This window comes from Mesorhizobium sp. BHbdii (genome assembly GCF_053848045.1).
Genome location: NZ_JBSPKX010000007.1, coordinates 57,269 through 113,520 on the forward strand (window position 1 = coordinate 57,269; position 56,252 = coordinate 113,520).

Sequence of the window (56,252 nt, forward strand, 5' to 3'; positions counted from 1 at the left end):
GCATCATCCTGGCCGGGATCCGTGTCGATGATGATCTTGCGGGATTCGGGCATTTCAATTCCTTGTTTGGGGAGTCTTTTTGGGCGGGGCTTTTGACGGCTTGAACTTGACCGCGGGGCGGACCATATCAAGGCCATCGGGAAAAATGCCATCTGGGTTTTTCCACTTTATGTCGCTCTTGAGAGGACAGTGTAACATGAGCCGAATGACGCCTTTTTCTAGCCCGCTGCTCCTGGGTTTCGACGCCATGGAAAAGACCCTGGAACGTCTGGCGAAGTCGGGTGACAGCTACCCTCCCTACAACATCGAGCGCCTCAGCGGTGCCGACGGGAAGGCCGAAAGGCTGCGTATCACGCTCGCTGTCGCCGGTTTCGCCGAAAACGATCTCGATGTGACCACGGAGGAGAACCAGTTGGTCGTGCGCGGCCGTCAGAACGATGACACCGAGCGCGAATTTCTTCATCGCGGCATTGCCGCGCGCCAGTTCCAGCGCTGTTTCGTGCTGGCCGACGGCATGCGGGTGATCGCGGCGGAGCTGAAGAACGGCCTTTTGTCGATCGATCTCGATCGGCCCGAGTCCGAACGGATGGTACGGAAAATAAATATATCGGTGAAAGACTGATCCTTACCACTGCATCGATTTTCCGAAAGCACGATGCAGCAAATTGAAGTGTTAGAGCGTCCTTCGTGTGTCCATTGGACACACGGCGCTCAAATGGCTCTCATGCGAGGCGGCCTTGAGCGGCGTCCTCGCGCCAAGGAGGCTTGAAATGACCAGAACTGACGAAAACCTCATCATGACCAGCGGCGAATTCGCCCATCTCGGCGAAGGCTCGGTCGCCTATCTCAGGAAAGTGTCGAGCGACGATCTGCGCGGCCGTTTCCCGGGCCTCGGCGAAATCGCGCCCGGCCTGGAACTGTGGGCCCTGTTTGCCGCCAATGGCCAGCCGATCCTGCTTTCAGACGCTCGTGACAGAGCGCTGGCTGGCGCCCTGGAAAACGACCTGACCCCTGTCCCCATCCACTAACAATACGGCGCAGCGATCTGATTGGAAACGGACAGGGCCGCTCACGGCGGCCCTTCAACGGATCTGATCAAAAAAGCTCAGGCTGCATGCGAGGCCTGCGTGTCCGACAAAAGCGCGTGGATCGCTGCGGCGTCGCGGGTGCCCCTTATCTTGGCCACCGTGTCGGCGTCGCGCAGCACCCGCGCGATGCGCGACAGCGCCTTGAGGTGGTCGGCGCCGGCGCCTTCGGGCGCCAAAAGCAGGAACACCAGATCGACCGGCTGGTCGTCCAGCGCCTCGAAATCGACCGGCGTCTCCAGCCGGGCGAAAACCCCGGCGATCCGCTTCACCCCCGCCAGCTTGCCATGCGGAATGGCAATGCCGTTGCCGACACCGGTCGAGCCCAGCCGTTCACGCTGCAGGATGGTGTCGAACACCTCCCGTTCCGGAATGCCGGCAATCGCCGCAGCCCTTTCGGACAGCATTTGCAGCAGTTGCTTCTTGGAGTTCGCCTTCAACGCCGGCAAGATTGCCGGAACGTTGATAAGATCGCTCAGATCCATACTTGAAATCCCTTGTTCGCCTACCGTCGCCAGCCCTCACTCTCGCGTGCGGCTGGTGCCTTATCCCAGTGCGGCCTTGGCCGTCATCCCTGCGCGACCTTGGTCGTAGACGGGTCGATCCAGCCGATATTTCCGTCCGGCCGGCGATAGACGATATTGAGTTGCTCGGTTCCGGCATTGCGGAAGACGAGAACCGGGCTGTCTTTGGTGTCGAGCTCGATCACGGCTGACGCCACCGACATGGTCCGCAGCGTCATGGTTGATTCGGCGACGATGGCTGGCGCGAAATTCTCCGGTATTTCCTCGTCCTCGTCGGCAAGCGGCGCCATCACCGTATAGGCGACGTCGGTGGGTTCGCCATTGACATTGCCTGAATTATGCGACTTCAGCCGACGCTTGTAGCGCCGAAGGCGGGTTTCGAGGCGATCCGCCGCCGCCTCGAAAGCGAGCGTCGGGTCCTGGGCTTCACCGGTCGCCTGCAGCGAAGCGCCGGAATCCAGCCGGATCATGCAATCGGCCGTGTAGCGCGACCCCGATTTGACGACTACAATTTGCCCTGAAAAGCCCCGATCGAAATATTTCCCGATCACTTCTCCGACACGGTCGTTGATGCGCGTACGGAACGCATCGCCGATGTCCATGTGTTTTCCTGATATGCGCAGTGTCATCTGAAAACTGACCTTCCTTGCTCAGGCTTCAAACTGTCCCGAGTTTATACCCGTGGTCTGTGCGCACAAGCTTTGCGGCGTCACTTGCGCCGATTTTAAATCCGAACTTTCCGGTTGATCACAAGCCGCCTTCTTTGACCGTCCCGTGGCCAACGTCGTGACGGACCATCCGCATGCGGGCAGTAGCCCGTCCCATGCGGGCGGGCTTCTAGCCACTTCATTGCGGCTTGTCAATGAAGCGCGAAAGCTGTGGAAATTCCGTCGGAGATCAACGTCCGGCGCTGGCCAAAGCGCGTTTTTCACGCCGCCGCTGCACCGACGAGGGAATATTCATGCCCTCCCGATACTTGGCGACCGTGCGCCTGGCGATATCGACGCCACTTTCCCGCAACATATCCACAATCGCGTCGTCGGAAAGCACGTCGGCAGGTTTCTCCTCATCGATCAGCTGCTTGATGCGGTCGCGCACCGCTTCAGACGAATGTGCATCGCCGCCACCCGACGAAGCGATCGAGGCGGTGAAGAAATACCGCAGTTCGAACACGCCGCGCGGCGTCAGCATGTATTTGTTGGCGGTGACCCGGCTAACGGTCGATTCGTGCATGCCGATGGCGTCAGCCACCGTGCGCAGGTTGAGCGGCTTCAGGTGACGCACGCCATGGACGAGGAAGGCGTCCTGCTGGCGCACGATTTCTGTGGCAACCTTAAGAATGGTCTTTGCCCGCTGGTCGAGGCTGCGCGTCAGCCAGTTGGCGTTTTGCAGGCATTCCGCCAGGAAATCCTTTTCCGTCTGGTTTTTCGCATGCGGTGAAACCTGGGCGAAATAGATATGGTCGACCAGCACGCGCGGCAGCGTTTCGGGGTTGAGTTCGATCACCCAGCTTCCGTCATTAGCCGCCCGCACTTCGACATCGGCGATGATCGCGTCGCTGGCGCCCGCCGAAAACGCCATGCCCGGGCGCGGATCGAGCGCACGTATCTCCGCCAGCATGTCGAGCAGATCCTCCTCGTCGACCCCACAAATCCGTTTCAGGGTCTGGAAATCGCGCCGCGCCAAGAGTTCGAGATTGGCGATCAAAGCCTTCATCGCCGGATCGAGCCGGTCGCGGACGGCAAGCTGCAGCGACAGGCATTCGGCGAGGTCCCGGGCAAAGATGCCGGCGGGCTCGAATGTCTGGCAGACCGCGAGCGCATTCGCCACCGCCGCTCGGTCGGTGCCGAGACGGGCGGCGATCTCGGCCATGTCGGCGCGCATATAGCCGGCCTCGTCGAGGCCATCGGCCAGTTCGCTGGCGATCAGGCGTGCTGCCGGGTCGGCGAAGGCAAGCGCGACCTGTTCGCCGACGTGCTCGCGCAGCGTGATGGCGGCGGCCGCCATGTCTCCGACGTCGAAGCCGTCGGAAGAGGACGCGGAACCGTTGCCGGATGCCGACTTCCATTGAGCCGTCAAGTCGGGACCGAGCCGCTGGCTGATGCCGGGGTCGTCGGGAAATAGGTTTTCAAGCGAAGTATCGAGCTTTTCCGAGATCGCCTCGGCGCTCCACGCCGTTTCCTTCTCGAACCAATCGCCGTCGGTGGCCGTTTCCGGCGCGGGATCGATCTTCTGCGCCTGATCGCTGACGGGATCGTCCTGCGGCTCGGCGCGCTCGAGCAGAGGATTGCGCTCGATCTCGTCGTCAATGAAGCGTTCCAGCTCGATATGGGTGAACTGCAGCAGCCGTATCGACTGCATGAGTTGCGGCGTCATCACCAGCGACTGGGATTGTCGTAGCTGTAGTTTTGCCGCCAACGCCATGGTTCGGTTTCAAACGCCCTGTCCACGCATCCGGACTGCCGGAAGGAGTCGGGCATAGAAACTGGCCCGGCTTTTGCTTGTCAAGGCGACGGCGATCAAAACTCGCCTGTCGGTGCTTTATTTGGAAGAGAAATCGGAGAAAAAAGGCTGGTCTCGCGCCAAAAACCGCGTTCGAGGAGAATTTTCCCGCTTAGAGTGTAAATCCCTCACCGAGATAAAGCCGCCGCACATCCGGGTTTGCGACCACTTCGTCGGCCCGGCCATGGGTCAGCACCTGCCCGGCATGGATGATGTAGGCGCGGTCGATCAGGCCGAGCGTCTCGCGAACATTGTGATCGGTGATGAGCACGCCGATGCCACGCGCCGTCAGATGACGCACGAGTTGCTGGATATCGGCGACGGCGATCGGATCTATGCCAGCGAAAGGCTCGTCGAGCAGCATGTATGCGGGGCGGGTCGCCAGTGCGCGCGCGATTTCAAGGCGCCGCCGCTCGCCGCCGGAAAGCGACAGCGACGGGGCTTTGCGCAGATGGCTGATGTGAAACTCGTCGAGCAGTTCGTCGAGACTGTGTTCGCGCTTTTTGCGGTTCTTTTCGACCACTTCGAGCACGGCACGGATGTTTTGCTCGACGCTCAAGCCGCGAAAGATCGATGCTTCCTGCGGAAGGTAGCCGATGCCGAGGCGGGCGCGGCGGTACATCGGCATCGAGGTGACATCGAAGCCGTCGATTTCGATTGTGCCTTCGTCGACCGGCACAAGGCCGGTGACCATGTAGAAGCAGGTCGTCTTGCCGGCGCCGTTGGGACCGAGCAGTCCGACCGCCTCACCGGCGCGCACGCCGATCGTCACGCCGCTGACAACTTTGCGGCCCTTGTAGCTCTTGGTCAGGCCCTTGGCGATCAAGGTTCCCTTGAACTTTACCTGGTCGACGCTGACCGTGGCCGGTGCCGCAAGTTTGCTGGCGACGCGTCCTGGAAGACGCGCCATCAGCGATGCTACGTCGACCATCAGGGGTTCGCCGCTCCCGACTTCGCCGGCGGCGTGATCGACATCATGACGCGGCCCCCGCAGGCGTCGACCTGAGCCAGGCCGCTCTTCATCTCCACCGTGAGCTTACAGCCGACCAGTACATTGTCACCTTGCGAAAGCACGACCTTGCTGCCTGAAAGCACCAGCACTTCCGTCTTCATGTCGAAGGTGCCGCTGTCGCCGGTGGCGACCTGGTCGTCCGATTTGATATAGACCTTGTTGGCGACCTCCAGGCGGTCGATGTTGGCCGAGCCGGTCATCGCGGCACCTGCGGCCTGCGCATCCTTGGCGTCAGCGTCGGCGTCCTTGACGTAATAGACCGTCATCTTGCCGGCCTTGAGCAAGGTCGGACCCTGGACGACGCTTACATTGCCTGTGAACACGGCGACGTTATCGGCCTGGCGGACCTCGAGCTTATCGCTTTCGATCTGGATGGGCTTGTCGCCGGACAGTTTGAGGCCCGACAGCTGGCTGGTGGCCTTGGACTGCGCCAGAGCCGGCGCCGTCCCCAACCCCAGGACCAGCCCCAAAGCCAACCCAAGGGCCGGCAACGCCGAAGCTGCGGCCACGAGCCGTGTCGAACTACTGAACCGCATTGGATTCTCCGCTCATTGCCTCTGCCGCCTTCAAGCTGGCGGGATCGATGTTGACACGCACTCTGTTCTCGAAAACCACGATCTTGCCGTTGTCTTGGATCGACATCGACTCTGCGGTGATCCGCGACCCGCCGCGGCTGACGTCGACCGGATCGTTCGTCTTCATAGTGCCTTTGCCCATATCGAGAAAGACTGATTTGAACTTTGCCGCCAAGCCATCGGTGGTGGTTATGGTGACATCGCTGGTCAGGCTCATCGTGTTGCCATCGCGATTATAGGTGCCGTGCGAGGCATTGATGGCCGCCACATTGTCGGTCGATATCGGCAGCTTGGCGTCGATGCCCTCCAAGTTGATGATTCCTTGCTTGGTCACGTCCTGTATGGCGCGCAAAGCCGTCATGGAATAGGGCAGTTTCTGCTTGGTGAACCCGTTGAGCTTGGGATTGGCCATCACCAGCTTGCCATTGGCGAAGGCGCTGCCGTCGGCCTGGACCTGGATTGAGCCAGGCGCCGCGAGATAGGAATAGACCGGGAAGGCGACCGCGATCGCGGCAGCGGCCAGCGGCACCGCCAGCTTTAATATCCGCACGCGGCGAGAATGGCGCTGGGCAATGCCGAAGGCGTCGACCCGCGCCGGGCCTACGTCCCGGGGAGCCAACTCCGTCTCGGTGTTGGTCGGTTCGATCGGTCGCGCTAACATAACTGCTTTCTTTTAAACCCCTGCCGCCAAGCACCCCTATAGGTGGGATGCCGGCGCCCTCAAGCAAGCACAAGCGGAGGAAAACCGCAAAAGTGTGACGGTTGCTGTTGCACAAACGAAAATGAAACCGGCACAACTTGCATGTCATACCAGATACAGGCGGGCAGCGTTAGGGGCCTGTGGATTGGCCTTAACATCTCTTGAAACGCCGGTTCGCGGACGTCGAGACCTGACTTTGGCGCAAGCTCGTCAGGAATCGGTAGCCGGGCGCGGATGGTTGCTTTAAAAGCATCTGCTTCCACCGACTATGAGGCTGACCATGGCACTGAGAGCCGACGACCTGATCGACCGCCGCCGCTTGCGCCGTAAGCTGACATTCTGGCGCGTTGCAGCGCTTGTTGTCGCAGCAGCCGGGCTGATTGCCTTTTCGAGCTGGATTTACGGTGACGACTTCACCGGCACGGCGGTCGACCATATCGCCAAGGTCAAGATCGAGGGCACCATCACCGAAGACGAAGACCTGATCAAACAACTGGAGACCATCCGTCAATCCTCGAGGGTGAAAGCGGTGATCCTGTCGATCGATTCACCGGGCGGCACCACCGTCGGGGGCGAATCGATCTACGAGGCAGTGCGCAAGCTGGCCGCCGAGAAGCCGGTGGTGGCCGAGGTCGGCACGCTGGCCGCATCGGCGGGCTATATGATCGCCACCGCGGCCGATCATATTGTCGCGCGCAAATCGTCGATCGTCGGCTCGATAGGCGTGCTGATCCAGTATCCGGACGTCAGCGGCCTTATGGACAAGCTCGGCATCAAGCTCGAGGAAGTGAAATCCTCGCCGCTGAAAGCCTCGCCATCGCCTTTCAAGCCGACCAGTGACGACGAGCGCACCATGGTCCGCAAGCTCATCCTGGACAGCTACGACTGGTTCGTCGGCGTCGTCGCCGAGCGCCGCAACATGACCAAGCCGGAGGCGCTGGCCCTGGCCGACGGGTCGATCTTCACCGGCCGGCAGGCTGTTGCCAACAAATTGATCGACGCCGTCGGCGGCGAGACCGAAGCGATCGATTGGCTCGCGACCAAGGGCGTCGACGCCAAGCTCAAGGTGGTGGAGTGGAAGGACGCGGAAAGCAGCGGCTTCCTGTTCTCGAAAGCGATGGCGCGAACCATCGGCGGTGCGCTCGGCCTGCCCGACTATGGCGGCGAGATCATTCACGAACTTGGTGCCGACCGCTTGTTTCTTGACGGTCTCGTTTCCGTCTGGCACCCTTGAGACGAGTGAAAAAAGCAAATAAAATCATCCTCATAATTTTGACTGCTGTGTTTTCACGGGGAGCCTTCTCATGATCAAATCCGAACTTGTGCAGATCATCGCCACACGCAACCCGCACCTTTTTCTGCGCGACGTCGAAAACATCGTCGGCGCGATTTTCGACGAGATCACCGACGCGCTTGCCGAAGGCAACCGGGTCGAGCTGCGCGGTTTCGGTGCTTTCTCGGTGAAAAACCGCCCCGCCCGCACCGGCCGCAACCCGCGCACCGGCGAATCCGTCGAGGTCGAGGAGAAATGGGTGCCGTTCTTCAAGACCGGCAAGGAATTGCGTGAAAGGCTGAACGGCGGCAAATAGGCGCCGCGCGAGCTCGTGCCGGCCTTTTCAGTAGGCCTGCGGTAGAGCCCGCCTTCGACAGGAAATTCCATGTTCAATCGCCTCATGCTCATCGTGGTCTTCGTACCGCTGGCCGTCATTCTGATCGCGCTGGCGGTCGCCAATCGCGATCCGGTTGCCTTCACCCTGGATCCGTTCAACCCCGGCAATCCGGCGCTAACGATGACGCTGCCGCTTTTCATCTTCCTGTTCCTGGCTCTCGCCATCGGCATGATCGTCGGCAGCCTGGCGACTTGGGTCAAGCAGGGCCGCTATCGCAAGCTGGCGCGCCAGCGCGGCGTCGAGGCCGAAAACCTGCGCCAGGCAGTCAGCCGCGCACCGGCTGCGCCACAAGGCCCCGCCTTGCCGAAGCCGACCAGCTGAGCCAACACAGCGCCGCACGTCCTTTGGGACGCGCAAAGGACGCTGCACCATTTTCGGTTATGCGTTAGGCGTTTTTCTCTCCATGGAGTTTCCCATGCTGACCATTTCGGCGGCCGAGGTCGATCACGCGCTGACCTTTCCTGGCCTGGTCGAGACGCTGCGCGCGGCCTTTCGCGATGGCGCGGTACAACCGGTCAGGCATCACCATACGCTCGAACGGCCCGACGGCGCGGCCTCGACGCTGCTCCTGATGCCTGCCTGGACCGACTTCAATGCGGCCGGCACGTCGGCAGGCGGCCATATCGGCGTCAAGATCGTCACGGTGTCGCCCGACAACAACACCATAGGCAAACCCGCTGTGATGGGGCTTTACCTCCTGCTCGACGGCGCGACCGGCGAGCCTGAAGCCATGATCGATGGCCAGCGGCTAACGCAGTGGCGCACGGCCTGCGCCTCGGCGCTGGCCGCTTCCTATCTGGCCCGCGAGGACGCTGAGCGGCTGCTGGTGGTCGGCGCCGGCGCGCTGTCGCCGTTCCTCGCCAGGGCGCATTCAGCGGTGCGGCCGATCACCGCAATCCGCATCTGGAACCGGACACCGGCCAATGCCGAAAAGGTTGCGGCGGAATTGCGCGCCGAGGGCTTTGCGGCCACCGCCGCGAGCGATCTCGACGCCGAAATCGGCCAGGCCGACATCGTTTCGTCGGCGACCATCACGACCACGCCGCTGATCAAGGGCGCGCTGTTGAAGCCGGGCACCCATGTCGATCTGGTCGGCGGCTTCACGCCGGTCATGCGCGAAAGCGACGACGATGCGATTGCGCGTGCTCGCGTCTACGTCGATACCCGGGCAGGCGCCGCCAAGGAGGCGGGTGATATCGTCCAGCCGCTGGCCTCGGGCGTGCTGAAGCCGCAAGCCATCGTCGCCGACCTGCATGAATTGGCACGCGGCCAGAAGAAGGGCCGGCAGAGCCCCAGTGAGATCACGCTGTTCAAATCGGTCGGCGCAGCCCTCGAAGACCTCGCCGCCGGCATTGCGGTGTACAAGGCGCTGAGAAGTAGGGAAGTAGGGAAGTAGGGAAGTAGGGAAGTAGGGAAGTAGGGAAGCCATACCAATCGTGCGGCTTCGTGCCAGTCATATTTCCCCTATTCACTTTACTCCCTTACTCCCTTACTCCCCTACTCCCCTACTCCCCTACTCCCCTACTCCCCTACTCCCCTGTTCCCGATCGGCGGGAACGTCTCCGGCGTCGCACCGTTGTTCGGGCGTTATGGAGATACGCGGGTTCCTGTTGTTCTGGTCCATCTTGGCCGCCGTCATGGCGGCGCTCAGCCTTGGACCATCCTTCGCCCATGTTCTCGAATCGGCTCCTCGGCTGACGAAGTGGTCACCTTCTCTCTGGCGCGAGACGACTGTTTTCAAGGCCCAGTTCCAGCTGTTTGCCGTCATTGGCGCGCCACTGGACGTGGCCGCGATCGGCTGTCCGGGACTTCTCGCATGGATGCTGCGCAATGATCGTCCGGCGTTCTGGTATGCGTTGGCCGCTGCCGTGCTCTATGCGGTGTCTCTTGCGATGTGGTTTGCTCTCGTCAAGCCGGCGAACGATATTCTGGCCACCTGGGTGCCTGGACCGATCCCGGAAAATTTCGAAGCGATCCGACTGCGCTGGGAAACCGGCCATATGATCGTCGCCGGCTTCAAGGCCGTCGGTTTCGTATCGCTGATTGTCGCCCTGCTTTGGATCAGGCGCGGCTGACCGTTTCGGAAAATGTCCAGCGACCGCGTTTGTTGCACCGGTGAATGTGCTGTGGCAGAAGCGGGCCAAGTCGCCCCGGAGATGCTCTTCTTGAAACCTTTTCGCGACAAACGCCGCGACAGCCGCTCGCATCAGCTCGCAAAGGGCGGGGCGGAACAGGCGCCGCGCGCAACCGGCACAGCATCGGGCAACCGCACCGCGCCGCGCGTCCTTTCCCGCCGCGACGGCGCGCTGCCCGCCGAACACCTGCCGCTGATCCTCGAAGTGGCGCCCAACGCCGACTATGCGCTGCTCGACAGCGGCGCCGGTCAAAAGCTCGAGCAGTACGGGCCCTATCGCATCGTCCGGCCCGAAGGCCAGGCGATCTGGCAAAAAGCGTTGCCGGCCGAAAACTGGGACCGCGCCGACGCCATTTTCACCGGCGACACCGACGAGGAAGGCATCGGCCGCTGGCGCTTCCCCAGGACGCCGCTCGGCGAGACCTGGCCGATGAAGCATGACGGCATCGACTATCTCGGCCGCTTCACCTCGTTTCGCCATGTCGGCGTCTTCCCCGAGCAGGCCTCGCACTGGGACCACATGGCCGGGCTGATCGCGGCGGCGAAGCGGCCGGTCAAGGTGCTGAATCTGTTCGGCTATACCGGCCTTGCCTCGCTGGTGGCGGCGCGCGCCGGCGCCGAGGTCACCCATGTCGACGCGTCCAAGAAGGCGATCGGCTGGGCTAGGGAGAACCAGGTGATGGCGGGCTTGTCGCAAAAGCCGATCCGCTGGATCATCGACGACGCCATGAAATTCGCCGAGCGCGAGGAGCGCCGCGGCAGCCGCTACGACATCATCCTGTTCGATCCGCCCGCCTATGGCCGTGGCCCCAAGGGCGAGGTCTGGCAATTGTTCGAGGACCTGCCTGATCTGACCGACCTCTGCCGCTCGATCCTGACGCCGAAGCCGCTTGCTGTCGTGCTGACCGCCTATTCGATCCGCGCCTCCTTCTTCGCCATCCATGCCTTAATGCGCGACACTTTCGCAGGCATGGGCGGCACGGTCGAATCCGGCGAACTGATCATCCGCGAGAAATCCGCCGGCCGGGCGCTGTCGACGTCGCTGTTCTCGCGCTGGGTGGCCTGATGAGCGAGCGGCACGCCGGCGCGCCAGGGCAGGTGAAAGAGGTCACCAGCCTCGCCAATCCGTTGATCAAGGACATCAAGGCTCTCGCCCTGAAGAAATTCCGCGACCAGCAGAACGCCTTCATGGCCGAGGGGCTGAAGCTGGTCATCGACGCGCTCGACCTCGGCTGGTCGATCCGGACGCTGGTCTTCGCCAAGGCCGGACGCGGCAACGCGGCAGTCGAAAAGGTCGCGGCGCGCACGGTTGCCGCCGGCGGCACCGTGCTCGAAGTTTCCGAAAAAGTGCTCGTTGCCATCACCCGCCGCGATAACCCGCAAATGGTGGTCGGCGTCTTTTCGCAGAAGTTCCTGCCGCTGAAGGACATCCGTGTTCGAGACGGCGACGTCTGGGTGGCGCTCGACCGCGTGCGCGACCCAGGCAATCTCGGCACAGTTATCCGCACCGTCGATGCCGTTGGCGCCAAGGGCGTCATACTGGTCGGCGAGACCACCGATCCTTTTTCCGTCGAGACCGTGCGCGCCACCATGGGCTCGATCTTCGCCGTGCCGGTCGCCAAGGCGACGCCGGACGCCTTCCTCGCGTGGCGAAAAAGCTTTCCTGGCCTCGTTGCCGGCACACATCTGAAAGGTGCGGTCGACTACCGTTCGGTCGACTTTTCCAAAGGCCCGGTGCTGCTGATGATGGGCAACGAACAGCAGGGCCTGCCCGACAGCCTAGCCGAAAGCTGCGACAGATTGCTGCTGATTCCACAGGCCGGCCGGGCCGATTCGCTCAATCTCGCGGTGGCCACCGGCATCATGCTGTTCGAGATCCGGCGCGGCGCGCTGAAATTTGCCCCGGAGGACGCCAGACCGTGACATCCCAAATGGTGAAATCCCAAACGGCAAAATCGTGGTTCCCCTACATCCTGCTGGTCGCCGCCGCGATAGCGCTCGACCAGTGGGTGAAATATCTGGTCGAGACCGGCCTCGCCTTCCAGGAAAAGGTCGATCTTGTGCCGTTCCTGGCATTGTACCGCACCTACAACACCGGCATTGCCTTCTCCATGTTTTCGTCCTTCGGCGACACCGGCCTGGTGGTCATCGCCGCTTTCGTCGTCGCATTCGTGCTCTATCTCGCGGCCCGCACTCCGCCCGGCCACGTGCTTACCCGCATCGGCTTTGCGCTGATCGTCGGCGGCGCGCTCGGCAATCTGTTCGACCGCGCTACCTATGGTCACGTGATCGACTACATCCTGTTCCACACCCCGGTATGGTCCTTTGCCATCTTCAACCTCGCTGATGCCTTCATCGCGGTCGGCGCGGTGGTGGTCGTCTTCGACGAACTCCTCGGTTGGCGGCGCGAGGTCAAGCCCTCAAGCGATTGACCTGGCCTTCTGCCGCCATACAGTGGCATTCGAAAAGCCCGAGGAGAAGACATGCCCGAAACCTTCAAAGCCATCCTCGTTTCGCGCGATGCCGAGAAGAAGCAGTCGGTCGCGGTGACCGACCTCACCGAGGCCGACCTGATGGAAGGCGATGTCACCGTCGCCGTCGAGGCGACGACGGTGAACTACAAGGACGGCCTCGCCATATCAGGCAAGGCGCCCGTGATCCGCCGCTGGCCGCTGGTGCCGGGCATTGATTTCGCCGGCACCGTCATCTCGTCTTCCCATGCCGACTGGCGCAAGGGGGACAAGGTCATATTGAACGGCTGGGGCGTCGGCGAAACGCATTTTGGCGCCTATGCCGGGCGCGCCCGAGTCAAGGGAGACTGGCTGGTGCCGCTGCCTCAGGGCATGAGCCCGCATGATGCCATGGCGATCGGCACCGCAGGCTACACCGCCATGCTTTGCGTCATCGCGCTGGAACGGCACGGCATCGTGCCCGATCGCGGCCCGGTGGTGGTGACGGGCGCGGCCGGCGGCGTCGGCTCGGTCGCGGTCTCGATCCTGTCCAGCCTCGGCTATCATGTCATCGCCTCGACCGGCCGCAGCGCTGAAAGCTCCTACCTGATCGACCTAGGTGCTGCGGAGGTGATTTCGCGCGACGAGTTTGCCCAGCCGGCAAAGCCGCTCGCCAAGGAACGCTGGGCCGGCGGCGTCGACGCGGTCGGCAGTCACACGTTGGCAAACGTCCTTTCGATGACCTCCTATGGCGGCGCCGTCGCCGCCTGCGGCCTGGCAGGCGGCATGGATCTGCCAGCGAGCGTCGCCCCGTTCATCCTGCGCGGCGTTTGCCTGCTCGGCATCGATTCGGTGATGGCGCCAAAGCCGGTCCGCATGGAGGCGTGGCGCCGCATCGGCACGGACCTCGACCTCCAGAAGCTCGCCAGCCTGTCCACGACCATCGGCTTTGACGGCATCATCGACGCCGCGCACAACATCGTCGAGGGCAAGATCCGTGGCCGCGTAGTGGTGGATATGTGAGTTCTGGCGTCTGCCGTTTTGCACGAAAGAAAGGCAAAAACCGCGCGACCGATAAAATTCGAACGATCCGCCGCAATTTTCCATAATCTCTGTCTGGCAAGGGTTTCCGCATGGTCACGGAATCCGCCATCAGAGAAACGGAGAGCACCGAAAGCGTCGACGCGATCGGCCCGGAGGCGCCAAGGCGGCAGCATATCGCAGCGCCGCCACTGGCGCCCGAACTGCCCGCCGCCAATCGCGAAAGCCTGCCATTCCTGACGCTCGTCGCCATCGTCGTGCTGGCAGGGCTGTCGCACCTGACCGGCGCGCCGATCTTCATCACCGTTGGCCTTTTGGCGACTGGCATGGCCGGTCTCGCCGTGCATCTGCGTGCCAGGCGCACGGTGCGTCGCACGGTTGCCATCCTTGGCGAGACCGCAGCTCGCAGCCGCGCCGAGGTCGAGACCCTGGCCGACCGCATGTGGGAGATGCAGGAGAGCGAGGAACGCTTTCGCGGGCTGATCGACGCGCTTGGCGATCTCGTCGTCCACCGCGACCGTGACGGCCATATCGTCTATGCCAACAAGGTTTTCGCCGATCTTGTCGGAGCCGACCAGCGCGATCTTGCCGGCAGGACCCTGGCCGAACTCGGCATCGACGTCGGCATCGTTCCCGATGCCGCTTTTTCCGACCACGAATGCCTGAGCTCCACCGACGTCGCCATTAGCACGCCGAGCGGCCCGCGCTGGTTCTCATGGATCGAACTGTCCGTGCGCGACAAGGACAGCGGCGCCGTCTCGCATCGCGCCATCGCCCGCGACATTACCGCCCGCAAGCACGCCGAATCGTCGCTGATCACCGCCCGTGAGCGAGCCGAATACGCAAGCCAGGCCAAATCGCGCTTCCTCGCCACCGTCAGCCATGAGATCCGCACACCGATGAACGGCATCATGGGCATGGCCAGGCTGCTGGCGGACACCAATCTCTCACCCGAACAACGGACCTATGTGGGCGCCGTCTCGACCTCGGCCAGCGCGCTGCTGGCGCTGATCGAAGATCTGCTCGACTATTCCAAGATCGAGGCCGGCCGCTTCGATCCCGAACCGCAGCCAATGTCGGTGCGCGAGATCGCCGACAACATCGTCGAACTCTTGGCGGCGCGCGCCTTCGCCAAGAATATCGGCCTTGGCTGCCATGTCGAACCCGACGTGCCGCAGATGATCACCGCCGATCCAGGAAGGGTCAGGCAGGTGCTGCTCAACTTGATCGGCAACGCGATCAAGTTCACCGACAGCGGCGGCGTATTGGTGAGCATCGCTCGTGCCTGCACCGAAACCACCGACCGCATATGCTTCACCGTCGCCGATACCGGTCCCGGCCTGCACGAGGACGATATGGAGCGCATCTTCGAGGAATTCGAACAGGCCGATGGCACGTCGACCCGCGCGCATGGCGGCGCCGGGCTCGGTCTTGCCATTTCCAAGCGCCTGGTGATCGCCATGGGCGGCACGATTTCGGTTTCGAGCCGGCTCGGCCAAGGCTCCGAGTTCGTCTTCGATATCCCTGCAATATCGGCCACCGAGCCGCCGCAGACCCGCCAGAATGTGCTGTCAGGGCAGCGCGCGGTGATACTGTCGAAGAACGCCATCGAAGCCGACGCCATCGCCCGCACCATCCGTGCCAATGGCGGCATGGTCGATCTGGCCGCGACCGACGCCCAGGCAGCGTCCTTCGCAGAAGGCTGCGACGTGCTTCTGGTCGATGCGGCCATGGAGGAGGGCGACGGCAGGTTGCTAAGGCGCCTTCGCCAGAGCGGTTTTGCCGACTGCGAGGCGATCACGCTGATCGCGCCGACCGACCGCGGCATGCTGGGCGAGTTCCGCGCCAGCGGCTACGCCACCTTCCTGGCAAGGCCGGTGCGTGGCGAGACGCTGTTGCGCGTGCTTTTGACCAGCGGCGTACCCGCCCTCACCCAGCCACAGCCGGAAAAGCGCGGCGCACCATCCGTCCGCGCCATTGCCAACCGCCAGCAGGGCCTGTCGGTGCTGATCGCCGAGGATAACGACATCAACGCCATGCTTGCCCGCGCCACGCTTCTGAAGGCCGGGCATCGCGTGAAAGTGGTCGGCGACGGCAAGGCCGCCGTCGAGGCAGTCACTGGCACCGGCCACAAGCACCGCTTCGACGTGGTGCTGATGGACCTGCACATGCCTGTCATGGACGGGCTGGACGCCATCGCCGCCATCCGCCGGCATGAGGAGGAAACCGCCGTGGCGCCGGTTCCGATCATGGTGCTGTCGGCGGACAGCCAGGAAAAGACCCGCCACGCAGTGCTTGCCCACGGCGCCAGCGGCTTCGTCACCAAGCCGCTCGACCCCGACGCGCTTGTCCATGCGGTCGAGGGCCAGGTGGCCGCGTGATCCGCCGGCTGTCCTTCCTGGCTCCCGCGGCGTAACATAGCCGGTTGAAGGATTACCCAGCCGACGAAGTATTGCCCGCAGCACCGTATCACGGTACTGTCACAATCCTGTTGCACCTACACCGTATCCCCGTGCCAAGAGGGATGGCTCGAAGGAGAATCACTCGTGCATACAGTTATGCCGGAATGTGACGCTCGGCCGAACGCCAGCGGTGCTTTGCTCACCGGGCGGAACGTCGATGCCGTCACAAAAGGCGAAGCGCTCGGCCGTATCGGCAACCTCGAAGTGCGGCTCGCCCGCAACGAGGCCGAGATCGCCGCCGCGCAGGAAGTGCGCTACCGGGTGTTCTATGACGAGCTTGGCGCCAGGAAGAACCTGTTCCAGGTACAGGACCGCCGCGACGCCGACCATTTCGATCCGCTTTGTGATCATTTGCTCGTCTTCGACACCTCGCTGTCCGGTCCCGAGCATCGCCGCATTGTTGGCACCTACCGCCTGCTGCGGCAGGAAATCGCGGCAGCGGCCGGCGGCTTCTATTCCGAGGGCGAATTCGAGCTGACCAATCTTATCGCCCGCCACCCCGGCCAGCGTTTCCTCGAGCTCGGCCGCTCCTGCGTCTTGCCGGAATACCGCTCGAAGCGCACCATCGAGGCGCTTTGGCAAGGTATTTGGGCCTATATCAACCATTACGGGATCGGCGTGATGACCGGTTGCGCGTCGTTCCACGGCACTGTGCCGGCGGCACACGCCGAAGCGCTGACCTATCTCGCCCATCACTGCCGGACGAATTCGGCCTGGGACGTGCGTGCGGTCGCCGGGCGCTATTGTTCCATGGATTTGATGCCGATCGAGGCGGTCAATGCCAAGGCCGCGATCGCGGCGATGCCGCCGCTGGTCAAGGGCTATCTGCGCGTCGGCGCGCGCATCGGCGACGGCTGCGTCATCGATCGCGAATTCTCGACGGTCGACGTGTTCGTGGTGATGCCGGTCCAAGAGATCGGCGCCCGCTACGTCAACTATTATGGCGGGGAAGCCCAGCGCTTCGCCGCTTGAGATTCCAGTGAATAGCGAGTAGCGGGAGTTCCTCCAATTCGCTGCAGATTGTTATCGCTACTCGCTCTCATTTCATGGAATATCTTCCGGTCGCCGACCAGGCCTGCTCTTGTAGGACGGAAAGGCCCAGCCGAATTTGAGCGCGCCGCCACGCACGCAAAAAGCAGCCATGAAGCCTGCCAGGCCCGAGGCGAGCGGCGGCAGTCCGGCGAGATCGCCGAGCGTGTAGAGAGCGGCGCCCGCAAGTGCTGCGGTAACGTAGATCTCCGGTCTCAACAGCACTGAAGGCTCCCCGGTCAACAGATCGCGAAGGATGCCGCCAAGGGTGGCGGTGAGCATGCCGGTAACGATCGAAACCGCCGGCGAGCCGGTGATCGCCAGCCCCTTGGCCGCGCCCATCACCGAAAAGGCGGCAAGGCCGATGGCGTCTAGCCAGAGCAGCAATTTGTAGCGGGATTCGACACGGTGTGCGCTGAAGAAGACCAAGACCGCCACCGCCGCGCAGATCAGCACATAGTCGCGGTTTCCGACCCAGAACACCGGCACGTTGAGGATGACGTCGCGAAACGTGCCGCCACCGATGCCGGCGACGCTGGCCAGGAACAGGTAACCGATAATGTCGAGCTGTTTGCGCGAGGCGGCCAGCGCACCGGTCGCCGCAAAGACGGCGACGCCGGCATAGTCGAGAAGCTCGATTGGGTTCAAGGACATGGTGGAGTAAGGGAGTGGGTGAATAGGGGAGTATGAATAGCATGAAGCCGCACGATTGGTACGGCTCCTCTATCAAGTCCCTTACTACCCTACTCCCTTACTGCCTAATCACGCATCCTTCTCAGCTTGCTCATTCACCGGCCCTGGCTCGACCGGCGCTTCACCAGCCACATGCTTGGGACCGCCCTTGGCAACGCCGACCATGGCCGGCCGCAGCACCCGCTCGCCGATCGAATAGCCTGGCTGCACGACCTGGACCACGGTGTTGGCCGGCACATCCGGATTGGGCACCTCGAACATCGCCTGGTGGAAATTCGGGTCGAATTTCCCGCCTTCCGGCTCGAGCTTCTTCACCCCGTGCCGCTCCAGCGCCGATAGCATGGCGCGTTCGGTGAGCTCGACACCCTCGATCAGCGCCTTGAAGCCGGCATCGCCCGCCGCCTTGGCCTCAGCCGGAATCGCATCCAGCGCGCGGCGCAGATTGTCCGACACCGACAGCATGTCACGGGCGAAATTGGCAACGGCGTAGGCACGCGCGTCGTGCACATCGCGGGCGGTACGGCGGCGCAGATTCTCCATCTCGGCGGCGACGCGGAGCGCGCGGTCCTTCAACTCGTCGTTTTCCTTCAGCAGCCGCACAAGCGCCTCGTAGTCGCCGTCGACGCTGCCTTCCGTATGTTCGGTAGCAGCCCCGGTGGTCTCGGCTTCATCGGGCGCGCGTTCGTCTTTTGCCTGGTCGCTCATCGCCATTTCCCGTCATTTCGAATGGTGTGGATTTTGTGCCCGATATCGAGGTTTGTCGGCCAAAAATCAAGTGGCAAGCGATACCGGAGGGGCCGCTGGCGCTTCGACGACGCATCATGAAGACCTTTCGATATTAATTCAAATTTTACTGTAACCGCCGGCTTTGCTTGCCAAGATGCTGCGTTGGGGGAACCATTCGTCTGCTGGAAGAGTTTCGAAGCCGACACAGGATTTTGAGATGATGACCCGCAACGACGGCGACCGTAACAAGAATGACGCCCGCAACAATGACGAAAGACGTGAAAGGCTCGCGGCCGGCATCAGGCGCCAGTTCGGCTCCGAGGCAACGATGCGCTTTCTGCGTGCGCTGCCGGCGTTCCGGACGGAGAACGACATTCCCGATCGTTTCAGGGAATTGCTCGACCGCCTGGACGGCATCGAGATCAGCGTAGCCGCCCGTGGCCCCCGGCGGTAGACCAACAGTTTCGCCTGTCGTTGCGTGCCGCCGGAAGTATGCCCTCCCACATTGCAGCACCTTACGCGTCGCGCGACAATTACCCGCAGTAACTTGGCGTGATCCCTGCCTTGCGGCGCCGGAATGGTCTGTCTATGCTTCCTGATGAACATGATTTCCCCCGAAGCTGTGGCGAACAGCAAACGTGCCTGGTTGAAGATCCTGGCGCGCTACAAGAAACCCGACAGGCGGCGCAGCGCCGTCGAACTTGCCATCACCCTCATTCCCTTTGCCACGCTGTGGGCACTGTCCTCAGTTGCTTATGCCCATGGTCATTGGTGGGGTCTGATCCTCATACTTCCGGCCGCCGGCTTTCTGGTGCGGATCTTCATGATCCAGCACGATTGCGGCCACGGTTCCTTCTTCGCCAACCGCACCGCCGACGACTGGATCGGCCGCGGCCTGGGCATCCTGACCTTGACGCCCTACGATTGCTGGCGACGTGCCCACGCAACCCATCACGCCAGCGCCGGCAACCTCGATGAGCGCGGCACGGGCGACATCAGGACGCTGACTGTCGCCGAATATCGGCAAATGTCCTGGCGGGGCCGCCTTGCCTATCGTCTCTATCGCCATCCGCTCGTCATGTTCGGCCTCGGCCCCATTTGGCTTTTCATCTTTGAGCAGAGACTGCCGGTCGGCATGATGCGAGGCGGCCTCACGCCCTGGGTGTCATCAATGGCAACCAACGTGGCCATCGCGGTCGCCGCCGCCGCCCTCGTCTGGTTCGTCGGCCTCGAAGCGTTCCTGGTTGTCCACTTACCCATCGTCGTTCTGGCCGGTTCCGCCGGCATCTGGCTGTTTTACGTCCAGCACCAGTTCGAGGAAACCGAGTGGGCAAAGGACTCCGAATGGGAGTTTCAGCACGCGGCCCTGCACGGCTCGTCCTATTATGACCTGCCGCCGGTGCTGAACTGGTTCACCGGCAATATCGGCGTGCATCACGTGCACCACCTCTCCGCCAAGGTGCCGTGCTATCGACTGCAGGAGGTCCTGAGGGACTATCCGGAACTGCGCGAAATCGGCCGTGTCACGCTTCTGGAGAGCCTGCGCTGCGTCAAGCTGGCGCTGTGGGATGAGAACCGCAGCAAGCTGGTATCGTTTCGCGAAGCGCGGATGACTGCGTAACGCATGACCCCGAATCGATTTTCGGAAAGGATCATGCGTGGAATCAAAGTGCTACAGCGTCCTTTGCGCGTCCCAAAAGGACGCGCGGCGCTGTAGAGCCGCCGCACGACAAATGCGGCGGTTCCCAAGCCTTGCTTAAGCCGCCTTGCGTTCGTCGCGCATCAATATCTCGCCGTGGCGGATCTCGGTGCCGAGCACCTTCAGGCATTCGCGCATGAAGGCGGCGAGACCCGGCCAGCCCTTGGCCGATACCAGATTGCCGTCGACATGGGCGCTGGTCGGCGCGACATCGATGTAGGTGCCGCCGGCGAGCGTGACTTCCGGCTCGCAATACTGGAGCGCCGCGACTTCCCTGCCGCGCAGCACGCCGTCGACCGCCATCAGGATCTGCGCGCCATGGCAGATGGTGAAGATCGGCTTGCCGGTCTCATGGAAATGCCGCACCAGCGCCTGCACGCGCTTGTCGATGCGGATATATTCCGGCCCGCGCCCGCCCGCCGCATAGACGGCGTCGTATTCGGCCGGATTCACCTCGGCAAAGGTCTTGTTGAGGATGTAATCGTGACCAAGCTTTTCCGTATAGGTCTGGTGGCCCTCGAAGTCGTGCAGCGACGTCTTCAGTATGTCGCCCGCCTTCTTGTCCGGACACACGACGTGAACCGTGTGGCCGACCGCATGCATGGTCTGTTCAAAGACGAAAATCTCGTATTCCTCGCTGAACTCGCCAACGAGCATCAATATCTTCTTACCAGCCATTTCCGGTTCCTCCCTTGGTGGCCATATTTATTTCGGAGCACGAAATAATGAGCCTATCCTAAGGGCAGGACACCGAAAATAAAAGACTGAATCTGAAGGTGGTCCGACCAGATGCGGCGATCTGCCCGGCGCAGGCGATCAGCCGGCGCGCACCCGCCGCCAGGAATATTTAGGGCCTTTGGCCTCCGGCCTCTCGGTCGGCTGATAATACAGCGGCAGACCGCCGGTGCGGCCTTCCTCGAGCCGTTTCAAAAGCACCGGATGCGACACTTCGAACTCGTCGAAGCCGAGGCGCAGCATATGCGGCAGCTGGTCGACCAGAACTTGCCCGGTTGCGCGGACCGCGCCCTCGAAATGGTAGCGGCTGCGCAGCAGTTCTCCCTTTGAGAAGGAACGGCCGTCACTGAAAGCCGGGAAGGCCAACGCCACCAGCGATATCTCGTCGAGCAGGTCGGCGATCTTTTCGAGCTGGTCGCCGGGCTGAAGCAGGACGCCCAGACGTTCCTTCGCCGACCGGCGCACCGCTGGGTCGAGGTTGAGAAACGCCTGCAGCGACAGGATGAAGCGGCCATTGCCGGACAGTGCGTCTGCACTTTCGGCATGGGTCCACTCGTCCTCGCGAAAACCCTTCGGGGTCCAGAGGCGGGTAATAGTCTCTGGCGTTAGTTCGGTCATCAAAAATTCCTAAAGCTCAAGAAGATCCTAAAGCGAGGCGTCGGTCAGCGACTTCTCCAGCCCCGACAAATGGATGCCGCACTCGGTCTTGGCGTGCCCTGCCCAGCGGCCACTGCGCGCGTCCTCGCCCGGCTGCACCGGCTGCGTGCACGGGAAGCAGCCTATCGACAGATAGCCATAGGCGACCAGCGGGTTCTCGCGCAGCTGATGCTTGCGCATGTAGGCGGCCTGGTCCGATGTCGTCCAGTGCGCCAGCGGATTGATGCGGATGCGCGAACCGACCGCCTCGAACACCGGAAGTGCTGCCCGCGTGGTCGCCTGAAAACGCTTGCGGCCGGTGAACCAGGCGCGGAACGGCTCGACGCCGCGCGCCAGTGGCTCGACCTTGCGGACGTCGCAGCAGGCGTCGGTGTCGGTCTCGTTCAGATTGCCGGTCGGATCGATCCGTTCCAGCGCTGCTTCGTCCGGCGTGATCACCCGGATATCGGTCAGTCCGAAATCGGCAACGAGCGCGTCGCGATAGCCGAGCGTCTCCTCGAAATGCTTGCCGGTGTCGAGGAAGATCACCGGCAACGTCCGGTCGATCTTGGCGATCATATGCAGCAGCACCGCCGAATCCGCGCCAAAGGACGAAACTGCGGCGATTTCGCCGCGAAAGAACTCCCGGGCCGACCGCTCGATGATCTCAAGCGGCTTCAGATGACCATAGAGCGCATCGAGCCCCGCCGCTTCGGCGGCGATGCCGGCCTCGACGTCGACGATACGATCAAGCGGCCTTGGCTTCGCCAGCATAGAGCGCCTCCTTGAACGGCGCGGGACCGACACGGCGGTAGGCGTCGATGAATTTTTCGTTTCTGTCGAGCCGGAGGCCGAGATAGGTCTCGACGATCTGCTCGATGGCGTCGGTGATCTCTTCCGAACTGAAGCCGCGGCCGATGATCTCGCCGACCGAGGTGTTCTCGTCGGCCGAGCCGCCGAGTGTGACCTGATAGAGTTCGGCGCCCTTCTTTTCGACCCCGAGGATGCCGATATGGCCGACATGATGATGGCCGCAGGCGTTGATGCAGCCGGAAATCTTCAGCTTCAATTCGCCGATCTCGCGCTGCCGCTCAAGCGAAGCGAAACGAAGCGAGATTTCCTGTGCCACCGGAATGGAACGCGCCGTGGCCAGCGCGCAATAATCGAGGCCGGGGCAGGAGATGATGTCTGATATCAGGTTGGAATTGGCCGTCGCCAGTCCGATCTCGACCAGAGCGTCATAGACCGCCTTGAGGTCTGCGCGCGCAACATGCGGCAGGATCAGGTTCTGCTCGTGGCTGACGCGCAACTCGTCGAAGGCATATTTCTCGGCAAGGCCGGCGACCGTTTCCATCTGGCTGTCGGAGGCATCGCCCGGCGCTTCGCCGATGCCCTTGAGCGAAATGGTCACGGCGGCATAATCAGGATGGCGGTGGGTCACCACGTTCTGATCGAGCCATTCCGAAAAGCTCTTGGAATCGAGGCGGGCGAGCTTGACCACCTCGTCGCCTTCCGGCCGGTCGGCCAGCGCCGGCGGCGCGAAATAGGCATCGATGGCGCGGATGTCGGCTTCCGGCAGCTTCAGATCCGCCTCTTTCAGCTCCTGCCATTCGGCCTCGACCTGACGGGTGATCTCCTCGACGCCGGTCTCGTGGACGAGGATCTTGATGCGCGCCTTGTATTTGTTGTCGCGGCGGCCGTAGAGGTTGTAAACGCGCAGGATCGCCGTGCAGTAGGACAGAAGGTCCGCCTCGGGCAGGAAGTCGCGGATCTTCTTGGCGATCATCGGTGTACGGCCCTGACCGCCGCCGACATAGACGGCAAAACCGAGTTCGCCGGCAGCGTTTTTCTTCAAATGCAGGCCGATGTCATGCGTCTGGATGGCGGCGCGGTCGCGCTCGGCCCCGGTCACCGCGATCTTGAATTTTCTCGGCAGGAACGAGAACTCCGGATGCACCGACGACCATTGGCGCAGGATTTCCGCATAGGGGCGCGGATCGGCGACCTCGTCCGCGGCGGCACCGGCAAAGTGGTCGGCGGTGACGTTGCGGATGCAATTGCCGCTGGTCTGGATGGCGTGCATTTCCACACTCGCCAGATCGGCCAGGATCGCCGGAATGTCCGACAGCGCCGGCCAGTTGAACTGGATGTTTTGGCGCGTCGTGAAATGGCCGTAGCCCTTGTCGTATTTGCGGGCGATGTGGCCGAGCATGCGCAGCTGCTTGCTGTTCAGCGTGCCGTAAGGCACCGCAATGCGCAGCATGTAAGCGTGCAATTGCAGGTAGACGCCGTTCATCAGCCTCAGCGGGCGGAACTGATCCTCGGTGATCTCGCCAGCAAGCCGCCGCGCGACCTGATCGCTGAACTCGGCGACGCGGGCCTGGACGAAATCGTGATCGAACTCATCGTAACGGTACATGTCTGGTCTTTCCGGGCGCGTCCGCCCGTTTCATCAATGTGGTCGTTTACGCCGCCCGGGCGGCTTGCGGGCGGGCCTGCTTGCCCAGGTCGTTGCGGTTGGTCGGGCCGGCGGCGCGGATCTTTTCGCGCAGCCGGACCGGCTCGACCACACCATTGGCGACGGTCACGTCGATCAGATTAACATCGACCACTTCGTTGTTGGCATAAGCCGTGGCGCCGATCACCTCCAGCCGGTCTTCAGCCGCCTTATCATGGGCGACATCGGCATTGTCGATGATCTCGGCCCAGCCGCCGTTGGCGTACCAGACGGCTTCGCCGTCGGTCAGGCGGTTTGCGGTCAGAACTTTCATCGTTCAGCTCCTTCGGCGGCTGTTTGGGCCGCGCCTTCATGCCTGTGTGCCGCGAGCGGCTCGGAACGTTCAAAGTTGGCGCCGGCGACTGCATCGCCGATGATCGTCATGACCGGGCCGGTAAGGTCGGCGCGGACCTCAAGCGACGGCAGGTCGGCGAGCGTGCCGTGGAAACGGCGGCGGTTGGCAAGGCTGGCATTCTCGACCACGGCGACCGCCGTATCCGGCGACAGGCCCGCCTCGATCAGCCGGCCGGCAACCTCGGCCGCGACTGAGCGGCCCATATAGACGGCGACCGTCGCGCCGGAGATGGCGAGCTTGGCCCAGTCAGGCAGCGAATTTCCCTTGAGGTCATGGCCGGTAGTGAACACCATAGATGACGACACGCCGCGCAGCGTCAGCGGCAACTCGAAATCGGCGGCGGCGGCGAAGGCCGCGGTGACACCAGGAACCACCTCATAAGCGATGCCGGCATCGCGCAACGCCGCCATTTCCTCGCCCGCCCGGCCGAACACCAGCGGATCGCCGGATTTCAGCCGCACGACGCGCTTGCCGTCGCGGCCGAGTTCAATCAGCAGCGCGTTGATTTCGGCCTGGCTCTTGGTATGGCAGCCCTTGCGTTTGCCCACCGGCAGACGCTCGGCGTCGCGGCGGCCCATGGCGACGATCGTCTCCGGCACGAGTGCGTCATGGACGATGACATCGGCTTCCATCAGCAGGCGGTGGGCGCGCAACGTCAGCAGGTCTTCGGCGCCGGGACCCGCGCCAACCAGGGCAATGTGGCCCGATGCCGGCGCGTTCGAAAGCAACAGGTCAACGGCGGCATCATGCGCCTGCGAAAGCTGGCCGGCCGCCATGGCGCGGGCCGGCGCGCCGCCGAAAAAGTCGCTCCAGAAGCGCCGACGGGCATTGCCTTTCGGCAGCAATCTCTCAGCGGTGCCGCGGAACGAGGCGGCAAGCGAAGCAAGCGGCCCGAGCGACGGCGACAGCATGCGGTCGATGCGGCTGCGCAGCATCTGGGCAAGCACCGGGCCGGCCCCTTCCGTGCCGATGGCAATGGCGACCGGCGCGCGGTTGACCAGCGCTGGGGTGAAGAAATCGCACAGCTCCGGCCGGTCGACGGCATTGACCGGAATGCCCATCCGGCGCGCATCTTCGGCAACCCGGCGGTCGAGCGCCTCATTGCCGCTGGCGGCAAACGCCATGACCGCGCCTTCGAGATGCGCGGCATCGTAGGCGGCAGCAATGTGGATGGCACCATTCGCGGCGATGAAGGCCAGCAACTCGGCCTCGGCGGCATCGGCTATGATGCGCAGCACGGCGCTCGACTGGCCGATCAGCCGCGCCTTGGCCAGAGCCTCCTCGCCGCCGCCGACAATGGCCACGGCTTCGCCCTCGACCCGCATGAATACGGGAAAGGCGTTGAGCTTGGCGGTGGCCTGCGGCATGGCGAGCGGAATCCTGAATACGCTGGCAGTTCTACGCGCGGGCGCGAAAAAGCAGAAGGAACGCACTCGCGCATCGCTTCGTGCGAAGCAATCGCTTTTCCGCAAGCACCAAAGGCAGGAGAAAAAAATTCCACAGCCACGAGTGGAGCGGATCCAAGCCGCTGTTGCGAGCCTTGATCTGTGGCGGTTCTAGCGACAAGCGAAGTATATTACAAAACACTTTTTTCTAAATTCTACCAATTTTGTAGACTAAAGCTGCGGTGCGCTGAACACCGGAACATTCCTGCCTCGGCGCGCGTTTGCCCTGCGAATCCGAACCTGGCTGTTCAGCCGCGCAATGGCTCCAGAGACGGGCCTAGAAAACCATGAAAAACAGAAAAAAGGAGCGCTCCGTGAATAACCTCAAGCTGAAACGCGGACTGTGGATCGTAGTGGCCGACGGCGAGAAGGCGCTGTTCCTCGAGAACCGTGGCGACACCCAATATCCCGACCTACAGGTCGTGCAGGAAATTGAACAGGCAAATCCGGCGACGCGAGAGCAAGGTTCGGACCGCCCCGGCCGCTACAGCGACGGCCCTTCCGTCCACCGCAGCGCAGTCGAGGACACTGACTGGCATCGTCTCGGCAAGGAGCGTTTCGCCGACGAAATTGCCGAGCGGCTGTACAAGCTCGCGCATCGCGGCGCCTTCAAGGAGATGGTGCTGATCGCACCGCCGCAGGTGCTGGGCGACATGCGTCGAAAACTGCACAAGGAAGTTACCGAGAAAATCACAGTGGAAATTTCGAAGACGCTGACCAACCACACCATCGTCGACATCGAAAACCTGCTGCAGGCGGCCTGATCGCGGGCATCGGGCGCGCAGGCCCCTTCCTTTTGCAGCAACCCCCTTCTTTTTTCGAGCAACCATTGCCAGCCTGAGGCGGCTGGCCTTCTGTCATCCCTGTCGTCGATTTCATGGCATTTGCGGGGTTGCCTCGCGGCCATCCGAGCCGCCATATTGCAAAGTGGCTGCTTTTTTCGCGGCGCATATCCGACATTGCCATCTTTGAAAGGCGCTCCATAGACCATGCCGCATGACACGCCCCTTATCGCCACCATTGTCGCCGGTTTGGGGCTGGCTTTCGTCTTCGGCGCAATGGCCAATCGCTTCCGCATCCCGCCGCTGGTCGGTTACCTCATCGCTGGCGTGCTGGTCGGGCCTAACACGCCTGGCTTCGTCGCCGATGCCGGCCTCGCCAATGAACTGGCCGAAATCGGCGTGATCCTGTTGATGTTCGGCGTCGGCCTGCATTTCTCGCTGAAGGGTTTGTTGTCGGTCCGCGCCATCGCCGTGCCCGGCGCCATCGTGCAGATCGGCTTCGCGACAGCGCTCGGCGCCGCTCTTGCCTGGATGCTCGGCTGGTCGATGGGCGCGGGGCTGGTCTTCGGGCTGGCGCTTTCCGTCGCCTCGACCGTGGTGCTGTTGCGTGCCTTGCAGGAGCGGCGGCTGATCGAGACGGAGCGCGGCCGCATCGCCGTCGGCTGGCTGATCGTCGAGGATCTGGCCATGGTGCTGGCGCTGGTGCTTTTGCCGGCGTTGGCTGGCGTGCTGGGCGGCCAGCAGCAAGGGGAGACCCATAGCAGCCTGCTGTCGCTGCCGGCCAGCTACGGCATCTGGAGTGTCGTCGGCATCACGCTGGCCAAGGTCGCCGCCTTTGTCGTCGTCATGCTGGTGGTGGGCCGCCGCGTCATCCCCTGGATCCTGCACTACGTCGCCCATACCGGTTCGCGTGAATTGTTCCGGCTGGCGGTGCTGGCCATCGCGCTCGGCGTCGCCTTCGGCGCCGCCAAGCTATTCGGCGTCTCGCTGGCGCTGGGCGCTTTCTTCGCCGGCATGATCATGAGCGAATCCGCGCTCAGCCATCGAGCCGCCGAGGAATCGCTGCCGCTGCGCGACGCCTTTTCCGTGCTGTTCTTCGTTTCGGTCGGCATGCTGTTCGACCCGTTCAGCCTGATCAGCAATGGCTGGCCGATCCTGGCGACACTGGCCATCATCGTCATCGGCAAATCGCTGGCGGCCTTCGCTATCGTCGTCGCCTTCCGCTATCCGATCGCGACCGCGTTGATGATTTCGGCAAGCCTTGCCCAGATCGGCGAATTCTCGTTCATTCTGGCCGAGCTCGGCGTCGGGCTGAAGCTGCTGCCCGAACAAGGACGCGACCTCATCCTCGCCGGTGCTATCCTGTCGATCGTCCTCAACCCGCTGATGTTCCTTGCCGTCGACTGGATGAAACCCTGGCTGGAAAGGCGCGCCGGCAAGACGGCTTCGCTCGACGAGGCAAAGCCGATCGGCCCCGCGACGGAGCCAGGCCAGCTGGCTTCGGTTGCGGCACCCGTGAAAGAGGACGGCCCGCCGCCCAGGACAGCGCTTACCGGCCATTCCATCCTGGTCGGCTATGGCCGCGTCGGCAGTCTCGTCGGCGCGTCATTGAAGGAGGCCGCCCTGCCCTTCCTCGTCATCGAGGATGCCGACAAGACGCTGGCGAAGCTCAGGGACGACGGCATCGAAACCGTGTCCGGCAACGCCGCGAATAGCGAGGTGTTCGCTGCTTCCAATCCCGAGGGCGCGAAGCGGCTGATCCTCGCCATCCCCAACGCCTTCGAGGCGGACAGATCGTGCTGCGCGCCCGCGCCGCCAACCCGAAGATCAACGTCATTGCCCGCGCCCATTCCGATGCCGAGGTCGAGCATCTCAAGGGGCTCGGAGCCGACACGGTCATCATGGGTGAGCGCGAGATCGCGCGTGGGATTGTGGAAGAGGTGATGGAAGGCAAGACAGAGGCGGCCGAAGAGCCGAAAGCACCGATTACTTAGACCTCGATCGCCGGCGTTCGCTTACACGTGCTGGCCGCCATTGATGTGGATTTCCGAGCCCGTCACATAGGACGCCTGCTGCGAGCACAGAAAGAAGATGATGTCGGCGACTTCCGCCGTGGTCCCCAGCCGCCGCAGCGGGATCGTCTCGACGATCTTTTCCGTGCCCGGCGACAGGATCGCCGTATCGATCTCGCCGGGTGCGATGGCGTTGACGCGGATGCCGTGCGGGCCGAAATCGTGCGCCATTTCCCGCGTCAGCGAGCCGAGCGCGGCTTTCGACGTCGCATAGGCGGTGCCGGCGAAGGGATGCACGCGGGTACCGGCGATCGAGGTGACATTGACGATCGAGCCTTTGGCCGACGCCAATTCCCTAAATAATCCCCGCGCCAGCATGATCGGCGCGAAGAAATTGACCTGGAACACGTCGCGCCAGACATGCATCGGCGTGTCGATCGAATTCATGCGGCTGTTGCCGTCCTTGAGCTTCGGCGAGATGCCGGCATTGTTGACCAGCGCATGAAGCTGGCCGCCATGCGCCTCCAGCCGATGGCGGATTTCCGAGATCGCGATGCCGACATCCTCCTGGTCGGCGAGATCGACCTTGATATGGTCTTCCGGACCGGCCGGCCACGGGCAGTCCTCGGCAAAGGCCTGGCGCGAGCAGGTGATGACGCGCCAGCCTTCGCGCGAAAAGCGCTTGACCGTGGCATGGCCGATGCCGCGGCTGGCGCCGGTCAGCACGATTGTCTTTCTGGTGTCGGTTTCGGCCATTCGCGATCTCTTTAGGGCGACGTGCGTCCGTTTGGGCGCACAAAGTACGCTCTAGCACTTTTAACCCGGAGATGTAGCGGAACACGGCAGCGATGACGAGGGGTCAGCCGCCGGTGAGGATGTCGAAGATCGAGGTCTGCCGCTTCTTGACTGGGCCGCCGACATCGCCGGGCGGCACCGGGCGCTCGATCGATGCGGTGGTGCCGCCACCGCCCGGCATGCCGAAGCCTGCGGCATCGACCGTTTCGGCGGGACGCACGGCGCGAGGCGGCGACGCTTTTTGGGCGGACGGCGCGGATTGGCCAACCGAAGCGGACGGCACCGGGGCCGGTTGCGCCGCGTTGGACGGTATTTCGTCCTGCACGATCGTATCCGCGGGCGTCGACCTCCATGTTCCAGGCAGCGGCCGCACCGGCACGCCTTCATGAGCGGCGACCATGAATTCATGCCAGGCCTGCGCCGGCAGCGCGCCGCCGGTGACCTTCTTCATCGGACCGCCATCGTCATTGCCGAACCAGACTCCGGTGGTGAGATTGGCGGTGTAGCCGATGAACCAGGCGTCGCGCGAATTCTGGCTGGTGCCGGTCTTGCCGGCGGCCGGCCAGGCAAAGGCCGCCTTCCTGGCAGTGCCGATTTCGACAGTGCCGGTCATCATAGAATTCATCATCCCGACGATCTCGGGCTTGATGACGCGCGGGGCGCCGCCGCCATTGTTGTCGTAGAGCACCTTGCCGCCGGCTGTCGTCACGCGGCGGATAAAATGGACGTCCGGCCGGTAGCCGCCATTGGCGAAGGGGACATAGGCCGACGTCAGTTCCAGCGGCGTCACTTCAGAGGTGCCGAGCGCGATCGAGGTGTTGGCCGTGAGGTCGGACTGGATGCCCATGCGATGCGCCGCCTCGACCACCGCGTCAGGGCCGACTTCCATGGTTAACTGGGCAGCCACCGAGTTCAGCGACTTCGCCAGCGCCGTCGCCAGCGTCACCTTGCCGAAATACTTGCCGCCGTAATTGGTTGGCGTCCATTTGCCTATTCTGATCGGCGCGTCATTGCGCACGCTATCTGGTGTGCGGCCGGCTTCCAGCGCCGCCATGTAAACGAACGGCTTGAACGCCGAGCCCGGCTGGCGGCGCGCCTCCGAGGCGCGGTCGAACTGGCTGGTCGAATAATCATAGCCGCCGACCATGGCACGTACCGCCCCGGAATTGTCGATCGACACCAGCACACCCTGGCTGGCATTGAGCTTCTTGCCGCTCCCGTCGATCAGCCGGCGGATCGATTGTTCGGCGAGCTTCTGCAGCGTGAGGTCGACGGTGGTGTCGACGATGATGTCGCCCCGCACATCGCCGATCAGGTCGGGCAGTTCTTCCACGATGGTGTCAGCGACGTAGTTTTCCGAGCCCGTCCAGTAGGATGCCACCCGCGACGCCGGCGCGCTCATCGCCGTGGTCAGTTCCTTAGCGCTGATCTTGCCTTCGTCGCGCATGGCGGCGAGAACGAGCTGCGAGCGCTGCTCGGCCGCCTCCGGGTCACGCGCCGGAGACAGACGCGACGGCGCTTTCAACAGGCCAGCGAGGAGTGCCGCCTCGGGCAGCGTGACATCGCGTGCGCTCTTGCCGAAATAGCGGCGCGAGGCCGCTTCGACACCATAGGCGCCGGAGCCGAAATAGACCCGGTTGAGGTACATTTCGAGGATCTGGTCCTTGGTGTGCTTGTGCTCGAGCCACAGCGCCAGAAGCACTTCCTGCACCTTGCGTTCCAGCGTGCGATCAGGCGTCAGGAACAGGTTTTTCGCCAATTGCTGGGTCAGCGTCGAGCCGCCCTGCGAAAAACGCCCGCCGAGAACGTTGGCGACCATGGCTCTGGACAGACCGATCGGATCGATGCCCAAATGCGAATAGAAGCGGCGATCTTCGATGGCGATGACGGCCTCGGGAATATAGGCCGACATTTCATGCAGGCCGACAGCTTCGCCGCCGCTCATGCCGCGATTGGCGAGCAGTTTTCCTTCGACGGAGACGATCCTGATATTGGGCGCGCGGTCGGGAATGGCCCAGGTGGTGGCCGCCGGCATTTTCGCACCGTAATAGACGACGATGCCTGCGCTGGCGATGCCGCCCCAGATGGCCAGCACGAAGCACCAGTAGGCCAACCGGCCGAGCACGCCGAACAGCCCGCGCCGGCTCTTGCCACGTCCGCGACGCGACGATTTTGTCCGGGCCGGTTGGCGCTTTGCAGAGGTCTTGCGGTTGCTCGGCACGACGCGATCCTCCTCGCTCACAGAAAAACCGGCCGAGGATTTCGCCCGTGGCGGTCCCTCGAAGCTGGGTTCGATGCGGCTGTCTCTGCGGTTCGCCATGCGCTGTGCTGTATGTCCCGATGCCTATCGCATCGGCCCGAAAATCGCGATTTTCGGAAACACGATGCGAAGCTTCAAAGTCTAAGAGCGTACTCTGTGCGTCCGAACGGACGCACATCGCTCCATGGCGTTCGGGTGAAGAGTAGATGCGGCGATTTAAGGGCGGGTAAATGGTTCAAAGTTAATTCAATGCGTTACGGGACGTCACCGCTGCGTTCCTTGCTTCTGGGGTTTGCAACAATGGCGTCCCTCGCGAGACGGCCTTCTCGTATTTCAGCATCAAACCGCTCAGCCACCGTCTCTTGCGTTCGATCGCTGCTCTAAACCGTTGAATCTGCGCATGACCTTGCCACCAAAGTCATTCACCTTGGTGGATCATGCGTTAGTCGATCGCATCACGAACGGAAAGCGCTGCCCAGGATGATTGCATCGTCTCGCCGACATGGCAGTAGCAGACAATTTCGTGGAGCTGATCGTCGGTCAGTTCGAAGAAACGCTTTGCTTCGCCATAAGTGTCGTCTTTCAGCCCCTCATCGCGCAGAATCGGATCCTCGAAGGCAACCGATATTGGCGAGCCTTCGCCACGCATGATTTCGCGCTCCGGCGACGAACGATATTCGGTGCCGATAAGTGCGGTAAGGAGTCGGCTGGGCTGCCGTTCTAGAAGTTTTGACCAACGTTCGAGACGCTGGTTTCGGTCCATTCTAGGAGGTGTTGGGTCTCTGTGTACCTTTGCCACCGCATGCAGTTGGTCCAGTGTTTGGTGCCTCATGGCAACCTCCTAATAGTAGGTGGGTTGGCCCCAAACTCCCTGTACCAAGATCATACCGCGGATGTGTCGATACGTCACTCTTATTCCGTATCCAGGTTGGCTTCTCTCCGGGTGCATCGAAGGATGGAGCGGCCTGCCTTGGCGCTCAATTTTCGACCCGATGGGGCAGGTCATCGGCACCTTTGCCGCGCCAACCCAACGCCGCTCAGTTCTGCTGGATCGAAATGCCTTTGTCGTCGATCTTGAGTTCCACGCCCTTCGGCCTGGTTTGCTCGCGATAGACATAGACGCCGAGCGCGATGACCACGACGACGAGCGCGCCGATGATGAGATAGAGCATGTTCTGCTTCATGGCGCGCCTTGATGTGCTTCGAGGATCAGGCCTGCTTCACCAGTTTGATCAGCACGAGCAGGATCACCGCGCCGATCGTGGCGTGGATGATGGAGGCAAATATACCGCCGCCTATGGCGAACCCCATCCTTGGGAAGAGCCAGCCGGCTATTAAGGCGCCAACGATGCCGACGACGATATTGCCGACCAGGCCGAGGCCGAAACCCTTGACGATCAGGCCGGCGAGCCAGCCGGCGATGGCACCGATGATGATGAAGACAAGCAGGCTCTCAGTACCCATTGCAGATCCCTCCCGAGCGAATTGTCGCGGAGCAGAGAGCTCCGAATCGACCTCCGATTGAACATGTCCAACCTATTGGAAAGGAGCCGGCGCCGCCAGCGGCGTCATACGTCGTCGCCATCCCCGGATGCAGGCCGCCAGCTGATCGGCTCGACCTTCCTTTGCGTATGACCGTCCGTATAGGCCCACCAGCCGGTGTCGTTCTCGTCCCAGTCGCCGCCGGCCGCTTTCAGCCGGTCGAGCGACCGGTACTGCGCGATGGATTCGTTCATCACCCCGTCGCTGTCCTTCCAGTAGACGGTGACCTTGGAGCCATCCTTGGGTGCTGTTTCGATTGGTTTTCTGGCAGCCATTTCATCCCTCCACGGACCGACAGAACGTCGCGGCGAACACCAGGTTCCGCCTTAGCTATGGGCGAAGATGTCTGCCTCATCCCAGCCCATCAGGTCGAGTTTCGCACGCGTCGGCAGGAAGCGGAAGCAGGCTTCGGCCTCCCTGGTCCGGTTGTCGCGCGCAAGCCGCGCTGTCAGCACATCGCGCAGCTGGTGCAGATAGAGCACGTCGGAGGCGGCGTATTCGAGTTGTTCGGGCGATAACGTCTCCGCCGCCCAGTCCGATGACTGCTGCGCTTTCGACAGGCTGACGCCGAGAAGCTCAAAGCAGATGTCCTTCAGCCCGTGCCGGTCGGTATAGGTTCGGGTAAGCCGCGAGGCGATCTTGGTGCAGAACACCGGCTCCGGCATGACGCCGAAGGCGTTGTAGAGCACGGCGAGATCGAAACGGCCGAAATGGAACAGCTTGGTTATGCTGCGGTTCTTGAGCAGGCTGACGAGGTTTGGCGCCTTCTTCTGGCCGGGCGCGATCTGGATGACGTCGGCGGAACCGTCGCCCGGCGAGATCTGCACAACGCAAAGCCGGTCGCGATGCGGATTGAGCCCCAGCGTCTCCGTGTCGATTGCGACCGCCCCGACGTCGTAGTGCAAGAGCCCCGGCAGGTCGTTCTTATGGAAGCGGATATCGCTCATCGTATTCTCCGGTCGCGGCTGGACGCACGTCGCTCTAGCCCGTCCTTGCCGCGATCCGATGAAAAATCAACAGAAAGTTGAATTCTCGCCCCCTCAGCGTGTCAGCGCATCGAGAATGCGCGCCCAGGAGCGCTGGCCCTTGTGGAATGAACTCATCTCGTACTTCTCGTTCGGCGAATGGATGCGGTCATCGTCGAGCCCGAAACCGACCAGCAACGATTCGATACCGAGATAGGTCTGGAAATCGCCAACCACCGGGATCGACCCGCCGCTTCCCGTCGTCACCGCCGGTTTCGGCCATTCGTCGGACAGCGCGTCCTTGGCCTTGGCGAGAAACGGCGAGTCGTAGGAAAGCTGGATCGCCGGCGAGCCGCCATGCGGGTGGAAATCGACTGAGCAGTCGGCCGGGATCCGCTCCCTGACGAAGGCCTGGAAAGCGGCGCGGATCTTTTGGGGGTCCTGCTTGTGGACGAGGCGGAAGGACACTTTTGCCGAGGCTTCCGCCGCGATCACCGTCTTGAACCCCTTGCCGGTATAGCCGCCGATAATGCCGTTGAACTCGGCCGTCGGCCGCGCCCAGGTGAGTTCGAGCACCGAGCGCCCCTGTTCGCCGGACGGAATCGACAGGCCGACAGGCCCAAGGAATGTCTCGGCGGTTTCGCCGAGCGCCTCCCATGACTTCAGGATCTGCGAAGGCGTCTCCTCGACGCCGTCATAGAACCCCGGAATGGTGACATGGCCGTCCTCGTCGTGGATGTCGGCCAATATCCTGGCCAGGATGCGGATTGGATTGGCAGCAGCACCGCCATAGAGACCGGAATGCAGGTCGCGGTCGGCGGCCTTCACCGTGATCTCCTCGCCGACCAGCCCGCGCAACGCGACGCAGATGGACGGCGTATCGCGGTCCCACATGCCAGTGTCGCAGACAAGCGCAAAGTCGGCCTTGAGTTCGGCCGCATTTGCCTCGAGGAACGGCTTCAGCGATGGCGAGCCGGACTCCTCCTCGCCTTCGAACAGGATCGTGATGCGGCACGGCAGCCCGCCATGCACCTGCTTCCAGGCGCGGCAAGCCTCAACGAAGGTCATCAGCTGCCCCTTGTCGTCGGCCGAACCACGTCCCGTGATCACCTGGTGGCCGGGCTCGATCTCCTTCACCGAAGGCGCGAACGGGTCGGTTTCCCAGAGCTCGATCGGATCGACCGGCTGCACGTCGTAATGGCCATAGAACAGGACATGCGGTGCGCCCGCCGGCCCGTGATGGTGCGCCACCACCATCGGATGACCTGGCGTGTCACGCACGCTGGCGTCGAAGCCAATCAGCTTGAGCTCCGCCACCAGCCATTCCGCCGCCTTGCGGCAATCGGCGTCATAGCTCGGATCGGTCGAGATCGACTTGATCCTGAGCAGGCCAAACAGGCGTTCCAGGCTCTCGTCGAGGTTTTTGTCGAGACGATCGAGGACGGGAGAAATTCTGGACATTTTTATCAAGCCTTTCGATTCTGAGCGGCAACCCTAAAGCCGCAAGGCAGAAACGAAAAGCCGGCGGTCGTTGGACCACGGGCGTCGAAGGCAAAAAAATGCCGCCGTGGTGGAGGGGAACCACGGCGGCCTTTACTCGAAACGATGCGGCAGCCCGGAGAGGGGGGATAGGCTGCCGCAAGTGTCCGGGATAGGCGGGGGACGGGCCTTGCTCCGGACCTCGGCGAAAAATGCCGATAGCGCTTATCTGTGTCTCCGAACGTGGCGATTCAAGGGCACGAAGATTACACTTTCGTAACATACCCGTGATCGGATCGACTGTCAGGGATGTTGCCGGAACCGGCGGTTGAGGCCGCCTTTGGCATGGACCACGACGCTGCGCCGCGCTATCCCTTCGTCCCATGAAAAAAGGCGATCATCTCTTCCTTGTCGACGGTTCCAGCTACATCTTCCGTGCCTATCACGCACTACCGCCGCTGACCCGCAAATCCGACGGGCTGCCGACCAGTGCCGTGCTCGGCTTCTGCAACATGGTGTGGAAGCTGACGCAGGACGCCCGCAACACCGATGTCGGCATCGTGCCGACGCATTTCGCCGTCATCTTCGACTATTCGTCGAAAACCTTCCGCAACGACCTCTACCCCGAATACAAGGCCAACCGCTCGGCACCGCCGGAAGATTTGATCCCGCAGTTCGGCCTGATCCGGCAGGCGACCAGGGCCTTCAACCTGCCCTGCCTCGAGACAGAAGGCTACGAAGCCGACGACCTGATCGCCACCTACTGCCGGCTTGCCTGCGAAGCCGGCGCCGACACCACCATCATCTCCTCCGACAAGGATCTTATGCAACTGGTCGGCCCTTCGGTCGCCATGTACGACCCGATGAAGGACCGCCAAATCGGCGTTCCCGAGGTGATCGAGAAATGGGGCGTGCCGCCGGAAAAGATGATCGACCTGCAGGCGCTGACCGGTGATTCGGTCGACAATGTGCCGGGCGTGCCCGGCATCGGGCCGAAGACGGCGGCGCAATTGCTGGAACAGTTCGGCGATCTCGATTCGCTGCTCGCCCGTGCCGCCGAGATCAAGCAGGACAAACGGCGCGAGTCGATCATTGCCAATGCCGACAAGGCTCGCATTTCGCGTGAACTGGTGACGCTGAAGAACGACGTGCCGGGGATCGGCGGCCTCGACGATTTCGTGTTGCACCCGCCCGACGGACCAAGGCTGATCGGCTTTCTCAAGACGATGGAATTCTCCTCGTTGACCCGCCGCGTGGCGGAAGCGACCGGAACGGAAGCGGCTGATGTCAAGGCCGTTCCCGTCATTATCGAGCGCGCCGACACCGCGCATGGTCCCGATGTCGGGTTTGGAGTGCTGGCAGCCGCCGAAAGAGCGGCAGAGACAGTGACAGACGAAGCCGGGGAAGCAGTGCCGGCCACCATCAAGGTGGAACCCAAGGAAGGTGACACCCCTTCGCTTCTCTCGGCGCTTCGCTTCGAGGACGCCACTGGCAGCAAGATCGACACCAGCGCTTACGTCTCCATCCGCGACACAGCGGTGCTGAGGGCATGGGTGGCCGAGGCGATGGAGACCGGCATCGTCGCCTTCGACACCGAGACCACGTCAGCCGATCCGATGCAGGCCGAACTGATCGGCCTGTCCATAGCCACCGCGCCCGGTCGCGCCGCCTATGTTCCGCTAGCCCACAAAAGCGGCAACGGCGACCTGCTCGGCGGCGGAGTGGTCGAAAACCAGATCCCGATCCGTGAGGCGCTTGGCATTCTGAAACCGTTGCTGGAGGACAAGTCGGTTCTCAAGATCGTGCAGGAGCTGAAATACGACCTCGTCGTCATGAGCCGCCACGGAATCGATGTCGCCCCCTTCGACGACACCATGCTGATTTCCTACGTGCTCGACGCAGGCACGTCAGGCGGCCACGGCATGGCGGCTCTGTCGGAAAAGTGGCTCGGCCACTCGACCATTGCCCTCAAGGATCTGGCCGGCTCTGGAAGAAGCTTCGTCGGCTTCGACCAGATCGACATCGACAAGGCAACGGCCTATGCCGCGGAGCACGCCGATGTGACACTCAGGCTCTGGCGGGTGCTGAAGCCACGGCTTGCCGCCAAGGGCCTCGTCTCGGTCTACGAGCGGCTGGAACGGCCGCTGGTGCCGGTGCTGGCAAGGATGGAGCAGCGTGGCATCTCCGTCGACCGGCAGATCCTTTCGCGGCTCTCCGGCGAACTGGCACAGGGCGCCGCGCGGCTGGAGGATGAAATCTACCAGCTCGTCGGCGAGCGCATCAATATCGGCTCGCCAAAACAGCTCGGCGACATCCTGTTCGGCAGGATGGGCCTGCCGGGCGGCTCCAAAACCAAGACCGGCCAATGGTCGACCTCGGCGCAGCTCCTGGAAGACCTCGCCGCCGAAGGCCACGAGCTGCCGCGCAAGATCGTCGACTGGCGCCAGCTGACCAAATTGAAATCGACCTATACCGACGCACTGCCCGGTTTCGTCCATCCCGATACGAAGCGCGTCCACACCTCCTACGCCCTTGCCGCGACAACGACGGGACGGCTGTCGTCCTCCGATCCCAATCTGCAGAACATTCCAGTACGCACCATCGAGGGGCGGAAGATCAGGACGGCCTTCATTGCCGACAAGGGCAACAAGCTGGTTTCCGCCGACTACAGCCAGATCGAGCTGCGCGTGCTCGCCCATGTCGCCGAGATTCCGCAGCTCAAACAGGCCTTCGCCGACGGCGCCGACATCCACGCCATCACCGCGTCGGAGATGTTTAACGTGCCGGTCGAGGGCATGCCCTCGGAGATACGCCGCCGCGCCAAGGCGATCAATTTCGGCATCATCTACGGCATTTCCGCCTTTGGTCTCGCCAACCAGCTGTCGATCCCGCGCGAAGAGGCCGGCGCCTATATCAAGAAATATTTCGAACGCTTCCCGGGCATCCGCGACTATATCGACGCGACCAAAGCCTATGCCCGCGAATACGGCTTCGTCGAAACGATCTTCGGCCGCCGCATCCACTATCCGGAGATACGGTCGTCAAACCCGTCAGTCCGTGCCTTCAACGAGCGCGCCTCGATCAACGCGCGGCTGCAGGGCACCGCGGCCGACATCATCCGCCGCGCCATGATACGCATGGACGATGCGTTGGAAAAGGCGAAGCTTTCCGCCCGAATGCTGCTGCAAGTGCATGACGAGCTGGTCTTCGAGACGGCCGAAGCGGAGGTCGAGGCGACGATCCCCGTCGTGCGCCATGTGATGGAGAACGCTGCGATGCCGGCGGTGTCGATGTCGGTGCCGCTGCATGTCGATGCCCGCGCTGCCAACAATTGGGAAGAGGCGCATTGATGCGCCCAAGCCAGGTGTGTTGAGATTCAGGTCAGGCCGAGTCGAAAATGGTGGGTTCCGAGACCGGAGCGGAACGTCCTTTTGGGTACGTGAGCACCGGAGCGCAGGAAGCCACCATTGCAGGCCGGCATCACCTGAATCTCAATACGCCTTAAGCCGCCTCGGCCAGGCATTTGGCACAGGTGCCGCGGAATTCGATCACTGCCTTCTTGGCGGCAAAGCCGGTCGAGCGCACCCACTCATCGAGCCGGTGTCCGACATCATCGTCGGAAAATTCGGTCACCTGCCCGCATGTGTCGCAGATGGCAAAGGCGGTCATCGAATGGCTGTGGTCGTGCGGCTCGGCGCAGGCGACAAAAGAATTGAGGCTTTCGAGCCTGTGCACGAAACCGGACTTAACCAGCGTGTCGAGCGCGCGATAGACCTGCAGCGGTGCGCGAAAACCCCGCTCGCGAAGCTGGTCAAGCAATGTATAGGCGCTGAGCGGCCCGCTGGCGGCCTCGAGTTTCTCGAGCACGCACAACTGGTTTTTCGTCAGCACATCCCTTGCGCCCATGATCCTGTTTCCAACCCGTTCGCGCCGCTCGCACGTCATTTCCGCGTGCAAGCGGCTTCAATTCTATCCAGATAGCGACGAACGGGCATTTTTGCTACTGTTTCTGTGCCGGGATGGCCCAGAAGCCGGCCAACTCCGAGCAGGCTCAAATTTCGAAGCAGACATTGGCGGGCCGAGTAAATAAAAACGGCGGGAGCAGTTCCCGCCGTATCGTTCGGTTATGCGTTGCCAATCACTTCCGTGGCGGATCACTTCCGTGGCGGATCACTTCCGCGGCGGACCCTTGCGCTCGGCGGAGGCGGCCCACAGATTGATGTCGGCTTCGCGCGCGTAGGTGTCGATCTCGGCGAGCTCGGCATCGCTGAAGTCGAGCGCCTTCAGCGCGCCGACGCAATCCTCGACCTGTTCCGGCCGGCTGGCGCCGATCAGCGCCGAGGTCACCCTGCCCTTGCGCAGCACCCAGGCCAGCGCCATCTGCGGCAGCGTCTGGCCGCGGCGGCCGGCAATCGCGTTCAGCGCCTTGATGTTGGCGATGGTCTTGTCGTTGATGAAGGCCGGCCTCAGCGACTTGCCTTGGCTGGCGCGGCTGCCCTCAGGGATGCCGCCGAGATATTTGTCGGTCAGCATGCCTTGCGCCAGCGGCGTGAACACGATCGAGCCGACGCCGAGCCCCTCCAGCGTATCGAGCAGACCATCGTCCTCGACCCATCGGTTGAGCATCGAATAGCTCGGCTGATGGATGACGCAAGGCGTACCGAGCTGCTTCAAAATGTCGGCGGCCTCGCGCGTGCGCTGCGAATTGTAGGAAGAGATGCCGGCATAAAGCGCCTTACCCGATCGCACCGCATGATCGAGCGCACCCATCGTTTCTTCCAGCGGAGTATCGGGATCGAAACGGTGCGAATAGAAGATGTCGACATAGTCGAGCCGCATCCGCTTCAGGCTCTGGTCGAGGCTGGCCAGCACATATTTGCGCCCGCCCCATTCACCATAAGGTCCGGCCCACATCTCGTAGCCGGCCTTGGTCGAGATGATCAGCTCGTCGCGATAGGAGGAGAAATCCGTCCGCAGGATTTCGCCGAAAGCTGTCTCAGCCGAACCGGGCGGCGGGCCGTAATTGTTGGCGAGGTCGAAATGCGTGATGCCGAGATCGAAGGCCTTGCGCGCGATCGCCTGCTTGGTCCGGTGCGGCGTGTCGCCACCGAAATTGTGCCAGAGGCCGAGCGAGATCGCCGGCAATTTCAGGCCGGATCGCCCGCAGCGATTGTAGATCATTTTCTCGTAGCGGTTTTCGGCAGGCACATAGGGCATGGGAAATCCTTTGGATCAATGCGAGCCCGGCAGTCGCCACCGCAAAAAAGGGTGAGTCGGCTCTGCCCCTCACCCTTAGCGTCTCGCCGTTTCTATGGGGAGAGGGGTCGACGGTAAACAACACGTGTCGCAATCACTGAAGCGCTTGCCCTATTTCTTCTTCGCCAGGAGCCCTTTCTTCTTCGCCAAGAGCGCTTCCGCATCCTTGACGCCCAGTGCCGCAGGGCGTTCGCAGGTGGTCTGCATGGCAACGAACTGTCCGCTCGCGCTCGACCGCAACATGCCGGTCATCACATCCACGGCATGCAGCGCCAGCTCCATCGAGCACCGGTGCGGCCGGCCTTCCACGATCGCCAGCGCCATGTCGGCGAGACCGGCGGTGCGATAGTTGGCCATCATGCCGTGCGAATGCATCTGGTTGGCCACGCCGAACGGATGCTTCCATTTCGGCAGCTTCTTGACCGGCTTGGCGGCGTCGGTAAAACGAACGTCGCCGCCGAAGAAGTTCGGATCCGGCAAAAACACCGTGCCCAACTCGCCGTAGAGTTCCATCGGCGCGTGGCCATGGCTCCACACGTCCCAGCTGGTATTGAGCGTCACCACGGCGCCATTCTCGAACTCCATCACGCCGTGAATCGTCGTCGGCGTGGCGACCAGGATTTTTTCGCCCGCGCGAGGCTTGGACGAGATCGTGCGTTCTGTCTTCGGGATCGAAGCAAAGGCTGCCACCTGCTTCACCGGTCCGATCAGCTGGATCAGATTGGTGATGTAATAGGGTCCGATATCGAGCACCGGACCGGCGCCAGGCTGGAAGAAGAAGTCCGGATTGGGGTGCCAATGCTCCATCCCATGGCTCATCACATGGCATGTGCCGCTGGTGATCTTGCCGAGCTTGCCAGTGTCGATCAGGTTGCGGACAAGCTGGTGCGCGCCACCGAGGAAAGTGTCCGGCGCCGAGCCGATGCGCAATCCGTCTCTCTCGGCCAGCTTCTTCAGATCGAGCCCTTCCATGACCGACAGCACGAACGGCTTTTCCGAATAGACGTGCTTGCCGGCATCGAGGATCTGTTTCGATACCTCGTAGTGCACCGCCGGAATGGTGAGATTGACGATGATGTCGATGTCGCCCGCCTTGAGCAGCCCTTCGACCGTCTCGGCGCGCAGCTTGAACTCCTTCGCCCGCGCCTTGGCCGCATCCATATTGATATCCGCGCAGGCGCGCATCTCGATGCCGCGAAACAGCGGCGCCAGCGAAAAATATGCTTTCGAAATGTTGCCGCAGCCTACAACGCCGATCCCAAGTTTTCTTGCCATGCTGATTTGCTCCTAATAGGTCCTGGCGGCTGCGATCGAGCGGCGAGCGAAACGCTCGATGTCGTTGGGATTATCCTGTTCCATGACGTAGTATTTGGCGGCACTCTTGGCGCGCAGCGCCTTGATCAGGCCGGCCCAGTCGATCGTGCCGTGGCCGACATCGGACCAGCCGTCCTCGTCAACGCCCGCGCCAGGCTTGGCAATGTCCTTGACATGGACGGCGACGATACGTTTGCCATACTTCTCGATCCAGGGCAGCGGATCGCCGCCGCCGCGCACCACCCAGGCCACGTCCATCTCCCAGCCGATGTCGGGTGCCGCCGCGAGGATGTGCTCCTGCGGCATCGAGCCGTCGGCAAGCTTCTTGAACTCAAAATCATGGTTGTGCCACGCAAAGCCGTAGCCGGCTTTGCCAGCCGCCTCGCCGACCTTGGCCAGGCGTGCGCCGAAGCCGCGCCAGCCGGCCGTGTCGGTTGGTCTGCTCTCGGCGACCAGATACGGGCAGATGAGCAGCGTGATGCCGAGCGCGTCGGCGATTTTGCGCACGCCATTGAAATCCTTCTCGAGCGCATCGATCGAGAAATGGCCGGTCGGCATGGCGAGCCCGTTCTTGTCGAGTTCGGCCCGAAACGCCTTGGGGTCGTCATAGACGCCGCCGAACCCCTCGACTTGCGCGTAGCCGAGCTCGCCCAGCATCTTGAGCACCCCTTTCCAAGGTTGGAAATTTCGCGCGCTGTAAAGTTGGAATGACCAGTTCATCGTCTCTGTCCGTTCTCTGGGGATGGATGTGCTTGAGGTGAAGTTCTTGGGAATTAGAGGCGGTTGCCGGTGGCGGCGTCGAACAGGGAAGCGCGCATCGGGTCAAAACCGATGCTCACCGTGTCGGCATTGTTTGGCGTGCGCTCAGATGTCACCCGCACGGTGAAATTCTGATTTCCGAGCTTCAGCCAGACCAGCGTGTCGGAACCCATGGGTTCGACGACCACGACATTTGCCGTGGCTGTGAAAGGCCATCCAGCGCCGCTGTTGAACGCGACATGCTCGGGCCGGATACCGAAGACAGCCGCCCCCGGCACGGGCTCCTTTTCGAAAGCGTAGGTGGCAAGCGGGATCCGCACATCCTCGGCGACGAAGTGCCAGTTGCCATCGTCCTTCTCCAGCCTGCCGTCGAGGAAATTCATCGCCGGCGAGCCGAGGAAGCCGGCGACGAACCGGTTGACCGGGCGATTGTAGATCGTCTGCGGTGCGTCGAGCTGCTGGATCACGCCGCCCTTCATCACTGCGATACGGTCGGCCAGCGTCATCGCCTCGATCTGATCGTGGGTGACATAGATCATGGTGTTCTGCAGCTTGCTGTGCAGCAGCTTGATTTCAACACGCAGTTCCGCGCGCAGCTTGGCGTCGAGATTGGAAAGCGGCTCATCGAAAAGGAAGACGTCGACGTCGCGCACCAGCGCCCGCCCGATGGCCACACGCTGGCGCTGGCCGCCCGAAAGCGCCGACGGCTTGCGTTGCAGCAGTGGCTCGATCTGCAGGATTTCTGCGGCCCGCGCGATGCGCTTGGCGATCTCGTCCCTGGGGATGCCGGCAACGCGCAGCCCGAAGGACAGGTTCTTCTCGACAGTCATCTGCGGGTAGAGCGCATAGGACTGGAACACCATGCCGATGCCACGGTCCTTGGGCTCCTCCCAGGTGACGTTCTTGCCCTTGATGAAGATGCGGCCGTCCGAAACGTCGAGCAGACCGGCGATGCAGTTGAGCAAGGTCGACTTGCCGCAGCCGGACGGGCCGAGAAGCACGATGAACTCGCCCTCGGCGACATCGATGTTGAGCGTCTCCAGCACCGACACTGCGCCGAAATTCAGCGACAGGTCCTGAATCGAGACACTGGGATTTTCCATTCTTGTCATCATCATCCTTTCACCGCGCCGGCAGCGATGCCACGCACGAAGAGCTTGCCGGAAACGAAGTAGACGACGAGCGGTACGAGGCCGGTCAGGATGGTGGCGGCCATATTGACGTTGTATTCCTTCACGCCCTGCACCGAGTTGACGATATTATTGAGCTGCACCGTCATCGGATATGTGTCGGGGCGAGTGTAGACGACACCGAAAAGGAAGTCGTTCCAGATGCCGGTCACCTGCAGGATGATGGCGACGACGAAGATCGGCAGCGACATCGGCAGCATTATACGGAAATAGATGCCCCAGAAGCCCGCGCCGTCGACGCGCGCCGCCCGGAACAGTTCATCCGGCATGGAAGAAAAATAGTTGCGGAACAACAGGGTCAGGATCGGCATGCCGAAGATGGAATGGACGATCACCAGACCGCTCAGGCTGCCATAGAGGCCGATTTCGCGCAGGATGATGACGATCGGATAGATCATCACCTGGTAGGGGATGAAGGCGCCGACGATCAGGATGACGAAGAAAGTGTCGGCGCCCTTGAAGCGCCAGTTGGCAAGCGCGTAGCCGTTCACGGAAGCGATCGCGATCGACAGGATGACCGACGGAACGGTGATGCGCACCGAATTCCAGAAGCCGCGCGAGAGCCCGTCGCAGTTGAGGCCGGTGCAGGCGCTGGACCAGGCCTTCACCCAAGGCTCAAAGGTGATCTCGAGCGGCGGTGAGAAGATATTGCCGAGGCGTATCTCCGGCATGCCTTTGAGCGACGTCACCACCATCACGTAGAGCGGCAGCAGATAATACAGCGCCACCACGATGAGTGTGCCATAGAGGAAGATGTTGCGGCGCGAGAACACATGCCGCGGCTTCGGTCCTCGCGGCCCGGATGCCTCAAGCCCGATCGAACCCGTACCGGCAGGCAGGGAAACGGCATGGTCAGCCACGCTTCTTGCCTCCGAATTCGAGATAGGCCCACGGAACGATGACGACCACCACCGACAGCAGCATCATGGTCGAGGCGGCGAACCCCTGGCCAAGGTTCTGGGCGAAGAACATGTAGTCATAGACATATTTGGCCGGCACTTCGGAGGCGATGCCGGGACCGCCGCTGGTCTGGGCGACGACCAGGTCATAGACCTTGACGATACCGGCAGCGATGATGACCAGCGCGGTGATGAAGACCGGTCGCATCATCGGGATGATGATGAAGAGATAGGTCTTCAAGGTGGGTATCCCGTCCACCCGCGCGGCCTTCCAGATATCCTCGTCGATACCGCGCAGGCCCGCCAGCATCAGGCACATGATCAGGCCGGTGCCTTGCCAGAGCGCGGCGATCAATATGCCGTAGATGACGATGTTGGAATTGTAGAGCGGATCGAAGTTGAAGCTTTCCCAGCCAAGGCCGCGCACCACCCCCTGGATTCCGAACTCCGGGTTGAGCAGCCACTGCCAGACAAGACCGGTGACGATGAAGGAGAGCGCGAACGGGTAGAGGAAGATAGTGCGGAACGTGTCTTCGAAGCGGATTTTTTGGTCGAGCAGCGCCGCGAGTATGAAGCCGATGACGAGAGAGAACACCAGCGACAACACGCCGTAGACCAGGAGGTTCTCAATGGAGAGCAGCCAACGCGGCGTCGACCACAGCCGATAATACTGGTCGAGCCCGACGAAGTTCAGCCGCGGCAGGAGCTTCGAATTGGTGAAGGAATAGAGCACCGTCCACGCGCTGCCGCCGACGAAGATCACCAGTGCGGTGAGGACCATCGGAATAGAGGCGACCTTGGCGTTGAGGTTGCGGAAGAGTTGATTGGGGCGTTCGCTCTTGCTCATTTGCACAGCCGTCGGGTAAGGGCGGGAGGGTCAGGACCTTGATCCTGAGCTCCCGGCCCCGCGGTCGCGGGCCGGGAGCGAGCGGTTCGTCGATAGTCAGTCCGCCGACGCGACGATATCGGCGAAGCGCTTCTGTGCCTCTTCCACGGTCATATCAGGCTTGGCGAAGAACTCGGAGAAAAGGTCCTCCTTTTGCTTTTGGGTGTCCTGTGACAGCAGCTGGTCCGTCCAGGGCATGACGCTGCCCTTGGCCAGGATGTCGAGCCCTTTCTTCATGCAGTCGTTCGCCGCCTTGAGGTCGATATCGCCGCGCACCGGCAGCGAACCCTTCTTGAGGTTGAAGGCGACCTGCGTCTTGGGATCGAGCAGCGCTTCGGCCAGCGCTTCCTGCGCCTTGGACTTTTCAGCGTCCTGCAGCAGCGGGAAGTAGAAGGCATCGCCCCCGGTTGCGATGACCTCGTTCAGGCCAAGACCGGGAAGACACGTATAGTCCTTTCCGGCGGTCTGGCCGGCAACCTGGAACTCGCCCTGCGCCCAGTCGCCCATGATCTGGCCGCCGGCCTTGCCGGAGATGACGAGATTGGTGGCCTGGTTCCAGTCCTGCACATTGGTGTTCTTCGCCATCTTGCGGGCATCGTCCGCGGCCTTGAATACCTTGGCGACCTCGGGTCCGGCGGCGAATTCCGCGTCCTTGTCGCGATAGACCTTCAAGAAAGTGTCCGTGCCGCCGACCGCCGTAAGCAGCACGTCGAAAGCCCCGGAGGATTGCCAGGGCTGCCCGCCGACCGCCAGCGGTATGATGCCTGCCTTCTCCAGCGCAGGGGCGGCTGCAACATATTCATTCCAATTCTTCGGCACCGGCACACCGGCCTTTTCGAAGGCCGCGTTCGACAGCCACAGCCACTGCCAGGAGTGAATGTTGACCGGCACGCAATAGATCTTCCCGTCTAGGGTACAGCCGTCGAGCAGGCTCTTCGGCTGTACGATTTCCGCCCACTTGTCCCTTGTGGCGAGATCGGTCAAGTCGCGCATCAGACCGGCCTGCACCAGTTCTTCCGCTTGCCGGCCGTGGTTGAACTGGGTGGCGCCCATGGGATCGCCGCCAGTAATGCGGCTGATCATGATCGGGCGCGCGGTGCCGCCGGAGCCGGCGATAGCGCCGTCGACCCAATGATTACCTGTCGCGTCGAACGCCTTGGCGAGTTCGGCGACCGCCGCCGCCTCGCCGCCCGAAGTCCACCAATGGGTGACTTCCAGATCGGTCGCTGCCGCCGGGCCGGCGAATTGCAGCGCGGTTGTCACTGCCAATGCAGCGGTCATGAATTGGTATCGCATTTCGGCTCCTCCCAGAATCTGAAACGTTACAGATTTTCGATACGGCAATTGTGTAAGGCGTGCAACCCCCGAAAAGGAGCGGTTCAACATTTTTTCGAGCCACGAACAAATCCGCACTATGCAATTGGCTTCCATTGCATCGCAGCAAAACAGGTTGCGTCGCAAAAATGATGGTGCAATGCGTAAAATTTGGAGAAATCGTGTTCCGCGGGCAAGCCCTTGTCGACGTCCAACGACCTTGTGTCGAATACCAGTGTCGCTCGTGCAGAGCACCTGACAGCACCCAACGCGCGATGGCAAGTGACAATCTGTAACGTTTCAGTATATAGGGTGTTCATCAGGCGAAGTCGCGGGCGTGCCGCAATCCGCCGATTGCCGACCTGCACGGCAACTGCTATGCGCCTGACGGGCGGGATGAATGGACAGACATCAGACGGAAAAGGACGATGAGGCGTCGGGACAAGGCCGGCCGACGCTGAAGACGCTCGCCTTCATGACCGGGCTGGGCGTCACCACCGTGTCGCGGGCGCTGAAGGATGCGCCCGAAATCGGCGCTGAGACCAGGCGGCGCGTCCAGCTCGTTGCCAAGCAGATCGGCTACCGCCCCAACCGTGCCGGCGTGCGGCTGCGGACCGGCAAGACCAACGTCATCAGCCTCGTGCTCAACACCGAGCACGAGATCATGAGCTTTGTCTCGGATATCATCTACGGCGTCTCGGAGGTCATAGCCGACACGCCCTATCACCTGATCGTCACGCCCTATTCACGCTCGCAGGATCCCCTGGACCCGATACGTTATCTGGTGGAAACCGGCTCCGCCGACGGCGTCATCATTTCGCGCACCCAGCCGAATGACCCCAGGGCCCGCTATATGCTGGAGCGTGGTATCCCCTTTGCCACGCATGGCCGCACCGATATGGGGCTGATCCACCCATACCATGATTTCGACAACTACGCTTTCGCGACCGAGGCTGTGCGTCATCTGGCTGGCATCGGCCGCCGCAGGCTGGCTCTGCTGGCACCGCCAGTCGAGCTGACCTATCACCGCCATGCGCTGAACGGCTTCACCGATGCACTAAGCGAGGTCGGCGCCAGCGAGATCCCGTTTAACACCGTTTCGATCGATCACTCGATCGAGCAGATCAGGATGAGAACCGCGCAGCTGATGCGCCGCGACGTCAGGCCGGACGGCTTCGTCAGCAGCGCCGCCGCCGCGACACTCGCCATCGTCGCCGGCATCGAGGATGCCGGCCTCAAGCTCGGCCGGGACGTCGACGTGGTGTCCAAGCAGTCGTCGGACCTGCTGCATCTGTTCCGCAGGGAATTGCTGGTCGTCAACGAGAACTTCCGGCTGGCCGGCGCCGAGCTGGCCCGCTCCGTGCTGGGCTGGATCGGCGGCGCGGCACCTGGGTCACTGCAAAGCCTGAGCACCCCGACCGAGGTCCTGGCCTATCGCCGTCCCGACTAGAGCGGGATATGTTCAAATTGAACTGCGCTCCATCTATTTGTCTTAGCCGCATTTCTGCGAGGCCAAGTGATTCCACTTGGCCGCAAAATGCGCGCTGCTGACTGGCACCTTGGGGCCGGAAGCAGACCGTTCGTTTCTGGATACCGACTGTTGTAAGTGGTAATTCCCGCCGGCGTCGTTTCTGCGCCGCTTGAGGTTCTTATCGCCCAACGCAGAAATCAGACTTTCGAATCAATCACCGTTTTCGATGAGATGTTGTATTCTAGCTGTGTACAAACGCCTAGCATCTGATACTTCCTTATGTTTCGCACACTCCCCACCCGTATATGCTAACACCAGTTCTGAATTGAGTATTCCCCTTCATGTCTCAAGCAGCCCTGCTCTCCCGTAACCGCGGCTCAAGGTCGGGAGATTGCTGTTCGATGAAAAATAGTTAAGCTCGCCATTGGGGGTATTTGCTTGGCGACTCCATCTACGAACTTCAGCGCAGCTCCATCCGCTGCGGGCTATCTCTATCAGGCCCGTTTAGCGCTGGCTCTGTGCCTGAAGTACGTGAACGTCGATGCTGGCGTCGAGGTGGGCATCGAACGACTGGATGACGTCTCGTTCGAAACCAGTGGAACGGCGCTGGAGCTTCTTCAGGCGAAGCACCACATCGATCGTGTCGCCAGTCTCACTGACAAGAGTGTCGACCTTTGGAAGACACTTCGCGTATGGAGCCAAGCCGCCGCGAACGATCCGACCCTGCCTGCACGTACCCGCCTGGCCTTGGTGACCACGGGCTCCGCGCCCGACGACAGTGCAGCCGCCATGCTGCGTCCGGCGGGAGCTTATCCGGTCGGAAAAGCGCGCGACCCCAAGGCGGCGGCCGCCTTGCTCGGGACGGTCGCGGAGGCGGGGGGCAATCAGGAACTGAAGGCGGCCTACGCGGCGTTCTTGGCACTCGGCCCGACCATGCGCGTTTCGCTCCTAAGCTCGATCGAGATCCTAGACGGTCAGCCGCTGGTTACGGATTTGGGCGAGGTGATCGAGAAAGACCTGCGCATGCTCGCGCCCCGGGGCCAGGCCGCAACCGCCCGCGAGCGGCTGGAGGGCTGGTGGTGGCCGCGCGTGTGCAAGGCGCTCATGGTCAGCCCCGCGCAGCCCATATCAGTGCTGGAGGTCGAGGCGAAGCTTGACGACATCCGTGACGGCCTGAAGCGCGCTGCTCTGGTCGCCGACCAAGAATATGTCGATCCCACCAGTGACGAGATCGCCGACTACGAAGGGCGCCCCTTCGTCCGCCAATTGAAGGTGGTCGGCGTCGGCGGAAACCGCATCGAGTACGCCAAGCGGGACTACTACCGGGCGTTCACCCAGCGGTCAAAATGGGTCCGCGAGCACCTGGTTTTCGACGGCGAGATCGCGAAGTATGAGCTGACTCTCATCGAGGAGTGGCAGCCCCGGTTTCAGCAGATGTGCGACAAGATCGGCGACAGAGAAACCACCGATGCGGGGCGCCGCCAAGCCGGCCAGGAACTCTACAGCTGGGTGGAGGCGGACGCCCGCTTCCCCTTCCGAACGGTCAGCCAACGCTTCCTGACCGTCGGCTCCTACCATATCCTGGCCAACGACCTGCGCGTCGGATGGCATCCGGACTACGAGACGGCTTGTGCCGCCGAGGAGGTTTAGCCATGGCCTCGCGGTGGAGTTTAGCCTGGCGCGACCGCCCTCCCGAGGAAGCTGCGCTTCTCAATCCCGCCTTCTGCGGTGAGCTAATCGCTCGCGCCACTAAGGATTACGAACGGATCCGCGCCGCGGCATTTCCGCTTCCCCTAGGCTTTGTAGTCCTGCCCTTGGTGCTACACCCGCCCACCCTTGCCGTACTGCCCGGCCGGGCGAACACGACCTTCGCCACCTGGTCGGCGGACAATGAGGCGCTGCTCGCCGAGTTGCCTGAACGCACCCTGCGCCTTCGACCGATCAGCCGAGAAGCCCTGCTCTTCCTCGCGCAGCATCGGGCCCTGACGGTAGACGCAGAGGGGCTGCGGACGGGCGCGAAGCCCATGAGGCTTACGGCGAAGACGGTGGCGACGACGCCAGATGTCGACGATATCCGCCGCGCTGCCGGCCTGCTCGGCCGATGGTTCGCCAACCAAGGCGCGCCGGTCCAAATCCTCCAGACAATGGGCGTGACGCCGTGATCCTGCAGCTGCGAGCTATCGCGATCTATTCCCATGCCGGCGAGCGCCGCGATATCGAGTTCGCTCTCGGCCGGCTGAACATCGTCACTGGGGCTTCGAAGACGGGCAAGTCAGCCTTGCTCGACATCGTCGACTACTGCTGGGGCCGCGGCGAGTGCACCATCCCGGAAGGCGAGATTCGACGCAGCGTGTCCTGGTTCGCGATCCTCTTAGACCGCGACGGCGAAGGCATCCTGATCGCCCGGCGCAATCCGGGGCCGGCCGGCAAGGCTACCGACGACATCTTCTTCGAGCGTGGGGTGGCGGGGTTCCCCGACACCCCACAGCCTTTCGCCAAGAATGTGACCGCCGATGGCCTGCGCGCCCAGCTCTCAATAGTGTTGGGCATCGCCGAGAACAAGCATGTTCCCGAACCTGGATCGACCCGGGCGCCGTTGGAGGCCTCGGCCAGCCAGGCGATCTTCTTTTGCCTTCAGGCCCAGGATGAAATCGCCAATCGCCGCCTGCTTTTCCATCGCCAGGGCGAACAGTTCATCCCCTCACACATCAAGGACACGCTGCCGTATTTCGTCGGCGCGATGGGCGAGGATCATTACCTGCAACGCATGCGCTACGACGAAGCTCGGGCACGCCTGCGCAAGCTCGAACGCGACTACGCCGAAGCACGCGCCTTGGCGAACGAGGCGTCCGGCACCGCCCAGTCTCTCCTTCAGGAAGCCAAGCGCGTCGGCCTGTTGCCCGCCGACGCCTTCGCCAACACGCCGGCCGATTTACGCGTCCTTTTGGCCACCGCTGCGGCGCCTCGCGAGCTTGCCTATGCCCGCAATGACGATCCGGCTGCGGACCTGACCGATCTGGAAAATCGCCGTCGGCGTCTACGCGGCGAAATGCAAGAGGTACGTGAGGAGATCGCCGACGTCCAACGGCTCGAACGCGAGGCATCGGAATTTCAGGTCGAGGCCCGGGAACAGGAGGCCCGTCTGGCGTCGATCGGCTTGCTCCTCGACGACAGCGGCGACGCCGAGACCTGCCCGCTTTGCGACAGCCACCTGGCCACCCCCATCCCTTCGGTCAGCGAGGTTCGCAGGTCACTCACAGCGCTTGAGGGCCAGCTGCAGTCGGTGCGCCGAGACAATCCGCGCCTGCAAGCCCGACAGGCCGATCTTGAGACGCGCCGGAACGCCATCGATGAACAGCTGAAAAGCGTCCAGGCCGACATCCTCGTGCGGATCTCGGAAAACGAACGGCTCAGGATCGAGCAGGACCAGTTCACCGAACAGGCCCGAACCGCCGGCCGTATCGGCTACTATCTCGAAAATGCGCGGACCATCGCCTCCGACGAGGGCATCCGGCTAGCGATCGCGCGGGCCCGGGCCGAGGTGTCCGAGCTCGAACAACTGCTGGACCAGGAGGCGCTCGAGGAAAGACTCACCACTGCATTAGGCTTTGTGGGGCGCGATCTCACCCGATACGCGCGTTTGCTCGACCTTGAGCATGGCGACAATACGCTGCGGCTCGACCGGAAGAACCTCACCGTTGTCGCGGACACGATCGATGGCCCCTTGGCCCTTCCGCAGATCGGAAGCGGCGAAAACTGGGTCGGATACCACGTTGCCGCCCACCTCGCGATTCACGGCCTGTTTCGTGCCCGCAGGAGGCCAGTTCCGGCGTTCCTGATGCTCGATCAGCCGTCGCAGGTGCACTACCCGCCAGAACGTGACGTCGGGGAAATTGATGGCAAGAGTGATGAGGACCAAGCCGCCGTCGCACGGCTGTATCGGCTTCTCTTCGACTATTGCGCAGAGCACTATCCCAACATGCAGATCATCGTTACTGACCACGTCGAACTGCTTGAGGATTGGTTCCGCGAGTCCACGGTCCAAAGGTGGCGGGACAGCATCAAGCTTGTGCCGGTCAGCTGGCTGCGGTCGACATAGGACTAGGTGCAAGGAGGCACGATGACCGAGCGAACCTATCGTCGTTACACCAACCTAGCATCGGCATTGCACATACTTCGTAACAAGTGCCTGACGCTATTGAGCCCTGAGACATGGGACGACCGAAACGATGCCTTCTTCATGGCAGAATATAAGCGGCTGAAACAAGCAAAGACCATCCTGGCGATTTGTCTCGCAGTCGGAGAGGAGACGTATCACCATTGGCAGGTATTCTCCCGTGGAGCAGACGGAGTCTGCTTAGAGCTTGATAGCGAAAAACTGCGTTCAGCCTTCAGTCGGGCGGAGGGTGTGCGCCACCGGATTGTGGACTACCAACTGATCACCCAGGTCAACCAAATGGCGGACGTGGACCTTGAGCGGTTGCCGTTCATGAAGCGCTGGCCGTATGGCGACGAGAGTGAGTATCGCGCGGTCTACATCGACAATGACAAGGAACTCGCCGCCTATGCTGTGCCGATTGGGCTGAATGCAATAACTCGCGTCACACTCAGTCCTTGGCTCGCTCCAGCCTTGGTCCCTGTCGTGAAGGAAACCTTGAAGTCTCTGCCCGGATGCTCGGGGCTACGGGTCTATCGTTCGACGCTCATTGACAACGAGCAATGGAAAAAGCTGACTGGGCGTGTAACAATACCGATAATGCCGTCCGGGAGTTAAAGCAGATCGCTGTCCTCCACCTTTTTACGGCGGTATGGATGTCAGCTTTTGGCGAGCAGCAGCGCTGACCTCAACGGCCGACATCGGCGCAGTCCCGGCGTCCAGATGGCGAACCGCCGGACCGGCCCGAGAAACGGCGCGCTTGAGATCACCCGAGCGCGGCTCTAGTCCGAAAACCTCACGCTCACGCCGCGCTGCCGAAAATAGGCCTGCATCAACTTGCGCCCCGAGCGGTTGTTCTGCGCCAACTTGGTCGGATCGAACACCGCCTGTTTTATCCCTTCTCGTGTCATCGCCGCCTTAAGCGTCGCGATATGTGCGTCGATGTCGGCATTGTCCGCCCGCAGCGAGGCATAGATACTTTCGGTCGCCTGGGCCACGGTCGGTTCGCTCACAGGTGTCGTCCTTTGGTTGGTTGAGCGGCGGCTTACCACAGATTCGCGGCTCCGCCGATACCGATGAGACCGTCAATCTTCTCTACCGGCATAGCAGGTTCCTGGCGCCACCCGACACCCAGTTGGTCGCTGGAGATGTCTGCTTTCGGGCAACCGCAAAATTGGACTCTAGATCCAAGTCGCGGCGCTAACCCGCCGCCCCACTCCCCCACGGGCCATGGAAAGCGCCCGGCCCGTCGATACGCTCGAAGCCATGCGCGCCGAAGAAATCGCGTTGCGCCTGGATCAGGTTCGAGGTGCCGCGGCCCTGGCGGTAGCTATCGAAATAGGCGAGTGCGGACGACAGCGCCGGCACCGGCGAGCCAGCCTCCGACGCTCTTGCCACGATGCGCCGCAGCGATGGATGCGCCTCCTGCATCATTGCGATGAAAGCCGGTGCCATCAGCAGATTGGTAGCCGCCCCACCCTTGCCGAAGGCTTCCGCTATCGTGTCCAGCAATTGCGAGCGGATGATGCAGCCGGCCCGCCAGATCTTGGCGATGGTCGGCATCGGCAGGTTCCAGTTGAATTCCTTCGAGGCGCCGCTCATCACCGCGAAGCCTTGCGCATAGGCGGATATCTTGCCGGCGAACAGTGCCAGTTCGAGATCGCTAAGAAGCGCGGCCTTGTCTCCGGAAATGCTGGTCACGCCGCCATGGCCATAGACCTTTTCGGCCGCCAGGCGCTCGTCCTTGATCGACGACAGGACGCGCGCCGCCACCGCGGCCTCGATCGCGGTGGCCGGAATGCCGAGCTGCTGCGCCTCGATCACCGACCATTTGCCGGTGCCCTTCTGGCCGGCGCGGTCGAGGATGACGTCGACCACCGGCTTGCCTGTCTCCGGATCGTCGGCGGCCAGCACCTTGGCGGTGATCTCGATCAGATAGGAGTTGAGCCGGCCCTTGTTCCAGCCGGCAAACACCTGTGCGATCTCCTTCGGCCCCATGCTTAAGCCGTCGCGCAAGATGCCGTAGATCTCGGCGATCATCTGCATGTCGGCATATTCGATGCCGTTATGGATGGTCTTGACGAAATGCCCGGCGCCATCGGTGCCAAGCCATGCCGCACAGGGCTCATCCCTGAACTTGGCCGAGATGGCGGTCAGCACCTTTTCGACGCGTTTCCAGGACTCTTCCGTGCCGCCGACCATGATCGACGGTCCATGGCGCGCGCCCTCCTCGCCGCCGGACACCCCCATGCCGATGAAGGTGAGATCCGAATCGGAAAGCTCGGAGAAGCGCCGCATCGTGTCGCGGAAATTGGCGTTGCCAGCATCGATAACGATGTCGTTGGCCGACAACACGCCGCGCAGTGCCGCGATCTGCTCGTCGACCGGCTTGCCGGCCAGCACCATGATGATGATCGGACGGGGCGGCCGGATGGCAGCGGCGAGTTCCTCCAGGCTATAGCAGGGCACCACCATATCCCTGAGCGCCCCGGCATTCGCGACAAAGGCGTCGGTGCGCGCCGCGGTGCGGTTGAAGACGGCTATGCGGTGCCCCTTCTCGGCGATGTTGAGCGCCAGGTTGGAGCCCATCGTGCCAAGGCCGATCAGGCCGATTTCGGCTTTTTCCATCGTTTCTTCCCTGCTTTCGGATCTTTTGTTGATTTGTGGCGACGCCCATTCTTTTCGGGATGCCATTCTTGTCGAGATGCCATTCTTGTCGAGATGCCAATCTGCCGAGATGAATGACGGGCGTTCAAGGCTGCGTCAACCGCCTCGCCGAATTGTGTTGCAGACCGCCAGCTTGTCCTCACGGCCTGATGTCGATCGGCGCCTCTATCTTCACGATCTCGAAATCCGAGATGAGGATATCGAGCCGCGCTGTCCATCGGCCGGGAACCGGGACGACGAGATCGTCGACGCGCCAGGTGCCGTCGCCTGGCTTTGTCGCCGCGCGCTTGATCGGCTCGATGCCGGAGTCAGGTTTTGATAGCACCAACGTCACTTGGCTTGCGTCGAGCGGGCCGAAATCGCCGGTCATTATGACCATCGAGGCGGCAACCGGCCCAACATGGCCGGGCGTGATGCTGAGGTCGGCCATCGCCTTCGGCGTGTGGATATGCACCGACGCCGGCTGCGCTGCTGCGATCGCCAGGGCGCGTGGCGGCGGCGTGAAACGCCAGCCGGCGGCAACGCCGAAGATCGC

Annotated in this window: 56 protein-coding genes and 1 pseudogene (2 of these 57 running past the window's edge); 23 read left to right on the forward strand and 34 right to left on the reverse strand. The window is 62.4% G+C overall.

Going from position 1 to position 56,252, the window contains the following annotated elements; all coding sequences use genetic code 11:
- A protein-coding gene (locus ACWTU8_RS27200; protein WP_455850575.1) for a nucleoside hydrolase crosses the window boundary here: on the reverse strand, positions 1–53 show its beginning. Its footprint begins 889 nt before the window's first position; 53 of the gene's 942 nt are visible here — the first part of the coding sequence; it begins with the start codon at positions 51–53; its stop codon lies beyond the left edge, outside the window.
- Between the two features lie 143 nt (positions 54–196).
- Between ACWTU8_RS27200 and ACWTU8_RS27205 the strand changes: the two genes are divergently transcribed.
- Positions 197–622 carry an Hsp20 family protein gene (locus tag ACWTU8_RS27205; RefSeq protein ID WP_029348166.1) on the forward strand — a complete coding sequence of 142 codons (426 nt, stop codon included), beginning with the start codon at positions 197–199 and terminating at the stop codon, positions 620–622.
- A gap of 148 nt (positions 623–770) precedes the next feature.
- A complete protein-coding gene (locus ACWTU8_RS27210) occupies positions 771–1,028 on the forward strand; it encodes a BQ00720 family protein (protein WP_029348168.1) in 258 nt (85 codons plus the stop codon).
- A 77-nt stretch (positions 1,029–1,105) separates the two neighbouring features.
- Here ACWTU8_RS27210 and ptsN read toward each other — a convergent pair whose 3' ends face one another.
- From ptsN to lptC, 6 genes are all read right to left on the reverse strand, one after another.
- On the reverse strand, positions 1,106–1,570 hold the full coding sequence (ptsN, locus tag ACWTU8_RS27215; protein ID WP_023797448.1) for a PTS IIA-like nitrogen regulatory protein PtsN: 465 nt from the start codon (positions 1,568–1,570) through the stop codon (positions 1,106–1,108).
- Between the two features lie 83 nt (positions 1,571–1,653).
- Positions 1,654–2,238, reverse strand: a complete 585-nt coding sequence (gene hpf / locus ACWTU8_RS27220; RefSeq protein ID WP_455850576.1) for a ribosome hibernation-promoting factor, HPF/YfiA family — start codon at positions 2,236–2,238, stop codon at positions 1,654–1,656.
- Between the two features lie 268 nt (positions 2,239–2,506).
- Entirely contained in the window at positions 2,507–4,033 is a 1,527-nt protein-coding gene (rpoN, locus tag ACWTU8_RS27225) for an RNA polymerase factor sigma-54 (RefSeq protein ID WP_455850577.1), read from the reverse strand.
- Positions 4,034–4,223: 190 nt separating this feature from the next.
- On the reverse strand, positions 4,224–5,042 hold the full coding sequence (gene lptB / locus ACWTU8_RS27230; protein WP_029348172.1) for an LPS export ABC transporter ATP-binding protein: 819 nt from the start codon (positions 5,040–5,042) through the stop codon (positions 4,224–4,226).
- Positions 5,042–5,659 carry an LptA/OstA family protein gene (locus ACWTU8_RS27235; protein WP_029348174.1) on the reverse strand — a complete coding sequence of 206 codons (618 nt, stop codon included), beginning with the start codon at positions 5,657–5,659 and terminating at the stop codon, positions 5,042–5,044. Before ACWTU8_RS27235 ends, lptB begins: the two co-directional genes overlap by 1 nt.
- Positions 5,646–6,359 carry an LPS export ABC transporter periplasmic protein LptC gene (gene lptC, locus ACWTU8_RS27240; RefSeq protein WP_455850578.1) on the reverse strand — a complete coding sequence of 238 codons (714 nt, stop codon included), beginning with the start codon at positions 6,357–6,359 and terminating at the stop codon, positions 5,646–5,648. Before lptC ends, ACWTU8_RS27235 begins: the two co-directional genes overlap by 14 nt.
- Positions 6,360–6,678: 319 nt before the next feature.
- Here lptC and sppA point away from each other — a divergent pair, with 319 nt between their 5' ends.
- The 11 genes from sppA to ACWTU8_RS27295 all read left to right on the forward strand — a co-directional run bounded on the left by sppA (position 6,679) and on the right by ACWTU8_RS27295 (position 17,127).
- Complete coding sequence (sppA, locus tag ACWTU8_RS27245; RefSeq protein ID WP_455850579.1) at positions 6,679–7,632, forward strand: signal peptide peptidase SppA; 954 nt, start codon at positions 6,679–6,681, stop codon at positions 7,630–7,632.
- A gap of 70 nt (positions 7,633–7,702) precedes the next feature.
- On the forward strand, positions 7,703–7,987 hold the full coding sequence (locus ACWTU8_RS27250) for an integration host factor subunit beta (RefSeq protein WP_006200394.1): 285 nt from the start codon (positions 7,703–7,705) through the stop codon (positions 7,985–7,987).
- Between the two features lie 69 nt (positions 7,988–8,056).
- Entirely contained in the window at positions 8,057–8,389 is a 333-nt protein-coding gene (locus ACWTU8_RS27255; RefSeq protein ID WP_029348180.1) for a LapA family protein, read from the forward strand.
- 94 nt (positions 8,390–8,483) lie between these two features.
- Positions 8,484–9,464: a bifunctional Delta(1)-pyrroline-2-carboxylate/Delta(1)-piperideine-2-carboxylate reductase gene (gene lhpI / locus ACWTU8_RS27260; protein ID WP_455850580.1), complete on the forward strand. Its 981-nt coding sequence runs from the start codon at positions 8,484–8,486 to the stop codon at positions 9,462–9,464.
- Between the two features lie 193 nt (positions 9,465–9,657).
- Positions 9,658–10,143, forward strand: a complete 486-nt coding sequence (locus tag ACWTU8_RS27265; protein ID WP_029348184.1) for a hypothetical protein — start codon at positions 9,658–9,660, stop codon at positions 10,141–10,143.
- A 90-nt stretch (positions 10,144–10,233) separates the two neighbouring features.
- Positions 10,234–11,268, forward strand: coding sequence for a class I SAM-dependent methyltransferase (locus tag ACWTU8_RS27270; protein WP_455850581.1), 1,035 nt, complete (start codon positions 10,234–10,236; stop codon positions 11,266–11,268).
- Entirely contained in the window at positions 11,268–12,125 is an 858-nt protein-coding gene (locus ACWTU8_RS27275) for a TrmH family RNA methyltransferase (protein WP_455850582.1), read from the forward strand. The genes ACWTU8_RS27270 and ACWTU8_RS27275 overlap by 1 nt, the downstream gene beginning before the upstream one ends.
- 8 nt (positions 12,126–12,133) lie before the next feature.
- A complete protein-coding gene (lspA, locus tag ACWTU8_RS27280) occupies positions 12,134–12,634 on the forward strand; it encodes a signal peptidase II (RefSeq protein WP_455850583.1) in 501 nt (166 codons plus the stop codon).
- A gap of 51 nt (positions 12,635–12,685) precedes the next feature.
- Positions 12,686–13,675: an acrylyl-CoA reductase (NADPH) gene (acuI, locus tag ACWTU8_RS27285; RefSeq protein ID WP_455850584.1), complete on the forward strand. Its 990-nt coding sequence runs from the start codon at positions 12,686–12,688 to the stop codon at positions 13,673–13,675.
- Positions 13,676–13,785: 110 nt separating this feature from the next.
- Positions 13,786–16,074: a response regulator gene (locus tag ACWTU8_RS27290; protein ID WP_455850585.1), complete on the forward strand. Its 2,289-nt coding sequence runs from the start codon at positions 13,786–13,788 to the stop codon at positions 16,072–16,074.
- Positions 16,075–16,251: 177 nt separating this feature from the next.
- Positions 16,252–17,127, forward strand: a complete 876-nt coding sequence (locus tag ACWTU8_RS27295) for a GNAT family N-acetyltransferase (protein ID WP_164784066.1) — start codon at positions 16,252–16,254, stop codon at positions 17,125–17,127.
- A 72-nt stretch (positions 17,128–17,199) separates the two neighbouring features.
- On the opposite strand, the gene ACWTU8_RS27300 is transcribed toward ACWTU8_RS27295, so the two are convergent.
- Positions 17,200–17,832, reverse strand: a complete 633-nt coding sequence (locus ACWTU8_RS27300; RefSeq protein ID WP_455850655.1) for a trimeric intracellular cation channel family protein — start codon at positions 17,830–17,832, stop codon at positions 17,200–17,202.
- Between the two features lie 114 nt (positions 17,833–17,946).
- Positions 17,947–18,582, reverse strand: coding sequence for a nucleotide exchange factor GrpE (gene grpE, locus ACWTU8_RS27305; RefSeq protein ID WP_455850586.1), 636 nt, complete (start codon positions 18,580–18,582; stop codon positions 17,947–17,949).
- A 238-nt stretch (positions 18,583–18,820) separates the two neighbouring features.
- Between grpE and ACWTU8_RS27310 the strand changes: the two genes are divergently transcribed.
- A complete protein-coding gene (locus ACWTU8_RS27310; protein ID WP_455850587.1) occupies positions 18,821–19,057 on the forward strand; it encodes a hypothetical protein in 237 nt (78 codons plus the stop codon).
- Positions 19,058–19,201: 144 nt separating this feature from the next.
- Positions 19,202–20,224, forward strand: coding sequence for a fatty acid desaturase (locus tag ACWTU8_RS27315; protein ID WP_065010144.1), 1,023 nt, complete (start codon positions 19,202–19,204; stop codon positions 20,222–20,224).
- A gap of 135 nt (positions 20,225–20,359) precedes the next feature.
- On the opposite strand, the gene ACWTU8_RS27320 is transcribed toward ACWTU8_RS27315, so the two are convergent.
- The 6 genes from ACWTU8_RS27320 to cysG form a co-directional block, all read right to left on the reverse strand.
- Positions 20,360–20,980, reverse strand: a complete 621-nt coding sequence (locus ACWTU8_RS27320; protein ID WP_455850588.1) for a DJ-1/PfpI family protein — start codon at positions 20,978–20,980, stop codon at positions 20,360–20,362.
- A 138-nt stretch (positions 20,981–21,118) separates the two neighbouring features.
- Positions 21,119–21,655, reverse strand: a complete 537-nt coding sequence (locus tag ACWTU8_RS27325) for a DUF934 domain-containing protein (protein WP_455850589.1) — start codon at positions 21,653–21,655, stop codon at positions 21,119–21,121.
- A gap of 27 nt (positions 21,656–21,682) precedes the next feature.
- Positions 21,683–22,447: a phosphoadenylyl-sulfate reductase gene (locus ACWTU8_RS27330; RefSeq protein ID WP_065010146.1), complete on the reverse strand. Its 765-nt coding sequence runs from the start codon at positions 22,445–22,447 to the stop codon at positions 21,683–21,685.
- Positions 22,422–24,092: a nitrite/sulfite reductase gene (locus tag ACWTU8_RS27335; RefSeq protein ID WP_455850590.1), complete on the reverse strand. Its 1,671-nt coding sequence runs from the start codon at positions 24,090–24,092 to the stop codon at positions 22,422–22,424. Before ACWTU8_RS27335 ends, ACWTU8_RS27330 begins: the two co-directional genes overlap by 26 nt.
- Positions 24,093–24,138: 46 nt before the next feature.
- Positions 24,139–24,444, reverse strand: coding sequence for a DUF2849 domain-containing protein (locus ACWTU8_RS27340; protein ID WP_455850591.1), 306 nt, complete (start codon positions 24,442–24,444; stop codon positions 24,139–24,141).
- Positions 24,441–25,892 (reverse strand): siroheme synthase CysG, encoded by a 1,452-nt coding sequence (cysG, locus tag ACWTU8_RS27345; RefSeq protein WP_455850592.1) that lies wholly within the window; start codon positions 25,890–25,892, stop codon positions 24,441–24,443. Before cysG ends, ACWTU8_RS27340 begins: the two co-directional genes overlap by 4 nt.
- Positions 25,893–26,284: 392 nt before the next feature.
- Here cysG and ACWTU8_RS27350 point away from each other — a divergent pair, with 392 nt between their 5' ends.
- Entirely contained in the window at positions 26,285–26,734 is a 450-nt protein-coding gene (locus ACWTU8_RS27350) for a baeRF12 domain-containing protein (protein ID WP_455850593.1), read from the forward strand.
- 225 nt (positions 26,735–26,959) lie between these two features.
- Positions 26,960–28,746, forward strand: a pseudogene (gene ybaL / locus ACWTU8_RS27355) (YbaL family putative K(+) efflux transporter).
- A gap of 21 nt (positions 28,747–28,767) precedes the next feature.
- On the opposite strand, the gene ACWTU8_RS27360 reads toward ybaL, so the two are convergent.
- The 8 genes from ACWTU8_RS27360 to ACWTU8_RS27395 form a co-directional block, all read right to left on the reverse strand.
- The gene (locus ACWTU8_RS27360; protein ID WP_027153080.1) at positions 28,768–29,520 is read right to left on the reverse strand and encodes an SDR family NAD(P)-dependent oxidoreductase; all 753 of its coding nucleotides are present in this window, start codon (positions 29,518–29,520) and stop codon (positions 28,768–28,770) included.
- Between the two features lie 103 nt (positions 29,521–29,623).
- The gene (locus tag ACWTU8_RS27365; RefSeq protein WP_455850594.1) at positions 29,624–31,879 is read right to left on the reverse strand and encodes a transglycosylase domain-containing protein; all 2,256 of its coding nucleotides are present in this window, start codon (positions 31,877–31,879) and stop codon (positions 29,624–29,626) included.
- Between the two features lie 382 nt (positions 31,880–32,261).
- Positions 32,262–32,651, reverse strand: coding sequence for a hypothetical protein (locus ACWTU8_RS27370; RefSeq protein ID WP_455850595.1), 390 nt, complete (start codon positions 32,649–32,651; stop codon positions 32,262–32,264).
- A gap of 205 nt (positions 32,652–32,856) precedes the next feature.
- On the reverse strand, positions 32,857–33,003 hold the full coding sequence (locus ACWTU8_RS27375) for a hypothetical protein (RefSeq protein WP_029348215.1): 147 nt from the start codon (positions 33,001–33,003) through the stop codon (positions 32,857–32,859).
- Between the two features lie 25 nt (positions 33,004–33,028).
- On the reverse strand, positions 33,029–33,283 hold the full coding sequence (locus ACWTU8_RS27380; protein ID WP_065010153.1) for a GlsB/YeaQ/YmgE family stress response membrane protein: 255 nt from the start codon (positions 33,281–33,283) through the stop codon (positions 33,029–33,031).
- Positions 33,284–33,387: 104 nt separating this feature from the next.
- Positions 33,388–33,636, reverse strand: a complete 249-nt coding sequence (locus tag ACWTU8_RS27385) for a hypothetical protein (RefSeq protein ID WP_029348218.1) — start codon at positions 33,634–33,636, stop codon at positions 33,388–33,390.
- 51 nt (positions 33,637–33,687) lie between these two features.
- Positions 33,688–34,308 (reverse strand): ribonuclease D, encoded by a 621-nt coding sequence (locus ACWTU8_RS27390; RefSeq protein ID WP_029348220.1) that lies wholly within the window; start codon positions 34,306–34,308, stop codon positions 33,688–33,690.
- Between the two features lie 93 nt (positions 34,309–34,401).
- Entirely contained in the window at positions 34,402–35,787 is a 1,386-nt protein-coding gene (locus tag ACWTU8_RS27395) for a M20/M25/M40 family metallo-hydrolase (protein WP_455850596.1), read from the reverse strand.
- A 401-nt stretch (positions 35,788–36,188) separates the two neighbouring features.
- On the opposite strand from ACWTU8_RS27395, the gene polA reads away from it, so the two are divergent.
- Entirely contained in the window at positions 36,189–39,155 is a 2,967-nt protein-coding gene (polA, locus tag ACWTU8_RS27400) for a DNA polymerase I (protein ID WP_455850597.1), read from the forward strand.
- 151 nt (positions 39,156–39,306) lie between these two features.
- Here polA and ACWTU8_RS27405 read toward each other — a convergent pair whose 3' ends face one another.
- From ACWTU8_RS27405 to ACWTU8_RS27440, 8 genes are all read right to left on the reverse strand, one after another.
- A complete protein-coding gene (locus tag ACWTU8_RS27405; RefSeq protein ID WP_455850598.1) occupies positions 39,307–39,711 on the reverse strand; it encodes a Fur family transcriptional regulator in 405 nt (134 codons plus the stop codon).
- A 264-nt stretch (positions 39,712–39,975) separates the two neighbouring features.
- Positions 39,976–41,022, reverse strand: a complete 1,047-nt coding sequence (mgrA, locus tag ACWTU8_RS27410) for an L-glyceraldehyde 3-phosphate reductase (protein WP_455850599.1) — start codon at positions 41,020–41,022, stop codon at positions 39,976–39,978.
- Between the two features lie 150 nt (positions 41,023–41,172).
- A complete protein-coding gene (locus ACWTU8_RS27415) occupies positions 41,173–42,336 on the reverse strand; it encodes a Gfo/Idh/MocA family protein (protein WP_455850600.1) in 1,164 nt (387 codons plus the stop codon).
- A 12-nt stretch (positions 42,337–42,348) separates the two neighbouring features.
- The gene (locus ACWTU8_RS27420; protein ID WP_455850601.1) at positions 42,349–43,095 is read right to left on the reverse strand and encodes a sugar phosphate isomerase/epimerase family protein; all 747 of its coding nucleotides are present in this window, start codon (positions 43,093–43,095) and stop codon (positions 42,349–42,351) included.
- A gap of 53 nt (positions 43,096–43,148) precedes the next feature.
- Positions 43,149–44,246: an ABC transporter ATP-binding protein gene (locus ACWTU8_RS27425; protein ID WP_127318032.1), complete on the reverse strand. Its 1,098-nt coding sequence runs from the start codon at positions 44,244–44,246 to the stop codon at positions 43,149–43,151.
- A 2-nt stretch (positions 44,247–44,248) separates the two neighbouring features.
- On the reverse strand, positions 44,249–45,184 hold the full coding sequence (locus ACWTU8_RS27430) for a carbohydrate ABC transporter permease (protein WP_455850602.1): 936 nt from the start codon (positions 45,182–45,184) through the stop codon (positions 44,249–44,251).
- On the reverse strand, positions 45,177–46,070 hold the full coding sequence (locus ACWTU8_RS27435) for a carbohydrate ABC transporter permease (RefSeq protein WP_455850603.1): 894 nt from the start codon (positions 46,068–46,070) through the stop codon (positions 45,177–45,179). Before ACWTU8_RS27435 ends, ACWTU8_RS27430 begins: the two co-directional genes overlap by 8 nt.
- 96 nt (positions 46,071–46,166) lie before the next feature.
- Positions 46,167–47,405, reverse strand: coding sequence for an ABC transporter substrate-binding protein (locus ACWTU8_RS27440; RefSeq protein WP_455850604.1), 1,239 nt, complete (start codon positions 47,403–47,405; stop codon positions 46,167–46,169).
- A gap of 418 nt (positions 47,406–47,823) precedes the next feature.
- Between ACWTU8_RS27440 and ACWTU8_RS27445 the strand changes: the two genes are divergently transcribed.
- From ACWTU8_RS27445 to ACWTU8_RS27465, 5 genes are all read left to right on the forward strand, one after another.
- Complete coding sequence (locus ACWTU8_RS27445) at positions 47,824–48,873, forward strand: LacI family transcriptional regulator (RefSeq protein WP_455850605.1); 1,050 nt, start codon at positions 47,824–47,826, stop codon at positions 48,871–48,873.
- Between the two features lie 459 nt (positions 48,874–49,332).
- On the forward strand, positions 49,333–50,544 hold the full coding sequence (locus tag ACWTU8_RS27450; RefSeq protein WP_455850606.1) for an ABC-three component system protein: 1,212 nt from the start codon (positions 49,333–49,335) through the stop codon (positions 50,542–50,544).
- A 2-nt stretch (positions 50,545–50,546) separates the two neighbouring features.
- Entirely contained in the window at positions 50,547–51,056 is a 510-nt protein-coding gene (locus ACWTU8_RS27455) for a three component ABC system middle component (RefSeq protein WP_455850607.1), read from the forward strand.
- A complete protein-coding gene (locus tag ACWTU8_RS27460) occupies positions 51,053–52,993 on the forward strand; it encodes a DUF3732 domain-containing protein (protein WP_455850608.1) in 1,941 nt (646 codons plus the stop codon). Before ACWTU8_RS27455 ends, ACWTU8_RS27460 begins: the two co-directional genes overlap by 4 nt.
- 21 nt (positions 52,994–53,014) lie before the next feature.
- The gene (locus ACWTU8_RS27465; protein WP_455850609.1) at positions 53,015–53,668 is read left to right on the forward strand and encodes a hypothetical protein; all 654 of its coding nucleotides are present in this window, start codon (positions 53,015–53,017) and stop codon (positions 53,666–53,668) included.
- A 164-nt stretch (positions 53,669–53,832) separates the two neighbouring features.
- On the opposite strand, the gene ACWTU8_RS27470 is transcribed toward ACWTU8_RS27465, so the two are convergent.
- From ACWTU8_RS27470 to ACWTU8_RS27480, 3 genes are all read right to left on the reverse strand, one after another.
- On the reverse strand, positions 53,833–54,063 hold the full coding sequence (locus ACWTU8_RS27470) for a hypothetical protein (protein WP_126034746.1): 231 nt from the start codon (positions 54,061–54,063) through the stop codon (positions 53,833–53,835).
- A 187-nt stretch (positions 54,064–54,250) separates the two neighbouring features.
- Positions 54,251–55,678, reverse strand: a complete 1,428-nt coding sequence (gene gndA / locus ACWTU8_RS27475) for an NADP-dependent phosphogluconate dehydrogenase (RefSeq protein ID WP_455850610.1) — start codon at positions 55,676–55,678, stop codon at positions 54,251–54,253.
- 178 nt (positions 55,679–55,856) lie between these two features.
- Positions 55,857–56,252 carry the 3' end of a copper resistance CopC/CopD family protein gene (locus tag ACWTU8_RS27480; RefSeq protein WP_455850611.1) on the reverse strand. It continues 1,242 nt past the right edge of the window, so the window shows 396 of its 1,638 coding nt (coding positions 1,243–1,638); its start codon lies off the right edge, out of view; its stop codon occupies positions 55,857–55,859.

Excerpts from the sequence above, each read along its gene's own strand:
- rpoN (WP_455850577.1), bottom strand. The coding sequence starts at position 4,033 with ATGGCGTTGGCGGCAAAACTACAGCTACGACAATCCCAGTCGCTGGTG.
- ACWTU8_RS27205 (WP_029348166.1), top strand. The coding sequence starts at position 197 with ATGAGCCGAATGACGCCTTTTTCTAGCCCGCTGCTCCTGGGTTTCGAC.
- ACWTU8_RS27360 (WP_027153080.1), bottom strand. The coding sequence starts at position 29,520 with ATGGCCGAAACCGACACCAGAAAGACAATCGTGCTGACCGGCGCCAGC.
- lspA (WP_455850583.1), top strand. The coding sequence starts at position 12,134 with ATGGTGAAATCCCAAACGGCAAAATCGTGGTTCCCCTACATCCTGCTG.
- ACWTU8_RS27340 (WP_455850591.1), bottom strand. The coding sequence starts at position 24,444 with ATGAAAGTTCTGACCGCAAACCGCCTGACCGACGGCGAAGCCGTCTGG.
- ACWTU8_RS27335 (WP_455850590.1), bottom strand. The coding sequence starts at position 24,092 with ATGTACCGTTACGATGAGTTCGATCACGATTTCGTCCAGGCCCGCGTC.
- ACWTU8_RS27310 (WP_455850587.1), top strand. The coding sequence starts at position 18,821 with ATGATGACCCGCAACGACGGCGACCGTAACAAGAATGACGCCCGCAAC.
- lhpI (WP_455850580.1), top strand. The coding sequence starts at position 8,484 with ATGCTGACCATTTCGGCGGCCGAGGTCGATCACGCGCTGACCTTTCCT.
- ptsN (WP_023797448.1), bottom strand. The coding sequence starts at position 1,570 with ATGGATCTGAGCGATCTTATCAACGTTCCGGCAATCTTGCCGGCGTTG.
- hpf (WP_455850576.1), bottom strand. The coding sequence starts at position 2,238 with ATGACACTGCGCATATCAGGAAAACACATGGACATCGGCGATGCGTTC.
- ACWTU8_RS27420 (WP_455850601.1), bottom strand. The coding sequence starts at position 43,095 with ATGAACTGGTCATTCCAACTTTACAGCGCGCGAAATTTCCAACCTTGG.
- ACWTU8_RS27395 (WP_455850596.1), bottom strand. The coding sequence starts at position 35,787 with ATGTCCAGAATTTCTCCCGTCCTCGATCGTCTCGACAAAAACCTCGAC.
- ACWTU8_RS27325 (WP_455850589.1), bottom strand. The coding sequence starts at position 21,655 with ATGACCGAACTAACGCCAGAGACTATTACCCGCCTCTGGACCCCGAAG.
- ACWTU8_RS27380 (WP_065010153.1), bottom strand. The coding sequence starts at position 33,283 with ATGGGTACTGAGAGCCTGCTTGTCTTCATCATCATCGGTGCCATCGCC.
- lptB (WP_029348172.1), bottom strand. The coding sequence starts at position 5,042 with ATGGTCGACGTAGCATCGCTGATGGCGCGTCTTCCAGGACGCGTCGCC.
- ACWTU8_RS27465 (WP_455850609.1), top strand. The coding sequence starts at position 53,015 with ATGACCGAGCGAACCTATCGTCGTTACACCAACCTAGCATCGGCATTG.
- ACWTU8_RS27320 (WP_455850588.1), bottom strand. The coding sequence starts at position 20,980 with ATGGCTGGTAAGAAGATATTGATGCTCGTTGGCGAGTTCAGCGAGGAA.
- ACWTU8_RS27440 (WP_455850604.1), bottom strand. The coding sequence starts at position 47,405 with ATGCGATACCAATTCATGACCGCTGCATTGGCAGTGACAACCGCGCTG.
- ACWTU8_RS27370 (WP_455850595.1), bottom strand. The coding sequence starts at position 32,651 with ATGAGGCACCAAACACTGGACCAACTGCATGCGGTGGCAAAGGTACAC.
- ACWTU8_RS27295 (WP_164784066.1), top strand. The coding sequence starts at position 16,252 with ATGCCGGAATGTGACGCTCGGCCGAACGCCAGCGGTGCTTTGCTCACC.
- ACWTU8_RS27375 (WP_029348215.1), bottom strand. The coding sequence starts at position 33,003 with ATGAAGCAGAACATGCTCTATCTCATCATCGGCGCGCTCGTCGTCGTG.
- cysG (WP_455850592.1), bottom strand. The coding sequence starts at position 25,892 with ATGCCGCAGGCCACCGCCAAGCTCAACGCCTTTCCCGTATTCATGCGG.
- ACWTU8_RS27425 (WP_127318032.1), bottom strand. The coding sequence starts at position 44,246 with ATGACAAGAATGGAAAATCCCAGTGTCTCGATTCAGGACCTGTCGCTG.
- ACWTU8_RS27315 (WP_065010144.1), top strand. The coding sequence starts at position 19,202 with ATGAACATGATTTCCCCCGAAGCTGTGGCGAACAGCAAACGTGCCTGG.
- ACWTU8_RS27405 (WP_455850598.1), bottom strand. The coding sequence starts at position 39,711 with ATGGGCGCAAGGGATGTGCTGACGAAAAACCAGTTGTGCGTGCTCGAG.
- ACWTU8_RS27250 (WP_006200394.1), top strand. The coding sequence starts at position 7,703 with ATGATCAAATCCGAACTTGTGCAGATCATCGCCACACGCAACCCGCAC.
- ACWTU8_RS27390 (WP_029348220.1), bottom strand. The coding sequence starts at position 34,308 with ATGAGCGATATCCGCTTCCATAAGAACGACCTGCCGGGGCTCTTGCAC.
- ACWTU8_RS27265 (WP_029348184.1), top strand. The coding sequence starts at position 9,658 with ATGGAGATACGCGGGTTCCTGTTGTTCTGGTCCATCTTGGCCGCCGTC.
- ACWTU8_RS27330 (WP_065010146.1), bottom strand. The coding sequence starts at position 22,447 with ATGCTGGCGAAGCCAAGGCCGCTTGATCGTATCGTCGACGTCGAGGCC.
- ACWTU8_RS27275 (WP_455850582.1), top strand. The coding sequence starts at position 11,268 with ATGAGCGAGCGGCACGCCGGCGCGCCAGGGCAGGTGAAAGAGGTCACC.
- ACWTU8_RS27455 (WP_455850607.1), top strand. The coding sequence starts at position 50,547 with ATGGCCTCGCGGTGGAGTTTAGCCTGGCGCGACCGCCCTCCCGAGGAA.
- ACWTU8_RS27235 (WP_029348174.1), bottom strand. The coding sequence starts at position 5,659 with ATGCGGTTCAGTAGTTCGACACGGCTCGTGGCCGCAGCTTCGGCGTTG.
- ACWTU8_RS27365 (WP_455850594.1), bottom strand. The coding sequence starts at position 31,879 with ATGGCGAACCGCAGAGACAGCCGCATCGAACCCAGCTTCGAGGGACCG.
- ACWTU8_RS27255 (WP_029348180.1), top strand. The coding sequence starts at position 8,057 with ATGTTCAATCGCCTCATGCTCATCGTGGTCTTCGTACCGCTGGCCGTC.
- sppA (WP_455850579.1), top strand. The coding sequence starts at position 6,679 with ATGGCACTGAGAGCCGACGACCTGATCGACCGCCGCCGCTTGCGCCGT.
- gndA (WP_455850610.1), bottom strand. The coding sequence starts at position 55,678 with ATGGAAAAAGCCGAAATCGGCCTGATCGGCCTTGGCACGATGGGCTCC.
- mgrA (WP_455850599.1), bottom strand. The coding sequence starts at position 41,022 with ATGCCCTATGTGCCTGCCGAAAACCGCTACGAGAAAATGATCTACAAT.
- lptC (WP_455850578.1), bottom strand. The coding sequence starts at position 6,359 with ATGTTAGCGCGACCGATCGAACCGACCAACACCGAGACGGAGTTGGCT.
- grpE (WP_455850586.1), bottom strand. The coding sequence starts at position 18,582 with ATGAGCGACCAGGCAAAAGACGAACGCGCGCCCGATGAAGCCGAGACC.
- ACWTU8_RS27385 (WP_029348218.1), bottom strand. The coding sequence starts at position 33,636 with ATGGCTGCCAGAAAACCAATCGAAACAGCACCCAAGGATGGCTCCAAG.
- ACWTU8_RS27210 (WP_029348168.1), top strand. The coding sequence starts at position 771 with ATGACCAGAACTGACGAAAACCTCATCATGACCAGCGGCGAATTCGCC.
- polA (WP_455850597.1), top strand. The coding sequence starts at position 36,189 with ATGAAAAAAGGCGATCATCTCTTCCTTGTCGACGGTTCCAGCTACATC.
- ACWTU8_RS27415 (WP_455850600.1), bottom strand. The coding sequence starts at position 42,336 with ATGGCAAGAAAACTTGGGATCGGCGTTGTAGGCTGCGGCAACATTTCG.
- ACWTU8_RS27445 (WP_455850605.1), top strand. The coding sequence starts at position 47,824 with ATGGACAGACATCAGACGGAAAAGGACGATGAGGCGTCGGGACAAGGC.
- acuI (WP_455850584.1), top strand. The coding sequence starts at position 12,686 with ATGCCCGAAACCTTCAAAGCCATCCTCGTTTCGCGCGATGCCGAGAAG.
- ACWTU8_RS27435 (WP_455850603.1), bottom strand. The coding sequence starts at position 46,070 with ATGAGCAAGAGCGAACGCCCCAATCAACTCTTCCGCAACCTCAACGCC.
- ACWTU8_RS27290 (WP_455850585.1), top strand. The coding sequence starts at position 13,786 with ATGGTCACGGAATCCGCCATCAGAGAAACGGAGAGCACCGAAAGCGTC.